The sequence below is a fragment of the Yinghuangia seranimata genome (genome assembly GCF_029953285.1).
GTDB lineage: Bacteria > Actinomycetota > Actinomycetes > Streptomycetales > Streptomycetaceae > Yinghuangia > Yinghuangia seranimata.
This window is the reverse complement of sequence record NZ_JASAOI010000039.1, coordinates 1-43677: the sequence shown is the minus strand read 5'-3', so window position 1 is coordinate 43677 and position 43677 is coordinate 1. Positions and strand designations below refer to the sequence as shown.

Annotated in this window: 33 protein-coding genes; 18 read left to right on the top strand and 15 right to left on the bottom strand. The window is 70.2% G+C overall.

What is annotated here, in order from left to right; all coding sequences use genetic code 11:
* Positions 1 to 103 precede the first annotated feature (103 nt).
* Positions 104 to 2056: a flavin-containing monooxygenase gene (locus QI554_RS25055; protein ID WP_281472563.1), complete on the bottom strand. Its 1953-nt coding sequence runs from the start codon at positions 2054 to 2056 to the stop codon at positions 104 to 106.
* Positions 2057 to 2365: 309 nt separating this feature from the next.
* Here QI554_RS25055 and QI554_RS25050 point away from each other — a divergent pair, with 309 nt between their 5' ends.
* From QI554_RS25050 to QI554_RS25035, 4 genes are all read left to right on the top strand, one after another.
* Positions 2366 to 3334 (top strand): alpha/beta hydrolase, encoded by a 969-nt coding sequence (locus tag QI554_RS25050; RefSeq protein WP_281472562.1) that lies wholly within the window; start codon positions 2366 to 2368, stop codon positions 3332 to 3334.
* A gap of 73 nt (positions 3335 to 3407) precedes the next feature.
* Entirely contained in the window at positions 3408 to 3965 is a 558-nt protein-coding gene (locus QI554_RS25045; protein WP_281472560.1) for a hypothetical protein, read from the top strand.
* Between the two features lie 46 nt (positions 3966 to 4011).
* Positions 4012 to 4794 carry an SDR family NAD(P)-dependent oxidoreductase gene (locus tag QI554_RS25040; protein ID WP_281472559.1) on the top strand — a complete coding sequence of 261 codons (783 nt, stop codon included), beginning with the start codon at positions 4012 to 4014 and terminating at the stop codon, positions 4792 to 4794.
* Between the two features lie 90 nt (positions 4795 to 4884).
* Positions 4885 to 5622, top strand: a complete 738-nt coding sequence (locus QI554_RS25035; RefSeq protein ID WP_281472557.1) for a TetR/AcrR family transcriptional regulator — start codon at positions 4885 to 4887, stop codon at positions 5620 to 5622.
* A 32-nt stretch (positions 5623 to 5654) separates the two neighbouring features.
* On the opposite strand, the gene QI554_RS25030 is transcribed toward QI554_RS25035, so the two are convergent.
* Both QI554_RS25030 and QI554_RS25025 read right to left on the bottom strand, forming a co-directional pair.
* Positions 5655 to 6122, bottom strand: coding sequence for a nuclear transport factor 2 family protein (locus tag QI554_RS25030; protein ID WP_281472556.1), 468 nt, complete (start codon positions 6120 to 6122; stop codon positions 5655 to 5657).
* Positions 6119 to 7312, bottom strand: a complete 1194-nt coding sequence (locus QI554_RS25025; RefSeq protein ID WP_281472554.1) for an amidohydrolase family protein — start codon at positions 7310 to 7312, stop codon at positions 6119 to 6121. The genes QI554_RS25030 and QI554_RS25025 overlap by 4 nt, the downstream gene beginning before the upstream one ends.
* A gap of 133 nt (positions 7313 to 7445) precedes the next feature.
* On the opposite strand from QI554_RS25025, the gene QI554_RS25020 reads away from it, so the two are divergent.
* Positions 7446 to 8078, top strand: coding sequence for a TetR/AcrR family transcriptional regulator (locus QI554_RS25020; RefSeq protein ID WP_281472553.1), 633 nt, complete (start codon positions 7446 to 7448; stop codon positions 8076 to 8078).
* Between the two features lie 46 nt (positions 8079 to 8124).
* Here QI554_RS25020 and QI554_RS25015 read toward each other — a convergent pair whose 3' ends face one another.
* Together QI554_RS25015 and QI554_RS25010 are read right to left on the bottom strand one after the other, a co-directional pair.
* Complete coding sequence (locus QI554_RS25015; RefSeq protein WP_281472551.1) at positions 8125 to 9060, bottom strand: aldo/keto reductase; 936 nt, start codon at positions 9058 to 9060, stop codon at positions 8125 to 8127.
* Between the two features lie 38 nt (positions 9061 to 9098).
* Complete coding sequence (locus tag QI554_RS25010; protein WP_281472550.1) at positions 9099 to 10691, bottom strand: fatty acyl-CoA synthetase; 1593 nt, start codon at positions 10689 to 10691, stop codon at positions 9099 to 9101.
* 193 nt (positions 10692 to 10884) lie between these two features.
* Here QI554_RS25010 and QI554_RS25005 point away from each other — a divergent pair, with 193 nt between their 5' ends.
* From QI554_RS25005 to QI554_RS24995, 3 genes are all read left to right on the top strand, one after another.
* Entirely contained in the window at positions 10885 to 12108 is a 1224-nt protein-coding gene (locus QI554_RS25005; RefSeq protein WP_281472548.1) for a DegT/DnrJ/EryC1/StrS family aminotransferase, read from the top strand.
* 74 nt (positions 12109 to 12182) lie between these two features.
* Positions 12183 to 13376, top strand: a complete 1194-nt coding sequence (locus QI554_RS25000; RefSeq protein ID WP_281472547.1) for a CaiB/BaiF CoA transferase family protein — start codon at positions 12183 to 12185, stop codon at positions 13374 to 13376.
* Between the two features lie 16 nt (positions 13377 to 13392).
* Positions 13393 to 14154, top strand: coding sequence for an SDR family NAD(P)-dependent oxidoreductase (locus tag QI554_RS24995; RefSeq protein ID WP_281472546.1), 762 nt, complete (start codon positions 13393 to 13395; stop codon positions 14152 to 14154).
* Positions 14155 to 14337: 183 nt separating this feature from the next.
* Here the strand turns inward: QI554_RS24995 and QI554_RS24990 are convergent, their stop codons facing one another.
* Positions 14338 to 15378 carry a LacI family DNA-binding transcriptional regulator gene (locus QI554_RS24990; protein ID WP_281472545.1) on the bottom strand — a complete coding sequence of 347 codons (1041 nt, stop codon included), beginning with the start codon at positions 15376 to 15378 and terminating at the stop codon, positions 14338 to 14340.
* 204 nt (positions 15379 to 15582) lie between these two features.
* Here QI554_RS24990 and rhaI point away from each other — a divergent pair, with 204 nt between their 5' ends.
* From rhaI to QI554_RS24960, 6 genes are all read left to right on the top strand, one after another.
* Entirely contained in the window at positions 15583 to 16749 is a 1167-nt protein-coding gene (gene rhaI, locus QI554_RS24985; protein ID WP_281472543.1) for an L-rhamnose isomerase, read from the top strand.
* A gap of 52 nt (positions 16750 to 16801) precedes the next feature.
* Complete coding sequence (locus QI554_RS24980; protein WP_281472541.1) at positions 16802 to 18853, top strand: bifunctional aldolase/short-chain dehydrogenase; 2052 nt, start codon at positions 16802 to 16804, stop codon at positions 18851 to 18853.
* Positions 18854 to 18974: 121 nt separating this feature from the next.
* Positions 18975 to 20462 carry a rhamnulokinase gene (locus tag QI554_RS24975; protein ID WP_281472539.1) on the top strand — a complete coding sequence of 496 codons (1488 nt, stop codon included), beginning with the start codon at positions 18975 to 18977 and terminating at the stop codon, positions 20460 to 20462.
* Between the two features lie 30 nt (positions 20463 to 20492).
* The gene (locus QI554_RS24970; protein ID WP_281472537.1) at positions 20493 to 21266 is read left to right on the top strand and encodes a (Fe-S)-binding protein; all 774 of its coding nucleotides are present in this window, start codon (positions 20493 to 20495) and stop codon (positions 21264 to 21266) included.
* Complete coding sequence (locus QI554_RS24965; RefSeq protein WP_281472535.1) at positions 21263 to 22699, top strand: lactate utilization protein B; 1437 nt, start codon at positions 21263 to 21265, stop codon at positions 22697 to 22699. The genes QI554_RS24970 and QI554_RS24965 overlap by 4 nt, the downstream gene beginning before the upstream one ends.
* Positions 22696 to 23340, top strand: coding sequence for a LutC/YkgG family protein (locus QI554_RS24960; RefSeq protein ID WP_281472534.1), 645 nt, complete (start codon positions 22696 to 22698; stop codon positions 23338 to 23340). Before QI554_RS24965 ends, QI554_RS24960 begins: the two co-directional genes overlap by 4 nt.
* 72 nt (positions 23341 to 23412) lie before the next feature.
* Here QI554_RS24960 and QI554_RS24955 read toward each other — a convergent pair whose 3' ends face one another.
* Together QI554_RS24955 and QI554_RS24950 are read right to left on the bottom strand one after the other, a co-directional pair.
* A complete protein-coding gene (locus QI554_RS24955; RefSeq protein WP_281472532.1) occupies positions 23413 to 24246 on the bottom strand; it encodes an alpha/beta hydrolase in 834 nt (277 codons plus the stop codon).
* A gap of 33 nt (positions 24247 to 24279) precedes the next feature.
* Positions 24280 to 25593, bottom strand: coding sequence for a glycosyl hydrolase 53 family protein (locus tag QI554_RS24950; protein WP_281472530.1), 1314 nt, complete (start codon positions 25591 to 25593; stop codon positions 24280 to 24282).
* A 310-nt stretch (positions 25594 to 25903) separates the two neighbouring features.
* On the opposite strand from QI554_RS24950, the gene QI554_RS24945 reads away from it, so the two are divergent.
* Together QI554_RS24945 and QI554_RS24940 are read left to right on the top strand one after the other, a co-directional pair.
* A complete protein-coding gene (locus QI554_RS24945; protein WP_281472528.1) occupies positions 25904 to 27187 on the top strand; it encodes a glycoside hydrolase family 1 protein in 1284 nt (427 codons plus the stop codon).
* Between the two features lie 26 nt (positions 27188 to 27213).
* Positions 27214 to 28740, top strand: coding sequence for an MFS transporter (locus QI554_RS24940; protein ID WP_281472526.1), 1527 nt, complete (start codon positions 27214 to 27216; stop codon positions 28738 to 28740).
* A gap of 84 nt (positions 28741 to 28824) precedes the next feature.
* On the opposite strand, the gene QI554_RS24935 is transcribed toward QI554_RS24940, so the two are convergent.
* The 3 genes from QI554_RS24935 to QI554_RS24925 all read right to left on the bottom strand — a co-directional run bounded on the left by QI554_RS24935 (position 28825) and on the right by QI554_RS24925 (position 32190).
* On the bottom strand, positions 28825 to 29784 hold the full coding sequence (locus QI554_RS24935) for an alpha/beta hydrolase fold domain-containing protein (RefSeq protein WP_281472525.1): 960 nt from the start codon (positions 29782 to 29784) through the stop codon (positions 28825 to 28827).
* A gap of 60 nt (positions 29785 to 29844) precedes the next feature.
* A complete protein-coding gene (locus QI554_RS24930) occupies positions 29845 to 30615 on the bottom strand; it encodes an SDR family NAD(P)-dependent oxidoreductase (RefSeq protein WP_281472524.1) in 771 nt (256 codons plus the stop codon).
* A gap of 81 nt (positions 30616 to 30696) precedes the next feature.
* Positions 30697 to 32190, bottom strand: coding sequence for an MFS transporter (locus tag QI554_RS24925; RefSeq protein WP_281472523.1), 1494 nt, complete (start codon positions 32188 to 32190; stop codon positions 30697 to 30699).
* A 261-nt stretch (positions 32191 to 32451) separates the two neighbouring features.
* On the opposite strand from QI554_RS24925, the gene QI554_RS24920 reads away from it, so the two are divergent.
* Positions 32452 to 33198, top strand: a complete 747-nt coding sequence (locus tag QI554_RS24920; protein ID WP_281472522.1) for a FadR/GntR family transcriptional regulator — start codon at positions 32452 to 32454, stop codon at positions 33196 to 33198.
* Positions 33199 to 33262: 64 nt separating this feature from the next.
* On the opposite strand, the gene QI554_RS24915 is transcribed toward QI554_RS24920, so the two are convergent.
* The 3 genes from QI554_RS24915 to QI554_RS24905 all read right to left on the bottom strand — a co-directional run bounded on the left by QI554_RS24915 (position 33263) and on the right by QI554_RS24905 (position 39728).
* The gene (locus QI554_RS24915) at positions 33263 to 34570 is read right to left on the bottom strand and encodes an ABC transporter substrate-binding protein (RefSeq protein WP_281472520.1); all 1308 of its coding nucleotides are present in this window, start codon (positions 34568 to 34570) and stop codon (positions 33263 to 33265) included.
* Positions 34571 to 34638: 68 nt separating this feature from the next.
* Positions 34639 to 37497 (bottom strand): ABC transporter permease subunit, encoded by a 2859-nt coding sequence (locus tag QI554_RS24910; protein WP_281472519.1) that lies wholly within the window; start codon positions 37495 to 37497, stop codon positions 34639 to 34641.
* A gap of 11 nt (positions 37498 to 37508) precedes the next feature.
* On the bottom strand, positions 37509 to 39728 hold the full coding sequence (locus tag QI554_RS24905; protein ID WP_281472518.1) for an ATP-binding protein: 2220 nt from the start codon (positions 39726 to 39728) through the stop codon (positions 37509 to 37511).
* 431 nt (positions 39729 to 40159) lie between these two features.
* On the opposite strand from QI554_RS24905, the gene QI554_RS24900 reads away from it, so the two are divergent.
* Positions 40160 to 42814, top strand: a complete 2655-nt coding sequence (locus QI554_RS24900; RefSeq protein ID WP_281472516.1) for an alpha-L-rhamnosidase — start codon at positions 40160 to 40162, stop codon at positions 42812 to 42814.
* Positions 42815 to 42984: 170 nt separating this feature from the next.
* Here the strand turns inward: QI554_RS24900 and QI554_RS24895 are convergent.
* Positions 42985 to 43677 (bottom strand): LLM class flavin-dependent oxidoreductase (locus QI554_RS24895; protein WP_343230816.1); only part of this gene is annotated, 693 nt, incomplete at its 5' end.

Genomic DNA, 43677 nt, shown 5'->3' with positions numbered 1-43677 from the left:
CTCACCGATGCGCTACGAGCCTGAGACACATCTGGTCGTCCGCGAGTCGACCGCCGGAGAGACGGATGTGGGCATCCTCTGACGAGGGCCGGGGCGGCGCGGCTCAGTCGAGGATGTGGTCCGCCGGATCGGGCGAGCGCAACATCGTCCAGTAGTCGACCAGCCGCCACGGGTTGGAGACCACCACGCGGCCCTTGCTGTTCTGGTAGTAGCTGCGCACGCTGGGATGGCTCCAGACCCGCTGCTCCAGCGCCTGCTCGACCTCGGCGTTGTAGGCGTCGTGTGCGTCCTGGCGCGGCTCGATGGTGCGGACGCCGCTTTCGTGCAGCAGCCCGAGGCAGGCCAGCACGAAGTGCACCTGCGTCTCGGCGGTGATGTTGACGCCGGCACCGTGGTTGGGCGCGCTGTTGGGCCCGCCGAGGACGAACAGGTTCGGGAAGCCGGGCACCGTGAGGCCGAGGTGCGCGCGCGGGTCGTCGTCGCCCCAGACGTCCGTGAGCGCCGTGCCCCCGCGCCCGGTGATCCGGATGCCGTCGAGCATGGGCAGCACCTTGTAGCCGGTCGCGAGGATCAGCACGTCGGCCGGCGTCTCCACGCCGTCGGCGGTGACCACCCCGGTCGGTGTGACGCGCTCGATCGGCGACGTCACCAGCGCCACGTGGTCGCGGCGCAGCATCCGGTACCAGTTGCTGTCGCGCAGGATGCGCTTGCCGAACGGGGGATAGGAGGGGATCGCCTTCTCGAACAGGTCCGGGCGATCCGCCAACTCCTCGCGCGCATATGCGAGCAGCCACTGACGCATCTTCTCGCTGGCCTCGGACACGGCGCCGGGGGCGGTCCACTCGGGGTCGACGACCACGCGCACGAAGTTGCCATCGGAGGCGAACCAGTAGGTGAAGAACCGGAACCACTCGCCGTAGTAGGGGACATGCCGCATCGCCCACCGTGCGCCGGCGGGCACGGTCAGGTCGTCCTTCCGGCGCGGCATGACCCACGAGGGGGTGCGCTGGAAGACGGTCAGGTCCGCGACGTCGTCGACGATGGCGGGGCCGACCTGCATCGCGCTCGCGCCGGTGCCGACCATGGCGACGCGCTTCCCGGTCAGGTCGATCGACGGATCCCAGTCCGCGGTGTGCACGGTAGTGCCCGCGAAGTCGGCGAGGCCGGGGATGTCCGGTCGCACCGAGCCCTGGAAGAAGCCCATGGCGGTGACCACCGCATCGGCCCACTCCGTCTGTTCGCCGCCGTCGGGGCCCCGCGAGACGACCCGCCAGCGGGCGGAGGTCTCGTCGAACTCACAGGCCAGGACCTCGGTTTCGAAGACCGTGTGGTCACGCAGGCCGTGGCCGTCCGCGCAGCGGCGCAGGTAGTCCAGGACGTACTCGCCCTTGGAGTAGAACTCCGGCCAATCCGAAGTGATTTCGAAGGAGTAGGAGTAGAAGTGGCTTGGGGTGTCCACGCCGACACCCGGGTAGATGTTTGTGAGCCAGGTTCCGCCGACGTCCTTGTTGCGGTCGTAGATGCGGTAGCTGTAGCCGGCCTCGGCCAGCTTGATACCCGCGCAGATGCCCGAGAGCCCGGCCCCGATCACCGCTACATGGAAGTCCTCAGGCGGTCGCGGGCGTTCCGGCCGCAGGAGTTCGGGCGCGCCGGGGAGGCGGTCGAAGCCGCACTGCTCCAGCAGGAGGGGCACGAACTCCGCGTCGACGGTCTCGTGGACGTACGTCGAGGCGAGCCGCTGGAAGAACTCGGTCGGAATCGGGGCCGTGTCGCCCGCGAACGACGGGTCGGTCAGCACGTCGGCCAGCAGGTCGCGGATCTCGTCCGCCTCCGCTTCGGCGCCGCTTTCGGCGTTCGCCGGGTCGCAGACCACCGCGAAGCGCTCCAGATGCGTGGCGTCCCGGGTCAGCTGCGTCAATGACATCAGCAGCGTGCGTGGGTCGGCTTCAGCCAGGTGCGCGCGTACGGACGCGGTGTCGCCTCCCGGACCCGCGATCGGCAGGTCCGCGGGATTGGGCCGACGGTACACGGACGTGTGGCGAGGTGAATCGGTCATGGGCTTCTCCGTTGGACGGGAGCGAGGCGGCGCCCGCCGCACAGGGGAGCGGGGGCGGGGCGGATCATCCAGGCCTGCGAACACAGGGTGGCCATGCGCGAGTGGATAGACACACCGTCTAGTGAGTGAATGATGCATGCATCATGATTGAGTGTCCAGGAGTGGTGCGGATCATCGGCTCCGGCGCTGGAAGTTGTTGCCGCTTCGATGCATGATCTGACTCCTCGGTGGACAGAGTGTCCACCGACAAAGCCTGTCCAGCGATACGCCGGGGTGCGCGCTGCGCCGCCCCGCTTCCGGAGGCCTGCAGTGAACCCACAAGCGAACCAGCTCGTTCTTGTGCCGGAGTTGGCGGCGATCATGGCGGCGGTCCCACCGCTGCCGGTCATCACGGAGGACTCTGTTGCCGCGATACGGCAGCGGGTGGTCGAGGCCGCCGGCCGGCAGCCGCGGCCCGACCTACACGCCGTCGCGGACCGCCTGGTGCCCGGCCCCGCCGGCGACATCCCGGTCCGGGTCTACCGGCCTGTCGACGCGGACGACCTTCCGGTCCTGGTCTTCGCGCACGGTGGCGGGTGGGCGATCTGCGGCATCGAGACGCACGACGGCCTGTGCCGCGAGATCGCCAACCGCAGCGGCTGCCTTGTGGTCTCGGTCGAGTACCGCCTGGCGCCTGAGCACGTCTTCCCGGCCGCGGCCGAGGACTTCTACGCCGCCGCCCGGTGGGTGGCCGAGCACGCCCGCGAGATCGGCGGCGACCCCGACCGTGTCGCGGTCGGTGGGGACAGCGCGGGCGCGAACCTCGCCGCGGTCGCGGGGCTGATGGCGCGCGACCGCGGCGGGCCCCGCTTCGCGTTCCAGCTGCTCGCCTACCCCGGGCTCGACGCGGTCTCCGAGCGCCCGTCCGCCACCGAGAACGCCGACGCACCCATGCTCAACCGCGCGAGTTCCCAGTCGATGTGGCGTGCCTACGCCGGGGGCGCCGACCTGCGTGACCCTTACCTGTCGCCGCTCCACGCCGACGACCTCGCGGGGCTGCCGCCGGGGCTGATCGTCACGGCCCAGTACGACATGGGGCGCGACGACGCACATGCCTACGCCGCATCGGTCGGCAAGGCGGGCGGGGCGGTTGAGGTGCTGGAGGTGCAGGGCGCGGTGCACGGATTCCTCTCGTACTACGCGCAGGTGCCGGCGGCCTCGGGCGCACTGGACCACGCCTGCGCGGCGCTGCGCGCGGCCGTCGCCGACCCTGGATCTCCATACGCCGATCGTCTATAAGTGTAACCCGTACGTAAAATCCGGGCCCGGTTCGCCGGGCCCGGAGCCGCTCCACAGGTGGAGGTACTTCCGTATGACCGCCCCCGAGGCCCCGGTGTCGCGCCGGATCACCCACGCCGAGCTCGTGTACCGTCCCGGCGAGCGCGCGCTGGCCGCCCGCGTCTTCGAACTGCTCGGCTGCCGCGTCAAAGACCGCGGCAACCACTGGTTCACCGCGTTCGTCGACCCGGCGGTCGAGGACTACACCACCAACACCCTGTACGCCTCGGAAGTCACCCCGGAACAGTGGGCGTTCGAGCAGGAGCTCGCCGGACGGCTGAGCGGGGACCTCGGCGACAAGGCCGCCGCGTGGACCGCCCACGTGCGCGGCAATCCGCAGTACTCCTTCCACTTCGGTATCCGCCTCGCCACCCGCGACATCCTCGAACGCACCCTCGCCGACATCGAGGAAGCCGGGAAGAACGACCCCGAGCTCGCCGGGCGCGTCAGCGTCTCCGGCGTCTATCGCCCCGAGGGCCCCGACGCCGCGACCGACACGATGATGCAGGTCTTCGTGCACACCGACGTCATCGCCTCCGGGCTGCTCACCTTCGGCCAGCACGTCGAACTGCAGTGGCACGTGCCCAGCTGACGCACCCGTGCCCGCCGCCAGCACTCACCACCCAAGGAGCGAAACCATGTACGACCTCGACGGCACCGTCGCGCTGATCACCGGCGCCGCACAGGGGCAAGGGGCCGCCGAGGCGCGGATGTTCGTCCGGTGCGGCGCACGCGTGCTGTTGACCGACGTTCAGGAGGACGCGGTGGCTGCCGTCGCTTCCGAGCTTGGCGACGCGGCCGCGTACATCCGCCACGACGTCAGCGACGAGAAGGACTGGTCCGCCGCCGTCGACGCGGCCGTGACGCGGTTCGGCCGCCTCGACGTCCTGGTCAACAACGCGGCCGCCATGCGCCTGGTCGCGCTCGAGGACGAATCGCCGGAGGCGTTCCGCCGCATCCTCGACGTCAACCTGGTCGGCGCATTCCTCGGCATCCGCGCCGTCGTCCCGGCCATGCGGGAGGCCGGGGGAGGCGCGGTCATCAACGTCGCCTCGGCCAGCGGCGTGCAGGGTCAGGCATGGGCCTCGGCGTACTCGGCCAGCAAGTGGGGGATCCGAGGGCTCACGCGTACGGCCGCCATCGAGCTCGGGCCGGACGGCATCCGCGTCAATGCGCTCGTCCCCGGCCCGATCCGCACCGCCATGCTGCCGGGAGACCGCAGCGGCGCCGAGGCGGACACCCGCTTCGCGCGCCTCCCCCTGGGTCGCGCCGGGGAGGTCGACGAGATCGCGCACATGGCGGCGTTCCTCGCCTCGCCGGGTGCCTCGTACTTGACCGGTGCCGATTACGTCGTCGACGGAGGCATGCTGGCCGGCCCGGTTGCAGCCCAGCGCCCGGTCGCACCCATGCTCTTCCACTGAAACCACCGCGTCCGCCGATCCAGTGGCCAGGGTGCGTAACCTTGACCCACACCCCGTCGGAGCGCACGGGGCGCGGTGAAGGGGACGTGGATGACTCAGGAGACTGGCGGCGCGCGCGGGCGCGGACGCCCCGCGCGCCTCTCCCGCGACCAGATCATCGACGGCGCCGTGGCGCTGGTCTACGACGACCCGGCCACGCCGCTGACGATCAAGCGGGTCTCCGAAGCGGTGAACTCGGCGCCGATGGCGCTGTACAGGTACTTCCCGGACCGTGACGACCTGCTGCACGCGGTCGCCGACCGGGTCGCCGCCGACATGCGGTTCGACAAGCCCGCCGGAGCGACGTGGCAGGAGCAGCTGCGCGAATGGATGCTGCTGAGCCTGGAGCACCTGCGGCCGTATCCGCAGCTACTGCCCTACATCGCCTCCACACGCAAGCCGGCCTGGCTGCCGTCCTTTGTCCTGCTGACCGAGATCCTCCAGCCCCTCGGGCTCAGCGACGAGGACACGGCGCTCGCGGTCACGCTCGTCGGCACGACCATCGTCGGACACGCCACCCTCGCCGCGCAGCGCGCCCCCGTGGACGAGATGCTGCCGACCCTGCGCGAAGCGCTCCGAGCCGAAGAGCCGGACGCGCGGGAGCGTGTGGGCCCCGTCCTCGACCAACTTCCGAACGCCTTCGCGCGCTTGTACGACGTGGTGATCGACAACACGATCACTGCGATCGAGGCGCTGGGAGGTAAAGCCCCCGCTCGCGGCCGCCACCCGAAGTCGCCCGGCCGCAAGACGCCGCTGGCCCCCATATTCACCAACGCCGCACCGCTGTAGGGGCGGTGCGGCGTCGCGGCGGCCGTGCGCGATCAGGTGAGATCGGGCGGCACCGTCGGCCGGTCCATTGCGAACACCCGTCGGCGGATCCGCCATCCGACGGAGGTGCGGATCACGTGGTCGACGAAGCGGCCCGTGGTGTTGACGCTCCCGCTGTGCTCGGCACCGGTGCGCAGCATGCCCAGGAGGTAGTAGTGCGCGGCGGCGCCGGTCGGTGTCGGCTCGATCCACAGGTTGCTCACCACGTGCCACGCGTGCCCGGATGTCCAGGTGGCGGTGTCCCGGGCGTGCCGGATCTGTTCTGCCAGGCCCTTGTACTCGCCGATGCCGACCAGCTCGGTCACCACGTCCTCGGTGAACAACTCGGCGAAGCGCTCGTACACGCCGTAGTCCGAGTAGTGGCAGAACCGGGCCGGCAGGCTGGCGATCTCGAGGCGGTCCGTTGCGGACAGTGCGGGTGCCTGGCGGAAGGGGCTGCCGTGCGTGTCGGTGGTTGTCATGCGGCCGCCACCGGCTTGGGGAGCGGGTCGCCCATGCGGGCGTACGCGTCGGCCATGCTTCCGGCGACGAACGCGTCCCACCGGTGGCCATCGACATCGGCGAGCTCACCGCGCCAGAACTCGACCGGTGCCAGGCTGCCCTCGAAGTGAGGCATGTCGGACGAGAACACCGCGACGCCCGGGAGCGTCTCGAACAGCCGGACGGGGGACTGGGCGGGCTGCGGCAACGGGCTGATGCGCACGTTGCGCTGGATGTACTCGCTGGGCTTGAGCGGCAGTTCGTACGGTCCGAGCAGCGCCGCGGAGGCCGGGGCGGCGCGCCCGTCCATGTTCGCCACCGCGAACTCAAGCCAGTCGATGCCCGTTTCGCACAGCAGCAGGGTCAGGTTCGGGTGCCGCTCGAAGACTCCGCCGAAAACCATGGCGTTGAGGTACACCTGCGCGGCCTGGAACGACTGGCTCGTGCTCATGCGCGTGATGAGCGAGGGGTCGTCGGTGTTGGAGTAGGCCGGGTGGTACCTGGGCGGCATCATCCCCACATGCAGCACGGCGACCATGCCCAGGTCCGTCGCCGCCGACCAGACCTTGTCGAAGTCCGGGTGGAACGGCGGGATGTTGTTGCTGAACTCGGTCGTGACATGGAAGGCCCGGCTGCCGCGTGCGCGCATGCGGGTCAGCTCGGCGACGACCCAGTCGAGCTCGTCGAAATGCGTGACCGTCACCGGTAGCAGGCGGTCGCGGTGCGCCGACATCGCGTCGCTGAGGTAGGTGTTGAGCGCCCGCGCGGTGTCGCGGGCGAGTTCCGGGTCGCTCAGACAGCGCATGAGCGTGTATCCGGCACCGGAGATGACGTTCTGGACGGCGATGCCCTGGGCGTCCAGTGCGGCGATCCGCGCGTCCGCGTCGACCGTGGGGTGCTGGCAGTGCCCGTTGATCGTGGCGGGTCCGTCGTCCGGGTACATGGCCCGCAGGAACGGCGTCACCAGGCGTTCCAGTGGCACGCGGTCGGTCTGCGGGACCATCGGGCGGATGCCGTCGGAGACGAAGTACGCGAACTGCTCAGGGCCACGTAGCGCGAACTCCGGCTCGTGCTGCGGGAACAGCTCGGGCAGCCTGCGCTTCAGGGAGGGGAAGGCGTCCAGCCAGTCCGACGGCGGTTCGAAGTGGGAGTCGACGTCGTAGACGTACACGGCACATCCTTCCGGCGGCGCAATTTAATGTTGCGGTTACGCTAAATGTCAGGAGCGAAGAATGGAAGACACTCTGACCAGTGAGTGGACGCACACTGCGCGACGGCGAGGCCTGGCCCACTAGGCTGACGGCATGGCTGCCACCACTCGTCGATCGTCCGGATCCGCGGACCGCGCACAGGCTCCGGACCTGCGGGCGCAGCAGAAGCAGTACACCCGCCGGCGGCTCATCGCCGCGGCGTGCGACGTCTTCGAGGCGAAGGGCTACGAGGCGGCCACGGTCGACGACATCGTGGCCGAGGCCGGCGCCGCGCGGGCGACCTTCTACCTGCACTTCACCGGCAAGGCCGACATCGTCGCCGAGCTGGCCGACCGCATCTGGGCCGACACCGGGGCGAACTTCGCCGCGTTCGGCGAACTGCCCGACTGGTCGCATGCCACCATCCGCGGCTGGCTCGACAAGTACGTCAACGGAGCCTCGGAGAATCGGCAGGCGCTGCGCATCTTCGCCGAACAGCTGCCGCACACGCTGCGCGAGCAGCACCAGGAGCATGTGAAGGACTTCGTCGCCGCCGTCATGCGGCCGCCGGAGCGCTGGGCGCACTTCTCGAAGCCGGAGGCCAGGCGCCGCGCCTACCTGCTCGTCACGCAGTTGGAGACGTTCATGCCGTCGTGGATGGCGGGGCGCTGGGCCCGCGAGGGTCCCGCATTTTTGCACACCGTGGCCACGGTCTGGCGCAACACCCTCGAGGCCGACCGGCTGTGAGCCGGAGCGTGGGTCGCCCGTCCCCGGCTCGGGCGACCCACGCGGCTCAGGGGGTGGACACGGCCGCCTCTATGTCGGCGAGCAGGTCGGGTGCGAGGGCGGTCAGGGCCTCGGCGTTGGCGGTCACCTGCTCGGGGGAGGTCGCGCCGACCAGGACCGACGGTACGGAGGGCTGGGCGGCGAGCCACGACAGCGCCGCCGCGACGAGGCTCAGGCCGGCCTTGTCCGCGACCGCGCGCAGCCGTTCCACCGCCGCGAAGTTCGCCTCGGTCGCGACCGAGGCGAAGTACGGAAGGGCCGCCAGCCGCGAGCCCTCCGGGTAGTCCGCGCCGTGCCGGTACTTGCCGGTGAGGAGGCCGGAGGCGAGCGGGAAGTAGGGGATGACCCCGACGCCGAAGTGCTCAGCGGCGGGGACCAGCTCGCGTTCGGCGTCGCGGGTCAGCAGGTTCCATTCCGCCTGCACCGCCACGAACCGGGCCAGCCCCTCGCGGCGGGCGGTGTGCGCCGCGTCCGCGAGCTGCCATGCGGCCAGGTTGGACGCGGCGGTGTAACGCACCTTGCCCGCGCGTACCAGGTCGTCCAGCGCACCGAGGGTCTCCTCGATCGGGGTCACCGGGTCGGGGTAGTGCTGGTAGTAGAGATCGATGTGGTCTGTGCCCAGCCGACGCAGACTGTCTTCGCAGGCACGGACGATGTATCGGCGCGACGAGCCGCCGCCGTACGGACCGGGCGCCATCGGAGCGCCGAACTTGGACGCGATCACGACCTGGTCGCGCCGCGGGCCGAGCGCCTTGCCGAGGATTTCTTCGGATGCACCCTTCGCGTAGATGTCGGCCGTGTCGAACAAGGTGATGCCGGCGTCGAGTGCGGCGCCGACAACGGCGTCCGCCGCGCTCTGGTCGATCTTCATGCCGAAGTTGTTGCAGCCCAGTCCGAGGGACGACACCTTCAGGCCGGACCGGCCGACGTTCGAGTACTGCACACGTGCTCCTTGCTTGGTGGCGGGCGCCGGAGGCGTCTTCAGTCGTTGGCGAGGTGGGCGTAGCCGCCCCGCAGCTCGCGCTTGAGGATCTTGCCGCTGGGGTTCTTCGGCAGCGCCTCCGCGACCGCGACGTACTTGGGGACCTTGAAGCCCGCCAGCCGGGCGCGGCAGTGCGCGATCACGTCGTCCGGGTCGATCTTCTCGCCGGGTTTGGCGACGACGACGGCGGTGACGGCCTCGATCCAGTACGGGTGGGCGATGCCGAAGACGGCGGCCTCGGCGACGGCGGGGTGCTGGTGGATGACCTCTTCGACCTCGCGGCTGGCGACGTTCTCGCCGCCGGTCTTGACCATGTCCTTCTTGCGGTCGACGACGGTGAGGTAGCCCTCGTCGTCCAGGACGCCCAGGTCGCCGGAGTGGAACCACTGGTTGCGGAAGGCCTCGGCGGTGCGGTCGGGGTCGTTCCAGTAGCCGAGCATCGTGTGCGGGCCGCGGTGCACGATCTCGCCGACGGTGCCCGGCGGGACCGGCTCGTCGTTGTCGTCGACGACGCGGGTCTCGACGTTCAGCCCGGCGCGGCCGGCGGACCCGGCTTTGCGTTCCTGGTCGGCCGGGCCGAGGATGGTGGCGACGGGGGACATCTCGGTCTGGCCGTAGAAGTTGTACAGCGCCAACTGCGGCAGGCGGCGCCGCAGTTCGTGCAGCACCTCGACGGGCATGGCGGCCGCGCCGTAGTAGCCCTTGCGCAGGGTGGACAGGTCGCGGGTGTCGAAGTCGGGGTGCCGCAGCAGCGAGATCCACACCGTCGGCGGGCAGAACAGCTTGGTGACCTTCTCGGCCTCGACGGTCGCGAGGATGGTCGCGGCATCGGGCGCGGGCAGGATGACCGAGGTGGCGCCGAGCTGGATGTCGGGCGTCAGGAAGCAGTGCAGCTGCGCGCAGTGGTACAGCGGCAGGGCGTGGATCTCGACGTCATCGGATCCCATGCCGCCGTCCACGATCGCGGTGGTGTACTGCGCGATGAGGTTGCGGCTGGTCATCACGGCGCCCTTGGGGCGTGACTCGGTGCCGGAGGTGTACATGATCTGGACGGGGTCGTCGTCGTCCAGGTCGACGTCGGGGCAGGTGGCGGTGGACGCGCCGAGCGCGGCGAACGGCTCCCAGCCCTCGGCCCCGGCGGTGCCGCCGGCCGGGATCACGGCGCGCACGCTCAGCGCCTCCGGGGCGAGGCCCGCGGCGGCGAGCGCCGCGTCCGCCGTGGCGGTCAGGTCGGCGCCTGCGACGACGCCGGTGGCGCCGGCGTGGGTGAGGACGTAGGCGACCTCGTCGGGGTTGAGCATGAAGTTGACCGGGACCGACACGGCGCCGATCCGGGCGAGTGCGAAGTAGGCGGTCGCGAAGCCGTGTGAGTTGCGGGCCAGCAGGACGACGCGGTCGCCCTTGGCCACCCCGCGCTCGGCGAACCCGGCGGCGGTGCGGGTGACGAGCGCGTCGAACTCGGCGAAGGTCTGCCGCAGCGGCCCGAACACGATCGCGGTCTTGTGCGGGGTGCGGGCGGCGGACCGGGCCAGCAGGTCGGCGAGCCCGTGCCGGCGCGCGCGGGTATGCGGGGGTGCGGACGGTGTCGTCACGTGGGGTTCTCCTGTGGCGCGGACCACTTGGCCGATGTCGCGGAGAGTATATGTGTAACGCTTACACGAAACCATGGATCACGGTCTCGCGGAGCCCTTGGCGGCGTCATCATAGCTATGATAGCTATGAAAGTGCTTCATCGAGTTTCCCGCCGATGCCCGTGGGGTCGGCGCTTGAGGACGAGGGATTTTGATGACCGATCAGAAGCGCGTTGTCTATGCGACCGCCGTCTACGACCAGGCCGAGATCGACGCGGTCATGTCAGTCCTGACCGAGGGGCAGAACGGCCTCCGCATCGGCCCGCACGTTGCCGAGATGGAGCGCAGCGTTGCCGACCTCTTCGGCAAGCGCCACGGTGTGATGGTCAGTTCCGGATCGGCGGCTCTGTTCCTCGCGATCGAACTTCTCGACCTGCCGAAGGGCGCGGAGGTGATCACCTCCCCGCTCACCTTCTCCACCGACCTGTCGTGTCTGCTGCGCGCCGGACTCGTCCCGGTGTTCGTCGACGTCGAGCCCGACACCTTCCAGATCGACGTCACCAAGATCGAGGAGATGGTCAGCGACAAGACCGGCGCCATCCTCGTCCCCAACCTGGCCGGCAACGCGCCCGACTGGGACACCATCCGTGAGATCGCCGACCGGCGCGGGCTCAAGGTCATCGAGGACTCGTGCGACGCCGTCGGCGCCACGTTGCGCGGCACACCCACCGGCGCCCGCTCCGACATCTCGGTCACGAGCTTCTCGCTCTCGCACATCATCACCGCAGCCGGCACAGGCGGCATGGTGATGCTCGACGACGACGAACTGCGCGACCGCTGCCTGACGTTGCGTGGTTGGGGCCGTCGGTCCGAGGCGCAGCTGTTCGGCTCCAAGGCCGGCTCGCGCGACTTCTGGACCGATCTGGACGGCATCAGCTACGACAACATGTTCATCTTCGACGAGGCTGGCTGGAACTTCCTCCCGACCGAGCTGTGCGCGGCCTTCGGTGTCGAGCAGGTCAAGAAGCTCGACCGCAACTACGCCCGCCGCCAACACAACTTCGACCGCTACACCGAGGTCCTGACGCGCCACGACCGGTACTTCACCCCGCCGCGGCAGCTCGACGGACTCAACACAGCGTGGCTGTCGTACTGCTTCCTCATCAAGCCGGACGCAGGCTTTGGCCGCAGCGACCTGCAGCAGTACCTGGAAGCGCGCGGCATAGACACGCGCGTCGTGTGGACGGGCAACGCCGCGCGCCAGCCCTTCATGAAGAACGTCGCCTTCCGCCAGCCGGAAGGCGGGCTTCCCGGCGCCGACCACGTCATGGAGTTCGGGATGCTGATCTCGTGCAACCACGGTCTGTCGGACGAGATGCTCGACCACGTGGGTGCCCAGATCGACGCGTTCATCAGCGAACAGTCGGACGCCGCCTGACCACGCCGGAACGTGCCTGGCGGCCGCCGACTCCCGCGGCGGCCGCCGGGCACGCGTACGAAAGGCCCTCGCGCATGACCGATCCGGTGTGGCCGCACGACCCGCAGAACCCCGACCTGAGTCTCCCTCTGGCGGGAGTGCGGGTACTCGACCTGTCCCGCATCCTCGCCGGCCCGCTCGCCGCCACGATCCTCGCCGACCTCGGTGCGGACGTCATCAAGGTCGAATCGCCGCAGCGCGACGAGACCCGCCGGTGGGGGCCGCCGTTCCACGGTGAGGACGCCGCGTACTACCTGGCGGTGAACCGCAACCGGCGGGCGATGGCGCTCGACCTGCGGTCCGACACGGACCTGGACGTCGTCCGGACACTTGCCGCGGCGGCCGACGTCGTCATCGAGAACTTCCTGCCACGGCAGCTCACTTCCCTCGGGCTCGACCGCATCCGGGAGGAGAGTCGCCGCGCCGTCTGGGTGTCCGTACGCGGCGCGGGCGCCGACGGCCCCCTCGCGGACCAACCCGGATACGACGCCATGGCCCAGGCCCGCTCGGGCATCATGTCCGTCACCGGCCACCCCGGGACCGGCGCCACGAAGGTCGGCTTGCCGGTCGTTGACGTGATGACCGGCCTGTACGCCGCGATCGGCGCCCTCGGCGCACTTCTGGGACACCACCGCGACCCGGACGGACGGCCCGCGCACGTCGAAGTCCCCCTGTTCGAATGCGGCGTCGCGGCGCTCATGAACCAGGCGGCGAACCACCTCATCGGAGGCACGGTGCCGGGGCTGCTGGGCAACCTGCATCCGAACGTCGCTCCGTACGGGCCCATGCCCACCGCCGACGGCGAACTGGTCCTCGGCGCCACCAGCGACCGCCAGTTCGCCGCCCTCTGCGATGTGCTCGGCCTGCCGGACCTGCCCGCCGACCCGGGCTTCGCCACCAACGCCGCACGGCTGGCCCGCCGCCACGAGCTCACCGACCTCCTCGCCGCCGTCCTGCGCGCCGAGTCCACGCGCACATGGGAGTGCAGGTTCGCCGAGGCCGGCATACCGTGCGCGCCCGTCAACCGCGTCGACGACGTCTTCCGCGAAGAGCAAGTCACCGCAGGGGAGTTGGTGCAGAACATCGAGCACCCGGCCGGCCCCATCCGGCTGGTCGCCTCGCCGCTCACGATCGACGGCAAGCGCCCGCCGATCCGCCGTGCACCTCCACTGTTCGGCGAACACACGGCGGAGATCCTCGACGCGTTGCGTCACGCCGCCCACGACTGACCAGAAGGAACACCGTATGTTCGAACTCACCGGCAGGACCGCCCTCGTGACCGGAGCGGGACAAGGGGTCGGAGGGGGAATCGCCGAAGCGCTGGCGGCCCAGGGCGCCCAGGTGGCGGTCAACGACCTCGACCCGCAGCGTGCCGAAGACAAGGCGAAAGCGTTGCGCGACGCTGGCCACAACGCACACGCCGTCCCGTTCGACGTCACCGACCACGGCGCGGTCCGGGACGCCGTCCGGGCATTCGAGCGGAGCGTCGGGCCGGTGGACATCCTGGTCAACAACGTCGGCAACGCGGGAAGCGGGGAGTTCCGCCCCCGTCCCTTCCGCGAGTCCGATCCAGCCGACTGGCGGCGCTTTACCGAGGTGAACCTCTTCGGGGTCATGAACTGCGTCAAGGCCGTCATCGACGGGATGAGTGCCCGGCGGTACGGGCGGATCATCACCATTGCGTCGGGCTCGGGCGTGGTCGGCCAGGCGATCGGGGTCTCGCTCTACGCCGCCGCGAAGGGCGGCGCCATCGCCTTCATGAGGCATCTGGCGATGGAATCCGCCGCCGACGGCGTGACCGCCAACACCATTGCGCTCGGCCTCATCGACCCCGCGGCGAGCGGTCGCGAGGGCGCGCAGGTACGGGAAATGGCCGCGCGGCTACCGGTCGGCCGCATCGGCCTGCCCTCCGACCCGGCGGCGATGTGCGCCTACCTGGCATCGAACGAGGCGTCCTGGATCACCGGCCAGACACTCCACCTCAACGGCGGCTCGTACACCTCCTGAGCCGCACCCGGCACGCCGTTTCGCACCGGCGTGTCCGCGTCGGGCGCCATGCCCTGCCGAGGGCACCGCAGCATGGCGGCGGCCGTCGCGGCGGCGCTGGACTGACGGGGGAGCGGCGGCCTGGCACGCCCGGCCGCCGGTCTCTCCTGCGGCGATGGTCGTGATGAGGCCGCCGCGTGTGGGCTACGTGTTCGAGGCCGGTGCAGAGGCCGCGGCGCGGCTGGAGTCGCGGACGACGAGTTCGGGCTGCAGGACGATGCGCTGGTGGGTGTGGGCGGCCTCGGCCCCGTCGGTCTCCTGCAGCAGCAGTTCGGCGGCGGTGCGGCCGATGCGGGCGGCGGGCTGACGCACCGAGGTCAGGGGGACGGCGGCTGCGGCGGCGAACTCGATGTCGTCGTAGCCGACCAGTGCGATGTCGTGCGGCACGCGCACGCCCGCCGCGTACAGGGACTGCAGGACGCCCAGGGCCAGCAGGTCGTTCGCGCAGAACACCGCCGTGGGTCGTGGTGCAAGGCCCAGCAGCCGTGCGCCGGCGTCACGGCCGGCGGACACGTCGAGGCGATCCGAGTCGAGGGGTAGGAACGCGTCGTCGCCGAGCCCGGCCTCGCGGACCGCCTCGAGTCCTCCGGCGTACCGGTCGCGGACCTGGGCCAGGTGCATGGGGCCGCCGACATAGGCGATCCGCCGATGCCCGGCGGAGAGGAGGTGGCGGACCGCCATGCTCCCGCCGAGCACATCGTCGATGGAGACCGAGCAGCCCTGGTCGGCGGGCAGGGAGCGGTCGACCAGGACGAAGGGGATGCCTCGTGAGCGGAGCGTCTCGACCGCGCGTCCGCTGGTGTCCGCCGGCGTGACGAGGACCCCGCGCACCCGCTGCTCGGCGAACAGGGACAGGTACTCGGATTCCTCCGACGTGCTGCCCGCGCTGTTGCAGACCATGACGCCGAGGTCGGCGTCGCGCAGCGCGCGCTCGGCACCCTTCGCCACCTCGGCGAAGAACGGGTTGGCCAGGTCCAGCACGAGCATGGCGACGATGCGGCTCTGCCCCGCGCGGAGCTGGCGCGCGGTGTCGCTGCGGACGTAGCCGAGGCGCTCTATGGCCGCGCGCACCCGGATCCGGGTGTCGTCGGAGACGAGCTCGGGATTGTTGATCACGTTCGAGACGGTGCCGACGGAGACGCCGGCCTGACGCGCGACGTCTTTGATGCCCACTTTGCCCGCCACGTGTGCCGCCCCTGAGATCGTTTCAGTGTCCCGCTTCCTGGTAGCGACATAGTAGGCGCCCGGCTGGATCTCCCATGGATGCCCTGCTCTCGCGTCGATGTTCGGTTCTGGGCGGAGTCGTTGACAGTCCATGTTTTCGTGGATAGCTTACACGAAATTGAAACGTTTCATTGCGTTCACGGCAGCTCAGAACATGGAGTTGAGATGGCATCCACGGCCGCGGTGCGTGCCGCGCTGAAGACCCAGCGGATAGAGACGCCCTCCTGGGCGTACGGGAACTCGGGGACGCGGTTCAAGGTCTTCGCGCAGCAGGGGGTGCCGCGCGACCCGTTCGAGAAGCTGGCGGACGCGGCTCAGGTGCACGCGTTCACCGGTGGCGCCCCGTCCGTCTCGCTGCACATCCCGTGGGACAAGGTCGACGACTACGCCGCGCTGGCCAAGCACGCAGAGGGTCTGGGCGTGCGTATCGGCGCGATCAACTCCAATGTCTTCCAGGACGACGACTACATGCTCGGCTCGGTGACCAACCCCGACCCGCGGATCCGCCGCAAGGCGACCGACCACCTGCTGGAGTGCGTCGACATCATGGACGCGACCGGCTCACGGGACCTGAAGCTGTGGTTCTCGGACGGTACGAACTACCCGGGGCAGGACGACATCCGGGCCCGCCAGGACCGGCTGGCCGAGGCGCTGGCCGAGGTGTACACGCGGCTGACCGGCGAGCAACGGATGATCCTGGAGTACAAGTTCTTCGAGCCGGCGTTCTACACGACCGATGTCCCGGACTGGGGCACGGCGTACGCCCACTGCCTCAAGTTGGGGGAGCGGGCCAAGGTCGTCGTCGACACCGGGCACCACGCGCCGGGCACGAACATCGAGTTCATCGTCGCGTTCCTGCTGCGTGAGGGAAAGCTGGGCGCGTTCGACTTCAACTCGCGGTTCTACGCCGACGACGACCTGATGGTCGGAGCGGCGGACCCGTTCCAGCTGTTCCGCATCATGCACGAGGTCGTGCGCGGCGGCGGGCTGGAAGCGGCCACCGAGGTCGCGTTCATGCTCGACCAGTGCCACAACATCGAGCCGAAGATCCCCGGCCAGATCCGCTCGGTGATGAACGTCCAGGAGGCGACCGCCAAGGCGCTGCTGGTCGATGCGGACGCGCTGGCCGCCGCTCAGCAGTCGGGTGACGTGCTCGGCGCGAACGCGGTGCTGATGGACGCCTACAACACCGATGTGCGCCCGCTGCTGGCCGACCTGCGCGAAGAGCTGGGCCTGGCGGCGGACCCGATGGCCGCCTACGCCGCGTCGAGCTACGCCGAGCGCATCAAGGCCGAGCGTGTCGGCGGCTCCCAGGCCGGCTGGGGCGCCTGACCAGCGCTCCCGATCCGATCCACCTTTCCTACCGACCCAAGGGACACACCTCATGACGCCACCGACGAACCCGGCGGTGGAAGCACTGCTGAACCGCTCCCACGCTCTGGGCGCGGACCCCCGCAACACCAACTACGCCGGGGGCAACACCTCCGCCAAGGGCACCGCACTCGACCCGGTCACCAGCCACGCCGTCGAACTGATGTGGGTCAAGGGCTCGGGCGGCGACCTGGGCACGCTCACCGAGGCCGGGCTCGCCGTACTGCGTCTGGACCGGCTGCGCGCGCTGGTCGACGTCTACCCGGGCGTGGAGCACGAGGACGAGATGGCCGCCGCGTTCGACTTCTGCGGGCATGGCACCGGTGGCGCGGCGCCGTCGATCGACACCGCGATGCACGGCCTGGTCGACGCCGCGCACGTCGACCACCTGCACCCCGACTCCGGGATCGCGCTGGCGACCGCCGCGGACGGCGAGAAGCTGACCGCCGAGTGCTTCGGCGACACCGTGGTGTGGGTGCCGTGGCGCCGCCCGGGCTTCCAACTGGGCCTGGACATGGCGGTGATCAAGGCCGACAACCCGCAGGCGATCGGGTGCGTCCTCGGCGGCCACGGCATCACCGCCTGGGGTGACACCTCCGATGAGTGCCAGGCCAACTCGCTGCACATCATTCGCACCGCGGAGGCGTTCATCGCGGAGCGGTTCGACGCGGACCGGCACCCGTTCGGCCCGCTGCTGCCCCGGTGCGCACCGTTGCCGGAGGTGAACCGGCGTGCCCGCGCCGCGGAACTCGCCCCGCTGCTGCGCGGGTTGGCGTCCACCGACCGGCCGCAGGTCGGGCACTTCACCGACGCGGAGGTGGTGCTGGACTTCCTGGCCCGCGCCGAGCACCCGCGCCTGGCCGCGCTGGGCACCTCGTGCCCGGACCACTTCCTGCGCACCAAGGTGCGCCCGCTCGTCCTCGACACCGCGCCTGAGGCACCCCTGGACGAGGTGGCTGCGCGGCTGCGCGAGCTGCACGCCGCCTATCGCGCGGAGTACGCGGCGTACTACGCCCGGCACGCCGTCGAGGACTCGCCCGCGATGCGCGGCGCCGATCCGGCGATCGTCCTGGTGCCGGGCATCGGGATGTTCTCGTACGGCAAGGACAAGCAGACCGCGCGCGTGGCCGGCGAGTTCTACGTGAACGCGATCAACGTGATGCGCGGCGCGGAGACGGTCTCGACCTACGCCCCCATCGAGGAAGCGGAGAAGTTCCGCATCGAGTACTGGGCGCTGGAGGAGGCCAAGCTCGCTCGGTTGCCCAAGCCGAAGCCGCTCGCGACCCGGGTGGCGCTGGTCACCGGGGCGGGGTCGGGCATCGGCAAGGCCATCGCGCACCGCCTGGCCGCCGAGGGCGCGTGCGTGGTCGTCGCGGACCTGAACGCCGAGAGCGCCGCGGCAGTCGCGCAGGAACTCGGCGGCCCGGACAAGGCGGTGGCGGTCACGGTAGACGTGACCGACGAAGTGCAGATCCAGGCCGCGTTCGCGGCCGTGGCACTCGCGTTCGGCGGGGTCGACCTGGTCGTCAACAACGCCGGCATCTCGATCTCCAAGCCGCTGCTGGAGACCACCGCCCGGGACTGGGATCTCCAGCACGACATCATGGCCCGCGGCTCGTTCCTGGTCTCGCGCGAGGCCGCGCGGCTGATGATCGGCCAGGGGCTCGGCGGCGACATCGTCTACATCGCCTCCAAGAACGCGGTGTTCGCCGGGCCGAACAACATCGCCTACAGCGCTACCAAGGCCGACCAGGCCCACCAGGTCCGGCTGCTGGCCGCCGAACTCGGCGAGTACGGCATCCGCGTCAACGGCGTCAACCCCGACGGCGTCGTGCGCGGCTCCGGCATCTTCGCCGCGGGCTGGGGCGCGCAGCGCGCCGCCGTGTACGGCGTCGAGGAGGACAAGCTCGGCGAGTTCTACGCCCAGCGCACCCTCCTCAAGCGCGAGGTGCTGCCCGAGCACGTCGCGAACGCGGTCTTCGCCCTGACCGGGGGCGACCTCTCCCACACCACGGGGCTGCACATCCCCGTCGATGCGGGAGTCGCCGCGGCCTTCCTGCGCTGAGTCGCACCAGCGAAACGGAAGGCCGTCCGTGCCGCTCCCCGGCGTATGAGGGTTCGCCAGGGAGCGGCACGGCTGCGAACACACGAACCACCTGAACCGAGACGATTGCCGAGGTCCATCGATGTCCAAGCCCGACCAGCCCGCAGCCTTCGCCGCAGTGGACCTCGGGGCGTCCAGCGGACGCGTGATCGTCGGCCGGGTCGGTCACGACACCGTCGACCTGACCGAGGTCCACCGCTTCCCCAACACCCCGGTCAGGGTCGGCGGCGTGCTGCACTGGGACATCCTCAACCTGTACGCAGGGATGGTCGACGGACTGCGCGCGGCAGGCCAGGAGGCCGGGCGGATAGCGAGCGTTGGCATCGACTCGTGGGCCGTGGACTTCGGCCTGCTTGACGCCTCCGGCGCGCTCCTCGGCAACCCGGTGCACTACCGGGACGCGCGCACCGACGGCGTACCTGAGGGTGTGTTCGACGTGGTGCCCGCCGCCGAGCTGTACGCCGCGACCGGCATCCAGCACGCGCCTTTCAACACCGTCCACCAACTCGTCGCCGCCCGCGACACGCCCCAGTTCGCCGCGGCGCGCCGGGCGCTGCTGATCCCGGACCTGCTCGCGTTCTGGCTGACCGGCCAGGCCGGCACCGAGGTCACCAACGCCTCCACCACCCAGCTCCTCGACCCGGCCACCGGGCGCTGGGCCGGCGACCTGGCCAAGCGCCTAGGCATCGACACAGCCTTGTTCCCGCCACTGCGCAGGCCCGGCGACCACGCAGGCTTCCTGCGCGACGACGTGCTGGCCGAAACGGGCCTGTCCGGGCCGGTCGAGGTGACCGCGGTCGGCTCCCACGACACGGCGTCGGCCGTCGTCGGCGTCCCGGCTGAGGGCACCCGATTCGCCTATATCTCCAGCGGCACCTGGTCGCTCGTCGGCCTCGAACTCGACGCCCCCGTACGCACCGAGGACAGCCGACGCGCCAACTTCACCAACGAGCTCGGCGTCGACGGCACGATCCGCTACCTGCGCAACATCATGGGCCACTGGCTGCTGCAGGAGTGCATGCGGCACTGGGCCCAGCAGGGCCGACCGCAGGACCTGGCCGACCTGCTCACGGCGGCCGCCGACGTGCCACCCCTCCGCTCGATCGTCGACGCTGGCGATCCCGGCTTTCTCGCGCCCGGCGACATGCCCCGGCGCATTGCCGAGGCGTGCAGGCAAGTCGGAGACCCGGAGCCCGAAACCCCCGCCGAGTTCGTCCGGTGCATCTTCGACAGCCTGGCGCTGGCCCACCGCGAGGCGATCGCCGACGCGCAGCACCTGTCCGGACGCGGTGTGGACACGGTCCACATCGTCGGCGGCGGAGCGCAGAACGCCCTGCTGTGCCAGGCCACCGCGGACGCCTGTGGCCTGCCGGTGGTCGCGGGGCCGGTAGAGGCCGCCGCGCTCGGCAACATACTCGTGCAGGCCCGGGCCCACGAGGTGGTCCACGGCAGCCTCGGCGACCTGCGGGCACTGATCCGCCGCACGCAGCAACTGCGCACGTACCTGCCGGGCGACACCCGTATCTGGGACGCTGCCGCGCAGCGACTGGCCGCGCGCCGCGCCCACTGACCCGCCCCGACCATCAAGGAGACCCCACCCATGCGTGTGGGACTGTTCCTCACCTGCGTGAACGACACGTTGTACCCGCGCACCGGCCAGGCGACCGTCGCCCTGCTCGAACGCCTCGGCTGCGACGTCGACTTCCCGCTCGCCCAGACCTGCTGCGGCCAGATGCACTGGAACACCGGCTACGGGCGCCAGGTGGAGCCACTGGTGCGCGGGTTCGCGGAGACCTTCGCCGGCTACGACGCCGTCGTGACCCCGTCGGGGTCGTGCGGCGCGATGATCCGCGACAACCACCCCCGGGCGGCCGCACGCTCCGGCGACCCAGGGTTGGCCGACGCCGTCGCGCAGGTCATGCCCAAGGTGTACGAGCTCACCGAGTTCCTCGTGGACGTCCTCCAAGTGACCGACGTCGGCGCGTACTTCCCGCACCGCGTCGCCTACCACCCCACCTGCCATTCGCTGCGCCTGATGCGGCTCGGCGACCGGCCCACCACGCTGCTGCGGAACGTCCGCGGGCTCGAACTCGTCGACCTGCCCGGGGCCGAGGAATGCTGCGGCTTCGGCGGCACGTTCGCCGTCAAGAACCCGGACGTTTCCGCAGCCATGGGCGCCGACAAGCTCCGCAACGCGGAGTCCACCGGCGCCGACGTGCTGTGCGCCGCCGACAACTCGTGCCTCATGCACCTCGGCGGCATGATCAGCCGCCGCAAGGGCGCGATCCGCACGCTGCACATCGCCGAGATCCTCGCCGCCACCGAGACCGATCCGGAGGGTGCGATGTGGGCCCGGACGGGAGCGCACCGATGAACGCCGTACCGCTGGGCATGCCGGCTTTCCCGGCTGCGGCACGGGACGCGACGCGGAACACCACGCTGCGCCGCAATCTGCGGCACGCAACGCACACCATTCGCGACCGCCGCGCCGCAGCCGTCGCCGAACTCGACGACTGGGCGGGGCTCCGCGCAGCGGGCGCCGCCGTCAAGGACCAGACGCTGCGGCACCTCGACCACTACCTCGAACAGGCGGAGGCCGCGGTCACCGCGGCCGGGGGACAAGTGCACTGGGCCGCCGACGCCGACGAGGCGAACCGCATCGTCGCCGACCTCGTGCGCGCCACCGGCGAAACCGAGGTCGTCAAAATCAAGTCGATGGCCACCCAGGAGATCGGCCTCAACGAGGCGCTTGCCGAAGTCGGGATCACCGCGTACGAGACCGACCTGGCCGAACTGATCGTGCAGCTCGGCGAGGATCGCCCGTCGCACATCCTCGTCCCGGCGATCCATCGCAACCGCACCGAGATCCGCGACATCTTCCGCAAGACCATGGGGGAGTGGGGCATCCCCGCACCCGAGGGCATGAGCGACGAACCTCGCGAACTCGCCGAGGCGGCACGGCTGCACCTGCGCGAGAAGTTCCTGCGCGCCAAAGTCGCGGTCTCCGGCGCGAACTTCCTCGTCGCCGAAACCGGAACGCTCGTCGTCGTCGAATCCGAAGGCAACGGACGAATGTGCCTCACCCTTCCCGAGACGCTGATCTCGGTCGTCGGGATCGAAAAGGTCGTCCCCACATGGCGAGACCTCGAGGTGTTCCTGCAACTGCTGCCGCGCTCGTCGACCGCCGAACGAATGAACCCGTACACGTCCACCTGGACCGGTGTGACCGACGGCGACGGGCCGCGCGAGTTCCACCTCGTACTCCTCGACAACGGGCGCACCAAGATCCTCGCCGACGAGGTCGGGCGCCAGACGCTGCGCTGCATCCGCTGCTCTGCCTGCCTCAACGTCTGCCCGGTGTACGAGCGCGCGGGCGGGCACGCGTACGGCTCGGTCTACCCCGGCCCGATCGGCGCCATCCTCACCCCGCAACTCCGCGGCACCACCAGCGAGATCGACGCATCCCTGCCCTACGCCTCGTCCCTGTGCGGGGCGTGCTACGAGGTCTGCCCGGTCGCCATCGACATCCCCGAAGTCCTGGTGCACCTGCGCGAGAAGGTCACCGAGCAGCGCGGCCATGTCGTCGAACGCGCAGCCCTCCGTGCCGCCGGCTGGGTCATGCGCGACCCGAAGCGCTACACCGCCCTGCAACGCGCCGCCGTCCGCACCCGCGCCGTGCACCCGCGCAAGGTGCCGCTGCCCGGCTGGGGCAAGGCCTGGAGCGCGACCCGCGATCTCCCTGCCCTGCCGGCGGAGTCCTTCCGCACCTGGTGGCAGCACCGCGACACACCCGGAGGCACCACGTGACGGACTCCCGCGACCTGATCCTCGGCCGGATCAGGTCCGCCCTTGTCGGCGTCGACCGCGCCGAGCATCCCGCGAACGAGCCGGTCGCCCGTGACTACCACGACAGCCACACGGACACCGGCTTGGCCAACCTGCTTGCCCGCAACCTGACCGACTACCGTGCGCACGTTCACCGGGCCGCCGAGGCGGAGTTGCCCGGCCTGATCGGCCGCCTGCTCGCCGCCCGCGGCGCACGGACCCTGGCCGTACCGCCCGGTCTGCCGACGGACTGGCTGCCCGGCGACTCCGGCACCCGGATCCTCCACGACGACGGCACCCTGACGGCCACCGAACTCGACCGCGTCGACAGCGTCCTCACCGGCTGCGCCGTGGCCATCGCCGAAACCGGAACGCTCGTCCTCGACGCGGGGCCGGACCAGGGCCGCCGCATGCTCACCCTCGTCCCCGACCACCACATCTGCGTGGTCCGCACCGGGGACCAGATCGTGGCCTCCGTCCCCCAGGCACTCCGCCGCCTCGACCCGGAACGCCCCCAGACGTGGATCTCGGGCCCGTCCGCCACGAGCGACATCGAACTCAACCGCGTCGAAGGCGTCCACGGCCCCCGAACCCTCGACGTCGTCCTGATCGCTGAGGGCTGACGGAAGGCAGCAGTCAGCGCACACGTGCGGTACGTCGGCTCCGGCCCGGGGGCGCCGCACTTTCCCGTTCGCCTACTTGCGTACCGACAGCATCCAGTCGGCGAACGTGTCGAGCGTGCGGGCGAATCCGGGGTTGTCCGGCTCGTTGAGGTGGCCGTGGTCGGTGCCGGCCTCGAACTCGACGTGTACGGTCGCCTGGTGCGCCTCCAACTCGCGCGCGAACGCCTCGCCCGACGCGCGCAGCGTGTCGCGCTCGGAGTTGACGATGAGCGTGTCCGGGAAGCCGGTGAGGTCCCGTCCTCCCGGGAACGCCTCGGTCAGCCGGTGCAGGTTCCGCTTCCCGACGTAGTTCGCCGAGCACCATACGTGCCGACGTCTCGTGATGACCCCGAAGCGGCGGAACCCCCTGAGCGCGTACTTGAGTTCGGGGCCCGGGGGTAGAAGGTCCGCGTGCATCGAGGGGTAGGCCATGACGACGCCGCGCGGCACCTCGGGACTGTTGACGAACCGCAGCGCGAGGGTCGCGGCGAGGGTGGAGCCCGCGCTGGCGCCGCCGACGTACAACGCGTCGGGCCGCACGCCGATGCGTTCGGTGTTGGCGCGGAGCCACGACCAGGCGTTGGCGCAGTCGTCGAGCGGCAGCGGATAGCGGACGGCCGTCGCGCCGCGCTGCTCCTTGAAGCGGCCTTTGCCGGGCACGAGGCGGTATTCGACGCTCACACAGGTGATGCCGCGCTCGGCCAACGCCCGGCACACGGCGTCGCCTTCGGGCATGTTGATCGAGCCGTACGCGAACGCGCCGCCGTGCATCCACAGCAGCGCCGGGCCGACGGGGCGGTCGGGCCGGTAGGTGCGGATCGGCACCGGGGGTTCGCCGCTGGTCGTCGTCAGATCCTCGATGCGCATGGGGGCTCCTGTCGCGGGCGGGGAGGCGGGTCGTCAGTTGATTCCAGGGGCGGTCCCGGGTGCACCGGCACGTTCGAGGCCTTCCCGGAACGACGCGAGCGCGGGGCGGGCGTGGGCGTGGGTGGTGTCTTCGAGCCGGAACAAGGCCATGCCGCCCCAGTTGCCCTCGCCGGCGAAGTCCGGTCCGTAGGGGCGGATGCCGCTGAGGATGCCGGTGCCGGCGCCCCAATCGGTCAGGTCACGCAGGAACGCGGCCTGGCCTTCGGGTGAGACCGGATAGCCCTCGACCGGGTGGTCCCACGCCTGCCCTTGGTGGGAGGCGGGGGCGGCGGGATAGGCCCACTCGGCGACGTACACCGGCTTGTTCAAGTGCCGACTGGTCAGCGTGGCGCCGTGCTTGAAGACGTCGAACGCGTGCGGGACCCGGTCGGTGCTGGTGGGGAAGAACGAGACGCCCAGATGGGCGGCGTCGAATCCGCCGGCCTCCATGGCGGTGTGGAATCCGAGGAGCAGTTGGGGGTGGAAGGCGGCCACGCTGCTCGTGTGGGTGGCGACCTGGGCGCCGGGGTCCACGCTCCGGATGCCGTCCGCGACGGCGGCCAGGAGTGCGGCGGTGTACGGCCACAGGTGCGTGCTGCACCAGGCGATCTGGTCGTCGTGGGGGAGGGTGAACAGCCGGTTGAAGTCCATCCGGCCGATCTCCGGGTCGATGGAGTCCGGAGCGCGGTAGGTCCAGCCGGGCACCATCTCCGGCACGGTGGGCGGCATCGCTACGCCGGCCACGCCGAACTCGACCTCGTTGCCGATGTCCCAGACGTTCACGCGGCAGCCGGTGCCCAGGATCTCCTCGGCCGCGAGTCGGCCGTACTGGCGCAGCGCGTCGGCCATCTCCTCCAGCGTCAGCTCCAGCCACGGTGCGCGCAGCCGGATCTGCGGGTAGTGGGACAGGTCCGGCTCGGGCTGCAGGCCCATGTCGCCGTAGACACCGCAGAGCGTCAGCTCGGGGTTGAAGGGCAGGCCCAGGTCGCGGGCGAGCCGCGCGTACAACAGCCCGTCCGCGATGCCGCCCCCGGGCGAGGCGTACCGCAGTACCCGCGACGTGCCCATGCGCGTCCACACCTCGTTGCCCCCGCGGGCGGCGAACAACTCCATCAGCTCGTGTGCGGTCCGTGCGGTGCGGTCGCCGTCGTGGAAGACCACCCTGCGGTCGAACATGCCGGTGGCGTGCGGGCTGACGCTCAGCCCGACGCGGAACTCCGCGTCCCTGACCCGGTGGGAACGCGAGGCGCTGCCGACCGCCTCGGCCGCGGATCGGGTTACAGACTGGTCTGCTCGGTGATTCGTCACGTGATCCGCATCTTCAGGCTCGGCGAGTGGGGGCCGCGCGGGAAATCCGCAGGTGGGACGGCGGCATACCGCACAGTCGTCGGTGGCCGCGCACGCCCCTGCCGCGCAGGCCGTCAAATCATGTACTCGTTACGCTAAATGGTCAACGGTTCGGGAGGGCCGGCCGCTGACGCCGGCAGTGGCCGTGCCGCGGTCCGCCAGAAAACCTTGCCCTGCCAGGTTTCATGGCCTAGCTTGGCGGCTGATCGAAACGTTTCAATCCGGGTTTGCGGGCCGCCCCCGTGCTCCCGATGTCTGGAAGGCGCAGTACATGGTTTCCTCCGACGCCTCTTCGGTCTTTCCCGAGGGTTTCCTGTGGGGCGCCGCGACCGCCGGCCATCAGATCGAGGGCAACAACACGCTCAGCGACCACTGGGCGCTGGAGCACGTGCCGGGCTCGCCGTTCGTGGAACCGTCCGGCGACGCGTGCGACAGCTACCACCGCTTTGCCGAGGACATCGCGCTGCTTGCCGGCGCCGGACTGGGAACCTACCGGTTCAGTGTCGAGTGGTCGCGGATCGAGCCGGAGCCGGGGGTGTTCTCGCGTGCCGAGCTCGACCACTACCTGAGCGTGGTGGAGGCATGTCACCAGGCGGGGGTCACCCCGATGGTGACTCTGCAGCACTTCACCACGCCGGGATGGTTCGCCCGGGAAGGCGCCTGGAACAACCCGGAGGCCCCGAAACTGTTCGCCCGCTACTGCGGAGTGGTCGCGGCGCACTTCGGTGACGCGGTCACCTGGTACTGCACGCTCAACGAGCCCAACCTCGGCGCGATGGCCAGTCTCGGCGGGATGCTCCCCATGGCGGCCATGGAGGCCTTCGGCGCGATCACCCGCGTGGATCCAACGGTCACCCGCGCGTTCGCGGTCCGGCTGGGCGGAGCCGAGGACACCGTCGAACTCGGAAGCCCGATGCGGATCTTCAGCACCGTGGCGATCGAGAACACCAAGGAGGCGCACCGACAGGGCCGCGCCGCGGTGAAGGACGCAAATCCCGCGGCGAAGGTCGGGTGGACGCTCGCCCTCGTCGATTTCCAGGCGGCCCCCGGAGGCGAGAACCTCACGCGGCAGCTGAGGGAGGCAGGCGGTTCGCAGTTCCTCGAGGTGTCGCGCGGCGACGACTTCGTCGGCGTGCAGACCTACACCCGCGAGGTCATGGGGCCCATGGGCCCGGTCCCGGTTCCGGACGACACCCCGCGCAGCCAGACCGGCTGGGAGGTGTACCCGCAGGCACTCGGCCACTCGGTGCGCTGGGCCGCCGAGGTCGCGCAGGTCCCCGTCGTCGTCACCGAGAACGGCATGGCCACCGCGGACGACGCGGACCGCATCGCCTACACGCGCACCGCGTTGGAAGGTGTGCGCCAGGCCCTGGCCGACGGCGTCGATGTGCGCGGATATCTGCACTGGAGCCTGCTGGACAACTTCGAGTGGCACTCGGGATACGCGATGACGTTCGGCCTGATCGCGGTCGACCGCACGACGTTCCAGCGCACGCCCAAGCCGAGCCTGGAGTGGCTGGGCACGATCGCGCGGGGCAACGGCGCGACGCTGTGACCTCGCGGACCGGCCGGCCTGCGTTCATGAACAGCAAGCTGTTCGACAGCAAGACCCTCGGCGATCAGGTGACCGCGCGGGAGAAGGTCCTCGGGTTCCTGCTCGGCCCGCTCGGGCCGCTGCTCGTCAACGCGGTCATCGTGTCGTACCTGAACGTCTACTACACCGACGTTCTGGACCTCTCGGGGGCCTGGGGAGGCCTGTTCCTGACCGTCTTCCCGCTCGCCTCCCGCGTGATCAGCACTGCCAGCAATCTCTACATCGGCCGGGTGATCGATCGGACCGTGTCACGCCAGGGAAAGGCGCGGCCGTGGTTGCTGGTGTCCGCTCCGTTCATGGGGCTGGGGATCATCGCGGTGTTCGGAACCCCGTCCCTGCCGATGTGGCTGCAACTCGCGTGGGTGGTGCTCGCAGGCAACCTCTACGCCGACTTCGCCTTCGCCACCTACAACACGGCGCATTTGCTCATGGTCCCGCTGGCCTCGCGTGATCCGCGCGACCGCGGGATCCTCGCGGTGTTCAGCAACGTCGGCAACATGGTGGGCGCCGGAACCATGGTCGCACTCGTCTTCCCCGCGCTCGTCCTCCCGGCTCTGGGTGTCAATCGCGCGGCATGGCTGTTCATGGCCTGCTTGCTGGCCGCCGTCGCCTTGCCGCTCGTCGTCGTCGAGTACTACTTCACGCGCGAACGCGTCACCACCGGGCAGACGTCGGCCCCGGCGACTCCGCCTCCCGCGCGGCGCCACGTACGTCGGGCAGCACTCACCGACCGCTTCTGGCTCGTCTACGTCGGCTGGATCACCCTGTTCAACCTCGCCGGCACCTTCCGGAACATCAGCCTCATCTACTACGCGAACTACGTCCTCGGCGACTACAACGACGGGGTCACCCCCACCCTCCTGGCCCTGATCGGCGGAATCCCGCTCGGCGTCGGGCTCTTCGTCGTCTGGCCGCTCGCCAAGCGCATCGGGAAGCGCAACCTCACCCTGGCGGGCACATGCTTGTCCGCGGCCGGCAACCTGCTGTGCCTGCTCGACCCGGCCGATCTGCGGCTGGTGCTCACCGGTCAGGCCATCGCCAACCTGGGGCTGGTACCCGCCGCATATGTCTTCACGGCGCTTCTGGGCGATGTCCTGGACACTCTGGAATGGCGAACGCACGTACGGGCCGACGGGTTCACCGCCAGCGCGATCGCCATCCTGACCGGCACCGTGGGGACGGTCGCCGGAGCCGGGTTCAACCTCCTCCTCGGACTCACCGGTGACTACCGGGCACCCCAATACGACGCACACACCGACATCACCACGGGCTTCGACCAGACCGCGAACGTCCAGTCGGTGATCGTGTTCGCCTTCCTCGGGTTCGGCGTCGTCGCGAACATCGTTCTCGCGGTGCTTTTGGTGTTCCTCTCCGTCGAGAAGACCCTGCCGATCGTGCAGACCGAACTGGCCCACAGACACCGCTACACCGACGCAGACTCCCACCACATCGCGGACGCGGCGCTACCGGCAACCGCGCCGCCGTCGAGCCCGCTCTGGCCGCACACACCCTGACGAACGCGACGAACGACGGCCCCGTCCACTGTGGTGGACGGGGCCGTCGCTGCGCATGCCGAACCTCGAAGGTGCAGCGTGACGTCATTGCGTCGACAGCATCTCCTCGAGACTTGCCGGGCCGCCCAGGAGCGTCGCGCCGTCGACGATGCGGCCTTCGGCCACGCGGGTGATGAACGCCGAGGTGCGGGTGGCGGCTTCGGTGGCTTCCGGGAGGAATCCCGCCGCGATCTGCCACGCATGGCTCATCTTGGGCCAGACCTCCATCTCGACGTGGACGCCGGCGCGTGCGGCGCGGGCCACCAGGTCGAGGGAGTCGTCGAGCAGCCGCTCCGCGTTGGAGGCCTGGACGAACAGCGGGGGCAGGCCGCGCAGGTCGGCGAGCACGGGGGAGATCAGCGGGTCGTCGGCGGGGTGCGCGCCCGCGTAGTCGGTGCTCATCGCACCGTCGAGGTTCTTGAGCGCGAGGTCGAGTTCCGCGTGGTCGACCCAGCTCCCGGTCGCGTAGCGGTCGGCGCGCTGGTCGAAGACGCCCGAGTAGAGGACGCCCGCGATGGCGCGGTGGTCGCCGTCGTGGGCGAGGCGTAGGAGGACGGCCAACGCGAGGTTGGCGCCGGCCGACTCGCCGGCCACGACCACCCGGGGCGCGAGCGTCGCCGCGTATCCGAAGGCCGCGACGCAGTCGTCCAGGCCTGCGGGGTAGGGGTCTTCGGGGGCAAGCCGGTACTCGGGGAGTACGACGCGCGCGCCGGTGCCGAGCGCCAGATGGGCGCTGATCGCCCGGGCCACCCCGGCGGTGCCCGACCGGAAGCCGCCACCGTGGATGTACAGGATCACCACGTCGTCGCGGGCATCGTCGGGGGTCATGAGGTACGAGCCGTCCCGCAACGCTCCGGCCGGTTCGTCGCGTACGCCCGCCACAGGGCGATACAGCGCGGCGAGTTCGGCCTGCTGCCGCCGCTCTGCGGCGCGATCGGCCGGGGGCGGGGCATCATGACCGGCTTGCATGATGCTTTCCATGAGCGCGAACGCTTTGCTCGGCATGGGGTCGCTTCCTCTCACGGTGGCGGCCCTGGGCGAGGGCGCTCGCCCAGGGCCGCGCGTCTACTGGTGGGTTCCGCCGTCGACGCGGATTTCGGTGCCGGTGATGAACGCGCCGTCCTCGGACGCGAGCATGGCGATCACGCCCGCGACCGTCTCCGGCGGTGCGAAGCCCTGCCCGAGTGCGGGCTGCAGCTTGGCGAACAGCTCGAAGTCGACGTCTTCGGGAAGGTGCTGCAGCGTCGTCTCGGTGATGCCGCTCTGGATGCTGCCGGGCGCCACGCACACCGCACGCAGTCCCTTCTTCGCGTATTCGAGCGCGATGCTGTGCGTGAAGGACTGGATGCCGCCCTTGCTGGCGGAGTACGCCGCCATGTAGGGGTGGGCGAACGACGCCGACGTGGAGCTGAAGTTCACCACGACGCCGGCGCCGGTCTTCAGCAGCGCGGGCAGCGCCGCCCGGGTGACGAGGAACGTCCCGGTGAGGTTGACCGCGATGATGCGGTTCCACGCGGCCAGTTCGCATTCGTGGGTGTGGGCGCCGCGGAGGATCCCGGCCGCGTTGACGAGGACGTCGAGCCCGCCGAGTTCGAGGACGGCGTCGACGATGACGGTGTTGACCGCGGTCTCATCGGACACGTCGAGGACGCGCGTGGCCAGCCGCTCGGCGGTGCCCGCGGCCTCGGCCCGGGCCACGGTGTCCTTCAGCCCGTCGGCGGCGACATCGACGGCGACGACCCGCGCCCCCTCGTCGAGCAGGCGTGCGACGGTGGCCTGTCCGATTCCGGACGCACCTCCGGTGACGAGGACGCGCTTGCCGGTGAAACGTTCCATTTTCGATGATCTCCTTGAGGCGGGGCGCGCAGGGATGACAGGTCCCTGGTGGGGAGGGGTGGGCGCGGCAGTGCCCGGGGGTCAGCTGCGGTCGGCCGGCGCCTCTGCGGCGGCCTCGACCGTTGTGCGGACCTTGGGGATCATGACGGCGACGACGAGGGCGACGGCGAGCATGGCCGCGCCGGCGAGGAAGGCCGCCTTGTAGCCGCCGTCGGTGTACAGCGCGGTCCCCTGGAGGATGTTCGCGCGGTCGTTCAGCAGGCTGAAGATCACCTGCGTCGAGATGGCGCCGAGCACCCCGCCCAGCAGCGTTCCCACACCGTTGGCGGTCGCCTGGTCCTCGGGGTGTACCGCGCTCACGATCAGGATCGACGACGACGCCAGGACCAGGCCCATGCCGACGGCGAAGAACGGCCCGAAGGCGATGAACTGCCACTTCTCGTAGTGGTGCCCGTACATCAGCAGGACGCCCGCGATGGCCGACACGAGGCCGGCGATCAGCGTGATCTTGGCGCCCCACCGGTTGGCGATGAGCCCGACGGCGGCGCCGCAGAGCAGCAGCAGGATGCTGGAGTGCACGCCGAGTGCGGCGTTCTCCGTCGCGGTGTAGCCGAGGCCGTCCGACATCCCCGGGATCTTCGGGTAGAGGGCCAGCAGCTGGTTGATCGTGCCGGTGGAGAACAGCACGCCGCTCGCCATGCCGCCGGAGACGAGGATCAGGAGCAGGCGGCGTTCGCGCAGCAGACGCACGTCGAGGAGCGGGTGCGCGACCCGGTGCTCGACGACCAGGAACAGGGCGAACGCCGCGACGCCGCCGATCAGGTAGGCGAGCGTCCACGTGTCGGACCAGCCCCAGTCGGCGCCCTTGCCGATCCCGTACACGAGTGCGGTGGCGCTGCCGCCCAGCAGCAGGCCGCCGAGCCAGTCGAAGGAGGTGCGCGGCGCGCGCAGCGGGCTCTCGGGGACGACCAGGAGCAGCAGCACGAGGGCTACGAAGCTGTTGAGCGCCAGGAACCACAGGACACCGCGGAAGCCGTGGTTGTCCTGGAGCCAGCCGGACAGCCACGGCCCGGCCAGCGCGGTCAGACCGGTGCTGGTCGCCACGACGCCGGTCGCCGTGCCCACCCACTTGGCCGGGAACACGTCGCGCACGATCGAGTAAGTGAGTGCTGTGACGACGGCGTAGATGCCGACCAGGAAGCGCGCGGAGAGCATCAGCCCCCAGGTCGGGGCGAGCGCGCACAGGGTCTCGCCGATCACACCGACCACCGAGGCGACGATCATGACCCGCTTCTTGCCGAACATGTCGGACGCCTTGATCAGGAACGGCACGCTCATGGTGCTCACGAGCGTGGTGATCAGGGTGAACCAGGCGATCTGGGTGGTGTGGAAGTGCTGCGCGATCAGCACCTGGGCGTTGCCCAGCAGCAGCCCGGACATCGACAGGACGACGGTCGGCCAGGCCAGGGCGATGATCAGGAGGACGTAGTACGCCTTCGAACGCTCCTCGCCGCCGCCCGGCGCGCGGCCGGGCGGTTCGTGGAGGTGGTCCAGGGTCGGTGCGGTGGTGCTCATGAGGTCGTCCTCCAGGGACAGTACACGCAACTGCTGACGCTGATGATTGAAACGATTCACAATTCATCCGCGCATTCCCCCGGTGCGATGGGGGAGTGGATCGAGCGTAGGTCGAGAAACCGAACAACACCAGGTTTCTTCTCGATGAACTTGTGTGTCGAAGCGGTAACGGCCGATCGGAAGCCCGCCAGGCAGTCCGCGTACGGTATTCCTGTACAGAAAAGCGGGCGCCGCCGTCAGGCGCGGTCACGAACGGATGACATGAACACAGCCGGGAACGGTCAGCCATGGCGTGGCCCGAAGTCCTCACAGCGGCTCGCGCACGTCCTGGCCCAGCCGATCCTGTCCGGTGAGGTGCGCGAGGGCGACCGGCTGCCGAACGAGCAGGAGATGATGGCGCTCTACGGCGCCGGGCGCCCCACCGTCCGCGAAGCGCTGCGGCTCCTGGAGACCCGCGGCCTGATCGTCCTCAAGACCGGGCCCGGGGGAGGCCCGATCGTCCGCCGGCCGCCCAAGGACAGCCTCAGCGAGGGGCTGAGCCTGGTCCTGCAGGTCGAGGGCGCCTCGTTCGCCGACGTCACCGACGCCCGCATCGCCCTCGAACCGATGATCGCGCGCCGCGCGGCCGAGCGGATCACCGACGAGCAGCTGGCACAACTGGACGACAGCGTCCGGCGGCTGCGTGACCACCCCGGCGACCACGCGGTCTTCGTCGCGGAGAACCAGCGCTTCCACACGCTGATCGCCGAGGCCGCGCAGAGTGTGGTGCTGGACGTGTTCGTCAGGACGCTGCAAACGATCGCCGACGGCGTGCGGGTGGGCGTGCAGTACTCGGCGCGCAAGCAGGCGGCCATCGCCACCGCGCACGCGGCGATCGTCGATGCCCTCCGGGACCGCGACCCCGAGCGCGCGGAGCGGGCCATGCGCGACCATCTTGCCGAGGCCGAGCGCTATTGGCGGCACCGCTACCCGGAGCTGATGACGCGTCCCGTGCAGTGGACGTACTGACGGACAACGCAGCCGCCCGACCGCGCGGCATGCGGGGTCGGGCGACGGCGTGGCGGGCAGTGGGTCAGGACGCGGAGACCGCGAACTTCTGCGTCGCCGTGTCGAACGTGAACAGTCGGGCCGGGATCGCGCCGTGCGGGGTCGCCTGGGCGTAGGTGGCCTTGTCGACGTTGCCGGGGTCCTGGAACGCGCCCAGCGTGAAGCCGGCGTTCTGGAACGTCTCGTAGCTCAGGTCCTTGCCCGCCTTGTCGGCGATGGCCTTGAAGAGGGCGAGGTTGCGGCAGGCCACGTTCGGTGCGATCTGGGGCGTCGGTGTTCCGGCGGGGAGCGACGCCGGGTCGACGGTCAGCTTGCCCTTGAAGTCGGGCAGCGCTGCTTCGACCGTGTTCATGCACTCCTGGTTCGCGGCCTCGCTCCACAGCGTGTTCAGGCCGAGTGCGGCGGCGTTCGCGAGGGTCGTGAAGTCGTGCTTGCCCTTGTCGTTGGCGTACGCCTGCACCTGCAGGTTGTCGGTGAACAGCAACCGGGGGCGGTACTTGGTCTGCTCGAGCACCTGCGGGAAGGACGCGCCCATGCTGCCGACGACCACGATGGTGTCGACGCCGGACGCCTGGAACTTCTGGATGAACACGCCGGTCTGCTGACCGATGGCTGCGGCATCGGTGGCAGGAGCGTCGAGCACTCCGGTCTCGACCGGGGTGATGCCGAGCTTCTGCAGCGCCGGGATCACGGTGTCCTTCATCACCGCCTGCTCGTTGACGTTCGAAAGCACCGCGACCTTCTTGCCGGCCAGGCCGTTGTCCTTGTTGAACAGCGCCATCCCGTCCCCGACTTCGTCACCGCCCCGGGTGTCGCTGAACCACGGGGCCTGGGCCTGCGCGTACCGCTTCGCGGTGAGCTGGCCGCCGATCGCCGCGGTCTTGTTCGTCTGCACGTAGCACAGCGGTTCGTCGCCGTTGAAGTTGCCGAGGACGGCGAAGACCTTCTCGTCCTGGGTCAGCTTGACGCAGGTCTCCTGGGCGGCAGCCGGGGAGATCAGGTTGATCTTGCCGAACACCGGCACGATCTTCCGGCCGTTGATCCCGCCGGCGTCGTTGATCTTCTTGATCAGGGCGTTGTAGGCGGCCTCGTACGGGCCGTGGTCGATGTTGACGAACTGCTTGACCGAGTCGAGGTCGGGGTAGGTGATGCCGATCTTGATGCTGTCCGCGGTGACGCCAGGGGCGACCTTGGGCGCGGGCGGTGCGGCGGGGGCGCCGGAGGAGCCGGTCTTCGCGTCGTCCTTCTTCTCGGCCGTGCAGCCCGTGACGACAAGGGCCGCGGCGGTCGCGAGGAGCAGGACGGCGCGGCGTCTGGCGCGGTGCGGTGTCATGGCGGATCCGTTTCTGGTGTGAAGGGGAACTTCGGTGGTGGCAGAGGGACGCCGGAGCAGGCCCGGCGTCACGCGGGCGCGACGGCCTCGGTCGAGGTACGGCTCTGGTCGGCGGCGGATGGCGCGCTTCCACTGCGTTCGATCGCGCGCTCGTCCGTGCCCAGGTAGCTGGCGATGACCTTGGGGTCGTTGCGGACGGCGTCCGGCGTGCCGGCGGCGATGACGCGGCCGGTCTCCAGGCAGTAGACGCGGTCGCTGATGCCCATGATCAGCGGCATGTCGTGTTCGATGACCAGCATGGACGCGCCGAGTTCGCGGCGGATCTCGTGGAGCAGTGGGCCGAACGCCTCGGTCTCGCGTTGCGCGACGCCCGCGGTGGGTTCGTCGAGGCACAGGACGCGCGCGTCGAGCGCCAGCAGTCCGGCGAGTTCGACGATGCGGCGGGTGCCGGTGGACAGGTCGCCGATGAACGCGTCGGCGTAGCGCCCGAGCCCGAGGAAGTCGATCAGGTCGTCCGCGTCCGACCGCTTGGCACGCTCCCGTTTGAAGGTGTGCGGAAGATGCAGCGCGGTGGACAGCAGGCCCGTACGACCGCGGGCCTCCAGGGCGATCTGCACGGTCTCGTGCACGGTCAGCTCGGGGAACAGGGTCGCGGCCTGGAAGGTGCGGCCGAGACCGAGCCGGGCCCTGGCGGCCGGGGCCGCCTTGCTGATGTCGCGGCCCAGCAACTCCACGGCCCCGCTCGCCGGGACGAACCCGCCGACGGCGTTCATCAACGTCGACTTGCCGGCGCCGTTGGTGCCGATCAGCCCGACGATCTCGTTCGGCCGAACCTCGAGCGACACACCGTCGACGGCGGCCTTGCCCCCGAAGCGCACGCGCACGTCCGCGGTTGCCAGCACCGGCTTGTCCTCCGGCAGCGGGGGGCGCGCGGTGCGCGTGAGGGCCCGCGGCGGCGCGGTCGCCGCCTTGGCGGCGGGCTCGGACCCCAGCCGCTTGTCGGCCCAGGCGAGCAGCGCGTCGCGGGCGCTGTAGCCGATCTGTACGAGACCGCCGGGGAAGTAGAGCAGCAGGACCAGCAGGCCGAGGCTCGAGGTGAGCAGCGGCACGAGCTTGTTGTCCGGCATGAACGACGGCAGACCGATCACCCACAGCGCGCCGAGCACCGAGCCCGACACCGATCCGAGGCCGCCGATCACGACGATCGAGACCAGGGCCAGCGAGTCGGGGCTCAGGTAGTACTTGTCCGCGTACGGCACCGTCTGCACGGCGCCCGCCAGCAGCGCGCCGCCGAGCCCCGCGATGCCGCCGGCGAGCGCGAAGGCACGCAGCTTCACCCGGGTGGCGCTCACGGTGTAGGCAGCTGCGGTGGCCGGGTTGTCCCTGACGCCGATGGTGGTGCGGCCCACGCCCGACCGGCGCAGCCGGGCCACCACGACCAGCACCACGACCAGCACGGCGAGGACGAGGTAGTAGTAGGCACGCTGCGTCGACACGTCGATGCCGAACACCGTGCTGCGCGGGAACGACGCGGTACTCGTCCCCGGGTCGTGGAAGATGTCGCGCCGGTACAGGTACTGCTCGCAGGCCACCGCGAAGGCGAACGTGCTCACCGCCAGCAGCAGCCCGCGCACCCGCAGGGCGCCGGCGCCGACGAGCGCGGCGAGCGCCGCGGTGAACAACGACGCGACCAGCACCGCCGCCGGGAACGTGAGCCCGCGGAAGCTGTAGATGCTGTCGCCGAGTTCGATACGCAGCCCGCGGTTGAGCGACGCGGCCGTCAAAGCACCGAGACCTGCGAACGCCATCTGCCCGAGTGAAAGTTGGCCCGCCCAACCGGTGAGAACCGTGACCGACGCCGCGCAGATGGCGTACGCCAGGATGACCGTGTAGAGCAGGTGGCGCGACGGCTGGGTGACGAGGAGCGGCAGCACGATCGCGACGATCCCGAGCAGGAGCAGTCCGGACCGTTCGAGGTGGCGGACCCACCAGACCTGGCGCAGCCGCTCGGGGACGGGCTTGACCTTCGGCGCGAACGAGAACGAGGAGGACTCGGTGTCGCGGCCGCGGCTGACCGCGAAGACCGCGGCCAACACGATTGCCAGCACGACCAGGTCGGTCAGGCCGGGCTGGTCGAGCCAGTTGAACTGGATGAACGCCTGGAGCAGGCCGAGTCCGACGCCGGCGGCAAGCGCGATGCGGAAGGACGCCATCCGGGCGATGACCGCGGCCGCGAGCGCCCGGAGCAGTGTGGTCGGCCCGAGCGTGGTGATCTGGGTCAGCGACTTGTTCTGCGCCGAGATGAGGATCAGGCACAGCGTGGCCAGCAGTCCGGCGAGCGCCCATATGGCGGTGGAGACGATCTTCGGACTGATGCCTTGGAGGCGGGCGAGTTCGGGGTTGCCCGCGGACGCCTTGACCGTCTTGCCAAGCACCGTGCGGCCCAGGAACCAACTGAGCACGAGCGCGGCGACGGGTACGGCGACGAGGATGCTCAGCTGGGCTCCGCTGACCTCCAGGTCGTCGACGGGCGACCACGTACCGGACCAGGGGACCGGGTAGTGCTCGCTGGTGTAGTCGTCGAGGTCCGGATAGGCGGTCACGATGGTGAGTGCCAGTTGCGCGACGCCGATGGTGGCGACCAGGACGATCACGCGCGGCGCGTTGAAGAGCCGGCGCACCACGGCCAGGTCGACGATCGCCCCGAACACCGTGCCGGCCGCGAGGGCGACCAGCAACGCGATCCAGTACGGCACGTGGTAGCGCACGACCAGCAGGGCGAACAGGACTGATCCGACCAGGCCCATGTTGGCGACCGCGAAGTTGATGACGCGGGATGACCGGTGCACGAGCACGATGCCCATCGCCAGCAGGCCGATGACCAGTCCGTTGACGGCGCCGTCGAACAGCAGTTGGGTGGTTGGCATTTGCATCGTGGTCAGCCGCCTTCCTTGCCGAGGAAGACCGCGCGGGCGAGGTCGTCGCGCTCGGCGAGCTCGCGGGCAGGCCCCTGGAAGCGGACCTGACCCTTCTCCAGGAACACCGCGCGGTCCGCGATCGCCAGGGCGATGTTCAGCGACTGCTCGACGATCACCATCGTCAGGCCGTCGGCCTTGAGGCGCTCGATGATCGCCAGCAGATCCTGGACGACCACCGGGGCCAGGCCGAGCGACAGCTCGTCGATCAGCAGCACCTCGGGGTCGTGCATGAGGACCATGGCCAGTGCGAGCATCTGCTGCTGCCCACCGGACATCGAGCCGGCCAACTGCCCCTGACGGCCCGCGAGGTCGGGGAACATGTCGAGGACGTAGGCGAACCGCCGGTCCCGGTCGGCGATGTCCCTGCGGATGCGAAACCCGGCCATCTCCAGGTTCTCGCGCACCGTCATGTCCTGGAACACGCCCTTGCCGCCCGGCAGAAGATGCACGCCGTAGCCGCCGCGTTGCTCCGGCGGGACGTAGGTGATCGTCCGGCCGTTGAGGCGCACCACACCGCGGGAGGGCGTGCCGAGGCCGCAAATCACCTTCAGGATCGTGGACTTGCCGGCGCCGTTGGTGCCGAGCAGTGCGAGGGTCTCGCCCCGCTTGACCTCGAATCCGACGTCGAACAGCGTCTGCACATGGCCGTAGGAGAAATCGACGTTGTTGACCTGGAGCACCGGGATGTCCTCGGGGGCCTGCGCCTGCCGTTCGTGCTCGTCGAGCTCCTCGCGCAGCTCCTGCACCACCAGGGACAGGTCGTGCTTGATGAAGCCCGCGCTGCGCACCACCAGAAGGCCGCCGACCAGCGTGGACGGGACACCGACCACCAGGACCGCGACGCGCGCGTCGTAGGCGTTGCTGATGAGGCCGGAGACCAGGGCGCCGCCGGTCGCGCCGATGAAGAAGATGTAGATGGCCGACAGGGCGCTCCCCAGCCCACGCAGCCGGAACGGGACCACCGAGGACAGCACGGGGCCGACCATCGCGAACGTGACCGACGACAGCACCGCTGAGGGGATGCCCGCGATCGCGAACGCGTAGCCGTTGGGCATGAACCACTGCACCGGCAGCAGCACGGCGCCCGGCAGGATCAGGTACCCGAGCAGCGCCAGGGCGCGCGACGGGTCGCGGCGATACAGACGGTCGTAGCGCGGGCCGACGAAAGGGAGCGCCAGGAGGAGCGACGCCCCGGTGACCGAGCCCATGACGCCGCGTTCGAACGTGGACATCCCGAAGTGGTCCTCGGCCCACAGATTGCCGAGCACTCCGCCGGTGAACAGGCTGAAGCCGAGGGCGGAGAACGCGATGATCGAGTTCTTGATGGAGCGGATCCGCATCAGCCTCGCGAACGCCGCCTCCACCGAGATCGGCATCGGCTTGGCGTCCTGTACGACTTCACCCAGCACCGACTTCATTTCGTGTTGCCCGCGCGGCGGTTCGGGGAGTCGGAAGGCCCACACCGCCACGAGTAGCGACGGCAGTCCGAGGATGAGGAAGGGCCAGCGCCAGCCGTTGCCGCCGCCGACCAGTGTGGCGATCCCGCCGACCGCGAGCGGGCTGAGCGCGCCCGCCGTTCTGGCGGCGCCGGCGCTGATGGTGGCCAGCCGGCCGCGGACGCCGATGGGGTAGGTGTCGGCGTTCAGCGAGCCGTGCACCGGCAGGGTGCTGGACTTGGCGACCCCGACGCCGAACCGGGCAAGGAAGAACAGGAAGGCGTTGGCGGCGAGCCCGCACGCGAACACCATCGCCGAGAAGGCGATCCCGGCCCAGCCGATGACCCGGCTGCGACGGCAGCGGTCCGCGAGCCACCCCATGGGCAGGGCGCCGAGGACCAGGAAGGCGCCGGAGGCCGCGGAGATGAAGACGATCGCGCCGTCGCTCATGCCGAACGCGTCGCGGATGTCAGGTGCCAGGATGCCCAGCGTCGCGGACTCCAGCTCGTCCATCGCGGCGAGTGCGGTCAAGGTGAGGAAGGTGGCCGAACCCCCGGCGGCCAGCCCCGCGCGCAACGACAGCCGCTCGTCGCCGACACCCGGCAGCAGTTCGTCGGCGAACAGCACGTCGCGGGACGACTCCGCCTGCCGCTTCTGGCGCTCGGCCTCGGCGTCGATCAGGCCGGCCGCGAGTCCCGCGGCGGACGGCGCCGAGCCGTCGACGGTGTTGCTCGGCGCGCTCACCTGCTCGGCCCCTGTGGCTGTGGCGGGCGGTGGGTGCATTTCAGCATGGGGATCTCCGCGAAGGACGTGCTGACGGAACATCAGCGGGCGGCGGGTGGGGCTCCGATGCGCCGGCCCCTGTTCGGGGGAGGGCTGCGGCGCGTCAGGCGATGCCGCAGGATCACGTGGGTATGAACCGATTCATTCGGACGGTTCACGTGTCGTGTGCGTTAACTGCCGGGGCTGTGCCGGGAGCGTAGCCGCAGAAGCTTGCGCGCGCTAGTGCCGGAACTTGCGCTTTCCTCCAGGTTCTGATCCTTGGCGGGGGAGCGGAATGGGGGCGTCGGCATATTTTGTGTAACAACTACGCGCCTGCTGATCGGCTCCGCGTTATGCATATGAAACGATTCAGTTCCAGCTGTTGGATCCCGCACCCCACCCTTGGAGCCCACATGGCCGCCCCGCACCACCTCCGCGTCGAGCACCTCGAGGACCCCTTGGGGCTGCACGTCCGGAGCCCGCGACTGTCCTGGCTGCTCCCCGCCGGAGCTGTCCGGCAGATTGCGTACCGGCTACGCACCAACGCGTGGGATTCGGGACGGATCGACGACGATCGCTCCGTCCTGGTGCCCTACACCGGCCCCGCGACGCGGTCGGGGCAGTGCGTCGTGTGGCAGGTGAAGGTGTGGACCGACCTCGGGGAGAGCCTGTGGTCCGAGCCGTCGACATGGGAGGCGGGGTTGCTGGAGCCCGGCGACTGGTCTGCCCGGTGGATCGAGCCCCGTGACACGGAGCCGCGTCCGCCCGCCGGCGACCGCCCGGCTCACCTGCTCCGTCGGGACTTCCTCCTCGGCGCCCCCGTGGTCCGTGCACGCTTGTACGCCACCGCGCACGGGGTCTACGAGGCCTTCCTCAACGGCGTGCGCGTCGGCGATCTGGAGCTGACTCCCGGCTACACCGCCTACCGCGACAACCTGCATGTTCAGACATACGACGTCACCGAGTCCCTGACCGAGGGGGCCAACACCTTGGGGGCGGTGTTGTCCGACGGGTGGTTCCGCGGCCGGACCGGTGCGATGCGCATCGCCGACAGCTTCGGCGAACGGACGGCGCTCCTCTTCCAATTGCAGGCCGAGCACGAGGACGGCACCGTCACCATCCTCGGAACCGACGACGCGTGGACCACGTCGACCGCCGAGATCACCGCCGCCGACCTCATGGACGGCCAGCACCATGACCTGCGGCGTGTCCTGCCGGGCTGGTCGGCACCGGGCTTCGACGCCTCCACTTGGACGAAGGCGACAGTGGCGACGGGCGGCCTGTACGACGACTTCGCCCGACTCACGGCCTCCCCGGCGCCGCCCGTGCGGCGCGTCGAGGAGATCCGGCCGCGCGCGGTGACCGTGCTCGGGTCAGGCCGCCAGATCGTCGATCTCGGGCAGAACATCAACGGCTGGGTCCGTCTCACGGTCCCGGCCGCCGCCGACCTGACGCTGACCCACGGCGAAGCGCTCGACGCCGAGGGCGACGTCACGACCGACCATCTGCGCGGGGAGGACTTCCAGACCGGTGCACCGCTGCCGGCCGGGCAGGTGGACCGTGTCATCTCGGGCGACCTTCCCGGCGAGGTGTTCGAACCGAGGCACACGACACACGGCTTCCAGTACGTCCGCGTGGACGGCGCGCGCGACGCCCTCACTCCGGACGACCTGACCGGTGTCGTCGTGCATACGGACTTGCGGCGCACCGGCCGCTTCCGGTGCAGCGACGACCGGATCAACCGCCTCCACGACATCGCCGACTGGAGCTTCCGCGGCAACGCCTGCGACATCCCCACCGACTGCCCGCAGCGTGAACGGGCGGGCTGGACCGGCGACTGGATGCTCTATGTCCCGACCGCCGCCTTCCTCTACGACGTGGCGGGCTTCTCCATCAAGTGGCTGCGGGACCTGGCCGCGGACCAGTGGGACGACGGCTGCCTCACCAACTTCGCGCCCGACCCCGGCGGCCGCGCCGTCCAGCACCTGCCTACCGAGATCCTCGAGATGTTCGCCGGCTCGTCCGCATGGGGCGACGCGTCGGTGATCGTGCCGTGGGAGCTGTGGCGGGTGTACGGCGACCTCGACGTGCTCACCGAATTCAGGCCGATGATGGTCCGGTGGGTCGACTTCGCCGCCGAACGCGCCCACACGCGGCGTCATCTGAGCCGCGTGGCGGCGCGCCCCGAGGCCGCGCCGCACGAAGCGTTCCTGTGGGACGCCGGCTTCCACTGGGGCGAGTGGACCGAGCCCGGCGTCGACGAGAACGCGTTCCGCACCGCGGACCACGGGGCGGTGGCGACCGCGTACCTGTACCGCTCGGCCTCGCTGCTCGCGCGGATCTCGGCGCTGACCGGCCACGGCGACGACGCCGACCGGTACACCCGGCTGGCGCAGCAGGTACTCGAGGCATGGCGCACGGAGTTCATCGCCGACGACGGCGCGCTGACACCGAATACGCAGGCCACGTACGTCCGGGCGCTGGCGTTCGGTCTGGTCCCCGAGGACCTGCGGGCGGCCACGGCAGATCGACTCGTCACGCTGATCCGAGACGCGGGCACGCACGTGGGCACGGGGTTCCTGGCAACGCCGTACCTGCTGCCCGTGCTCGCCGACACCGGGCACCTCGACGTCGCCTACGAACTCCTCTTCCAGGACACCGAACCGTCCTGGCTCACGATGGTAGACCGGGGCGCCACCACGATCTGGGAGCACTGGAACGGCATCGACGAAGCCGGCGTCGCCCACGCCTCCCTGAACCACTACAGCAAGGGCGCGGTCGTCTCGTTCCTGCACAACTACGTTGCCGGCATCAGGCCTCCGGCCGACCCCGACCCGGAGGCCGCGGGCTTCCGTCGCTTCGAGATCGCTCCGGTCCCCGGAGGGGGACTCACCCAGGCCGAGGCGCAGTTGGAGTCCCCCTACGGCACCGTCGTCTCGGCCTGGCGTATCGACGAGAACGGCGGGTTCACCCTGACCGTGACCGTCCCGCCCGGAGCCGAGGCCGATATCCGCCTCCCCGACGGCCGGACCTACCAGGCGAAGTCGGGGACGCACAGCTACCGCTGAACCTGGCACGGGCACTGAACCGGACCGAAGACGCAGCGTTCGACCGCTCGGTTGCGACGCTCGTGTCGTGGTTGCGGCGGGACGAGGCGCAATAGGCCGCAGGACGCACCCCGGACATGCGTCCGCCGCCGCGGTGTCGGCATGGCACCGCGGCGGCGGGTCTGGGGGTGTCAGCCCTGCGGCTGGCCGTCCACGCCGAGGATGGCGCTTGCGGGGAGCACGGTGTGGACCAGGTCCGGGTCGACCGGGCCGTTGAAGGGCGGGTACTTCGGGCCCTTTGCGCCGCGGCGGTAGGCCGTGGTGGAGTGCTCCGGGTTCTTGTCGAACTCGGGGATGACCTTGTCGCCGAAGAGCTCGATCATCTCGAGGTTCTCCTCGTGCGAGAGCGCGGCGTTGAGGCCGAACACGAGCTGGTCGCAGCCGACTTCCTGGTAGGCGGCGACCTGTTCGCAGACCTCCTCCGGCGTTCCGCACAGCAGGTAGCCGCCGGCGATGAGCTGGTCGAGCAGTTCCTCGCCGCCGAGGTCGCCGAGGCTGAACGGCGGGGCGGGCCACGTGACGCCGTCCGTCGACTTGGGCATGGTGTCGTGGTAAAGGTTCACCAGCGTGACCAGGTAGCCGGCGTTGCCATGAAGGGCGATCTCGCGGGCGCGCTTGCGGTCCGACAGGCAGATGACGCCGTTCGTCATCATGACGTTGTTGTTCTGGTAGTCGCCGAGGATCTCGTCCGGGTTGGCGGCGGCTTCCTTGTAGGCCTCGATGCGGCCCTTCAGGTTGTAGATCGGCTCGAAGTTGAACGCGATCGCGCCGATGCCGAGCGAGCCGGCCTTGGCGAACGAGCCGGGGTTGCCGCACGCCATCCA

Coding starts and splice junctions, on each gene's coding strand:
- QI554_RS25055 (WP_281472563.1), bottom strand. CDS start 2,056: ATGACCGATTCACCTCGCCACACGTCCGTGTACCGTCGGCCCAATCCC.
- QI554_RS25045 (WP_281472560.1), top strand. CDS start 3,408: ATGACCGCCCCCGAGGCCCCGGTGTCGCGCCGGATCACCCACGCCGAG.
- QI554_RS25040 (WP_281472559.1), top strand. CDS start 4,012: ATGTACGACCTCGACGGCACCGTCGCGCTGATCACCGGCGCCGCACAG.
- QI554_RS25035 (WP_281472557.1), top strand. CDS start 4,885: ATGACTCAGGAGACTGGCGGCGCGCGCGGGCGCGGACGCCCCGCGCGC.
- QI554_RS25030 (WP_281472556.1), bottom strand. CDS start 6,122: ATGACAACCACCGACACGCACGGCAGCCCCTTCCGCCAGGCACCCGCA.
- QI554_RS25020 (WP_281472553.1), top strand. CDS start 7,446: ATGGCTGCCACCACTCGTCGATCGTCCGGATCCGCGGACCGCGCACAG.
- QI554_RS25005 (WP_281472548.1), top strand. CDS start 10,885: ATGACCGATCAGAAGCGCGTTGTCTATGCGACCGCCGTCTACGACCAG.
- QI554_RS25000 (WP_281472547.1), top strand. CDS start 12,183: ATGACCGATCCGGTGTGGCCGCACGACCCGCAGAACCCCGACCTGAGT.
- QI554_RS24995 (WP_281472546.1), top strand. CDS start 13,393: ATGTTCGAACTCACCGGCAGGACCGCCCTCGTGACCGGAGCGGGACAA.
- rhaI (WP_281472543.1), top strand. CDS start 15,583: ATGGCATCCACGGCCGCGGTGCGTGCCGCGCTGAAGACCCAGCGGATA.
- QI554_RS24980 (WP_281472541.1), top strand. CDS start 16,802: ATGACGCCACCGACGAACCCGGCGGTGGAAGCACTGCTGAACCGCTCC.
- QI554_RS24975 (WP_281472539.1), top strand. CDS start 18,975: ATGTCCAAGCCCGACCAGCCCGCAGCCTTCGCCGCAGTGGACCTCGGG.
- QI554_RS24970 (WP_281472537.1), top strand. CDS start 20,493: ATGCGTGTGGGACTGTTCCTCACCTGCGTGAACGACACGTTGTACCCG.
- QI554_RS24965 (WP_281472535.1), top strand. CDS start 21,263: ATGAACGCCGTACCGCTGGGCATGCCGGCTTTCCCGGCTGCGGCACGG.
- QI554_RS24955 (WP_281472532.1), bottom strand. CDS start 24,246: ATGCGCATCGAGGATCTGACGACGACCAGCGGCGAACCCCCGGTGCCG.
- QI554_RS24945 (WP_281472528.1), top strand. CDS start 25,904: ATGGTTTCCTCCGACGCCTCTTCGGTCTTTCCCGAGGGTTTCCTGTGG.
- QI554_RS24940 (WP_281472526.1), top strand. CDS start 27,214: ATGAACAGCAAGCTGTTCGACAGCAAGACCCTCGGCGATCAGGTGACC.
- QI554_RS24935 (WP_281472525.1), bottom strand. CDS start 29,784: ATGCCGAGCAAAGCGTTCGCGCTCATGGAAAGCATCATGCAAGCCGGT.
- QI554_RS24930 (WP_281472524.1), bottom strand. CDS start 30,615: ATGGAACGTTTCACCGGCAAGCGCGTCCTCGTCACCGGAGGTGCGTCC.
- QI554_RS24925 (WP_281472523.1), bottom strand. CDS start 32,190: ATGAGCACCACCGCACCGACCCTGGACCACCTCCACGAACCGCCCGGC.
- QI554_RS24920 (WP_281472522.1), top strand. CDS start 32,452: ATGAACACAGCCGGGAACGGTCAGCCATGGCGTGGCCCGAAGTCCTCA.
- QI554_RS24915 (WP_281472520.1), bottom strand. CDS start 34,570: ATGACACCGCACCGCGCCAGACGCCGCGCCGTCCTGCTCCTCGCGACC.
- QI554_RS24910 (WP_281472519.1), bottom strand. CDS start 37,497: ATGCCAACCACCCAACTGCTGTTCGACGGCGCCGTCAACGGACTGGTC.
- QI554_RS24900 (WP_281472516.1), top strand. CDS start 40,160: ATGGCCGCCCCGCACCACCTCCGCGTCGAGCACCTCGAGGACCCCTTG.